The organism is Tsukamurella sp. 1534 (genome assembly GCF_000312385.1).
Taxonomy (GTDB): Bacteria; Actinomycetota; Actinomycetes; order Mycobacteriales; family Mycobacteriaceae; genus Tsukamurella.
Genome location: NZ_HE997626.1, coordinates 1010900 through 1068570, shown reverse-complemented (window position 1 = coordinate 1068570; position 57671 = coordinate 1010900). Strand labels below are relative to the sequence as shown.

Sequence of the window (57671 nt, the reverse complement as noted above, 5' to 3'; positions counted from 1 at the left end):
GCGGCGCGCGCAAGTTCGTCAAGCTCGCCCAGGAGGCCGAGGAGCTGGGCTTCGACACCTTCGCCATCCCGGACCGGCTGGATCCGCAGGTGGGCCCGCTGGCCGCGCTGGGCGCCCTGGCCGTGAGCACGGACAAGATCCGGCTGGCCACGTCGATGCTGGCGATGCCGTTCCGGCACCCCGCGGTGCTGGCCAAGGAGCTCACCACGATCGACGTGCTGTCCAAGGGGCGGCTGGAGATCGGCCTGGGCCTGGGCGCGTTCAAGGAGGACTTCGACCAGTCGGGCATCCAGTTCGAATCGCCCGCCCGCCGCATCCAGCGCCTGGACGAGGGCCTGACGGTGCTCGACGGCCTGCTCCGCGGTCAGGAGGTCGAGTACGCGGGCGAGATCTTCCAGGTCTCGGCGCTCAAGGGCTATCCCCGTCCGCGGCAGGGCCCGCGCCCGCCGATCGCCATCGGCGCCGGCAGCCGGCGCACGCTGGAGCTGGCCGCGCGCCGCGCCGACGTGGTCTCCATCAACCCGCGCAGCTCGGCCGAGGGCAAGCTCAAGATCTCGGACATGTCGATGGACGCGGTGAAGAAGAAGGTCGAGTTCGTCAAGGCCACCGCGGGCGAGCGGTTCGCGGAGATCGAGTTGTCCTGGTCGATCGCCACCATCGTGGTGACCGACGATCGGGAGCAGGTGGCGGACTACGCCCTCAAGGCGATCGAGCGGGGCCTGTCCGCGCAGATCGAGGTCGACAAGGAGGTCACCATGGACGACGTCCTGAACTCGCCGTACCTGGCGATCGGGACCTTCGACGAGATCGCCGATCAGGTGCGCGCGACGCGGGCCGCGACCGGGATGTCGTACGTGGGCGTGGTGCCCACGCAGATGGAGGCCTTCGCCCCCGTGATCGAGCAGTTGAAGGGCGAATGACCCCGCAGGCGCCGCCTCACATCCCGGCTCACGGTTTTCGTCCGCAACGACGGTGCGCGGTACGATAGCTGGGTTTGCGGATTTTTGCGGCGTGTCCACCGGTCAAACGGGTGAAACACGTTGCCGGAATCAAGCACTATGAGGTGGCGCACAGGCCCGCAACGGGGCGTGGCCGTCACGCGATGTACCACTGTATGGCCGGTGCCCACCGAAGGCCCGGCGCGAGGAGCGATGGATGAACAACGAGTTTGACCAGTTTCTGGACGAGGACGGCAACATCTTCTTCCGCCCGGGAACGACCCTGGTCGACTTCGTGGAGCGCAACGCAGCAGAGCGCGCCGACACCCTGGCGTACCGCTTCATCGACTACAGCCGCGAGCGCGACGGCGAGGTGCACGAGCTGACCTGGGCGCAGTTCGGCGCCCGGCTGCGCGCGATCGGCGCGCGCCTGCAGCACATCACCAAGCGCGAGGACCGCGTCGCCATCCTGGCCCCGCAGGGCCTGGACTACGTGACCGCCTTCTTCGGTGCGCTCTACGCCGGCAACATCGCCGTGCCGCTGTTCAGCCCCGACGAGCCGGGCCACACGGACCGCCTGCGGATCGTCCTGGACGACTGCAAGCCCACCGCGATCCTCACCTCCTCGGGGTCCGCGGAGGCCTGCCGCAACTTCTTCCGCCACCTCCCGGCCAAGGAGCGGCCGCGCATCATCGCCGTCGACGCCATCCCGGACTCGGTGGGCTCGACGCTCAAGCCGTTCCCGATCTACCGCGACACCATCGCGTACCTGCAGTACACCTCGGGTTCCACGCGCAACCCGGCCGGCGTGCAGATCACCTACGAGGCGGTGGGCACCAACGTCATCCAGATGATCCACGCGCTGGACCTCAACGAGAACTCCCGCGGCGTCACCTGGCTGCCGATGTTCCACGACATGGGCCTGCTCACGGTGATCCTGCCCGCGCTGGGCGGCAAGTTCATCACGATCATGAGCCCGTCGGCGTTCGTGCGCCGCCCCGGCCGCTGGATCAACGAGCTGGCCGCCGTCGAGGACGGCGCGGAGACCTTCGCCGCCGCCCCGAACTTCGCCTACGAGCACGCCGCCGCCCGCGGCCTGCCCAAGGAGGGCGAGACGCTCGACCTGTCGAACGTCAAGGGCCTGATCAACGGCTCGGAGCCGGTCACCGTCTCCTCGATGCAGAAGTTCAACGAGGCGTTCGCCCCGTACGGCCTGTCGCCGAAGGCGATCAAGCCCTGCTTCGGCATGGCCGAGGCCACCCTGTTCGTCAGCTCCACCCCGGTGGAGAACGAGGCCCGCGTGGTCTACGTCGACCGGGACCAGCTGGGCGCCGGCACGTTCGTGCCCACCGACGAGAACGCCGACGGTGCCGTCCCGCAGGTCTCGTGCGGCGACGTGGCGCTGAGCCAGTGGGCCTGCATCGTCGACCCGGAGACCGGCAAGGAGGTCCCGGACGACTCGGTCGGCGAGATCTGGCTGCACGGCATGAACATCGGCTCGGGCTACTGGGAGCGCGACGAGGAGTCCCGCGAGACCTTCCAGAACTACCTGACCCCCCTCTCCGAGGGCAGCCACTCCCAGGGCGTGAAGAACCTGGAGAAGGCCAAGTGGATGCGCACCGGCGACTTCGGCGTCTACCACGGCGGCGAGCTGTACATCACGGGCCGCGTGAAGGACCTGGTCATCGTCGACGGCCGCAACCACTACCCGCAGGACATCGAGTTCACTGCGCAGGAGTCCAACAAGTACGTGCGCGTGGGCTACCTCGCCGCGTTCTCGGTCCCCGCGAACGAGCTCCCGCAGGCGGTCTTCGAGAACGCCCACTCGGGCCTCACCTACGACCGGAACGACCAGTCCGAGCAGCTGGTGATCGTCGCCGAGCTCGCCGCGGGCGGCCACAAGCAGGACCAGCAGGCGATCGCGGACGACATCCGCTCGGCCGTCGGCGCCGCGCACGGCGTCCTGGCCCGCGACATCCTCCTCGTCCCGAGCGGCTCGCTGCCGCGCACCAGCTCGGGCAAGATCGCGCGCCGCGCCGGCCGCGCCGCCTACATCGACGGCACGCTGCGCGGCGGCTACACGCAGCAGGCGTTCCCGGACGCCGAGGCGAACAACGTCCAGTAGCGCCTGACCAGGGCGTTCGACCACAACTGAAATCTCCGCGCTCCCGCGTACCCCCGGGTTCGACTGCGAAGGGTGATCCACAAGACCATGGCTGAGAACGATTACACGGCCCCCGAAGGCCCCACCGGAAAGGCCCGCGAGGACCTCTCGCTGGAGGAACTGCGCGCGTGGATGCGGCAGTGGATCGCGGACGCGACCAAGCAGCCGCTGGAGAACATCACCGACGACAAGTCGCTGGACGAGTTCGGCCTCGGCTCGCGCGACGCCGTCTCGATGGCCTCCGACATCGAGGACTTCACCGGCGTGCAGCTGACCGCCACCGTCGCCTTCCAGCACCCGACGATCGCGCTGCTCAGCCAGCGCATCATCGACGGCGACCCGGTGGTCTCCGACGACGACCTCGCGGCCGAGGCGGCGCTGTACGACCGCGGCGAGGAGTTCGAGGCGAACCGCGGTGTGCACGACGTCGCGGTGATCGGCCTGGCGACCCGCTTCCCGCAGGCCGGGGAGACGCCCGAGTCCACGTGGGAGTTCCTCATCGGGAACGGCGACGGTACGCGGGACCTCCCGGAGGACCGCTGGCTCGAGTTCAAGCAGGACCCGCGCCTGAAGAAGGTGCTCGACGACGCGAACGTGTTCGGCGGGTACCTCGACGACGTGGCCTCGTTCGACGCCGAGTTCTTCCAGATGACGCCGCGCGAGGTCGAGATGGTCGACCCGCAGCAGCGCCTCGCCATGGAGCTCACCTGGGAGGCCCTCGAGCACGCGCACATCCCGGCCAGCTCGGTGAAGGGCACCCGCACCGGCGTGTGGCTCGGCAGCTCCGCCAACGACTACCAGATGCTGGCCGTCGCGGACCCGACGAAGGCCAACCCGTACGCGCTGACCGGCACGTCGTCGTCGATCGTCGCGAACCGGGTCTCGTACTTCTACGACTTCCACGGCCCGTCGGTCACGATCGACACGGCCTGCAGCTCCTCGCTGGTCGCGATGCACCAGGCCATCCGGAGCCTCCGCGACGGCGAGACCGACATGGCCGTCGCCGGCGGCGTGAACATGCTCATCGTCCCGGCCGCGACGCTCGGCTTCGACACCATCGGCGCGCAGGCGCCCGACGGCAAGATCAAGGCCTTCAGCTCGGACGCGAACGGCATGATCCGCGCCGAGGGCGGCGCGGTCGTGCTGCTCAAGCGCCTCGCCGACGCCGAGCGCGACGGGGACCGGATCCTGGGCGTGCTGGCCGGCTCGGCCGTCACCTCCGACGGCAAGTCCAACGGCATCTTCGCGCCGAACCCGGAGGCGCAGGTGACCAACCTGCGCGACGCCTACGTGGACGCGGGCATCGACCCGCGCACCGTCGACTACCTGGAGGCGCACGGCACCGGTACCATCCTGGGCGACCCGCTCGAGGCCGACGCGATCGGCCGCGTGCTGGGCCGCGGCCGCGAGGCCGAGAAGCCGCTGCTACTGGGCTCGGCCAAGACCAACTTCGGGCACATGGAGGCCGCCGCGGGCATCGCCGGCGTCGCCAAGGTGCTGCTCGGCATGGAGCACGGGCAGATCCCGGCGTCGCTGCACTTCGCCGGCCCGAACCCGTACATCCAGTTCGAAGCGAACCGCCTGCTCATGGCGGCGCGGAACACGGAGTGGCCCCAGTACTCCGGCGCCAAGCTGGCCGGCGTCACCGGTAACGGCTTCGGCGGCACCAACGCCCACGTCGTGATCAAGGAGTACGTCGCGCCCGAGGTCGTCGAGGGCGAGACCGAAGGGGCGGAAGAGGGTTCGTCGAAGGCGGTCCCGGAGTTCTACGCCGCGACCGTCGAGGGTGTCGCCGTCCCACTGGTGCTCACGGCCTACGTCCCGTCCCGCCGCCGGGCCGCCGCCCAGGAACTGGTCGAGTGGCTCGAGTCCGACGAGGCGAAGGAGTACACGCTCGCCGAGATCGGCCGCAGCCTCGCCTCGCGCAACCACGGCCGCGTCCGCTCGGTGGTGCTGGCCAAGGACCTCGACGAGGCGATCAAGGGCTTCCGCGCCATCGCGGACGGCAAGAACGCGCCGAACGTCATCTCCGCCAACCAGCCCGACGGGGTCGGCCCGGCGTTCATCTTCTCCGGCTTCGGCAGCCACCACCGCAAGATGGCCAAGCAGCTCTACCTCGAGAACCCGGTGTTCAAGCACTACTTCGACGAGGTCAACGAGCTGATCATCGACGAGTCGGGCGACGACTACGCCGATATGATCACCGACGACGCCCAGACCTTCCACATCGAGACCGGCCAGGTGGGCATCTTCGCCATCCAGGTGGCGCTCGTGGGACTGTTCCGGCACCACGGCATCGAACCCGGTGTGGTGCTTCCGCATTCGATGGGCGAGGCCACCGCGGCGTGGCTCACCGGCGGCCTGTCGCTGGAGGACGCCGTGCGCGTCATCTGCAACCGCTCGCGCCTCATGGGCGAGGGCGAGGCGATGCTGCCCGAGGAGATGGAGCGCTTCATGGCGCTCGTCGAGTACAGCGCCGACGACATCGAGACGGTGCTCGGCGACTACGAGGGCCTGGAGATCTGCGTCTACGCCGCGCCCACGCACACCGTGCTCGGCGGCCCCGGCAAGGTGATCGACCAGATCGTCGAGGAGACCGAGGCGAAGGGCCTGATGGCCCGGAAGCTGGTGACCCGCGGCGCATCCCACACCTCGCAGATGGACCCGCTGCTGGGCGAGCTGCAGGCCGAGCTCATGGGCATCGAGCCGCACCCCCTGCAGTACCCCATGTACTCCACCGTGAACAAGGAGGAGTTCTACAAGGCCGGGCACGCGCCGGTGCACGACGTGGACTACTGGATCAAGGGCCTGCGGCACAGCGTGTGGTTCACCCAGGCCGTGGAGAAGGCCGTCGAGGCCGGCTACCGCACGTTCATCGAGTTCTCGCCGAACCCGATCACCCTGATCTCCGTGGCCGCGGTCACCTTCGGCTCCGGCATCCAGGACGCCGCGCTGGTGCAGACGCTCAAGCGCAAGGAGGACGAGCAGGGCACCGTCATGACCGCGCTCGCCACCGTGTTCGCCCGCGGCCACGACGTGGACGTCGCGTCGCTGTTCGGCCCCGGCCGGTACGCGCCGATCCCGCGGACCCGCTTCCAGCGCAAGCACATCTGGATCCAGACGAAGCTGCCCGACGGCGGCTCGGGCGTGGTCCCCGGCGGGCACGTCGCGCTGCCGGACGGCCGGCACGTGTGGCAGCTCGACGCGGGCGCGCTCACCCTGGGCGATCAGACCGAGATCTCCCTCGTGGAGCTCGCGCGGCTCGCCGCCGGCCAGGTGCTCGACGGTGCCGCCGTCACCGCGGCGGTGGAGCACGGCGAGCCGAAGGACGGGCTCACCCTGACCACCACGCTCACCCCGCACCCGGGCGGCGCGTCGATCCAGGTGCACGAGAACCGTGGCGCCGGCAGCGGATTCCGCCTCCTGCTCGACGCGGTCGTCGTGGGCGGCGAGGCCGCCGGCACCGCCGCGGAGCCGAGCATCACCAGGGCGGCGGCACCGGCGGCCGCCGCCGCGGCCGCGGCCCCGGACGATCTGGAGGCCGAGCCCGAGATCACCGTCTCGGACGAGACCGAGGCCCCGGCCCCCGAGGGTGCGGCGGAGATCTGGTCGCCGGATTCCGGTGAGACCGTGGAGCATCGGCTCGGCGTGATCATCGCGGAGACCATGGGCTTCGAGATCGAGGACCTGCCCAAGGAGATCCCGCTGATCGACCTGGGCATGGACTCGCTCATCGCGATGCGCATCAAGAACCGCGCCGAGTACGAGTTCGACATCCCGCCGATCCAGATCCAGGCGGTGCGCGACGCGTCCTTCAACGACGTGGTGCAGTTCGTCGAGTACGCGGTCGAGCACCGCGATCAGGTGGACGCACTGGCCGAGCACCAGACCGGCACGGGCGAGATGGCCGACGCCGGCCAGCTCGCCGAGATGATGAAGGCCGCCAAGGAGGAGGCCGCGGCGAAGGCGGCGGCCCCGGCCGAGGCACCGTCGGGCCCGAAGACGGAGGCGGAGACCACCGAGCCCGAGACCACCGAGCCCGAGACCGCCGACGGCCCCGACCTTCTCGACGGCGCCGCCGTCGCCGAGGCCGTGGGCGACGGGGTGCCCCCGCGCGACGCGGCGGAGCGCCTCACCTTCGCGACCTACGCGATCGTGGTCGGGAAGTCGCCGGGCGGCGTGTTCAACGAGCTCGAGGTGCTGTCGGAGGACGTGGCGGAGAAGCTCACCGCGCGCCTCTCGGAGCGGGCCGGCGGCGAGATCGACATCGAGGACGTCATCGACTCGACGAACATCGAGCAGATGGCCACCTACGTGGGCGCCGTGATGGACGCGGCCACCCCGGTGGACGGCTTCGTGCGCACCCTGCGCAACCCCGAGGGCTCGACGCGCAAGCCGCTCTTCCTGTTCCACCCCGCGGGCGGCAACACCATGGCCTACGAGGCGCTGCTCCGGAAGCTGCCGGAGGACCTGCCGATCTACGGCATCGAGCGCGTGGAGGGCGAGATCGAGGAGCGGGTGCGCGAGTACCTGCCGAAGATCCGTGAGGTCCAGCCGGAGGGCCCGTACCGGGTCGCGGGCTGGAGCCTGGGCGGCGCCTTCGCCTACGGCGTGGCGCGCGGCCTCGACGACGCCGGCGAGAAGGTGGAGTACATCGGCCTGCTGGACGTGGTGGCGCCCACGGTGCCGCTCACCGACGAGCCGGACGAGAAGAAGGCCCGCCTGGAGCGCTGGGAGAAGTTCGCGCGCAAGAACTACGACATCGGCGACGAGGTCGAGCTGCCGATGGACCGCCTGGTGGCCGCGGACGACGAGGGCCAGTTCCGGATCATCATGGAGCTGGTGCAGCTGTCCGACAAGAAGGTGCCCACCTCGATGATCGAGCACCAGCGCACGTCGTTCATCGACAACCGCGCGCTGCTCAAGGTGAACCCCGCCGACTACGGGCACTTCGACGGCACGGTCACGCTGTACCGCGCCGACAAGATGCACGACGGGGCGATCGAGCTGGAGCCGAACTTCGCGGACATCGCGCCGGACGGCGGCTGGGCCCCGGTCGTCGAGGACCTGCGGATCGTCAAGATCGGCGGCGATCACCTGCAGCTCATCGACGAGCCGTACATCGGCAGGATCGCGCAGCACATGGCGTCCGAGCTGAACGCCGCGGACGGCGCCGAGTAGTTCGAGGCGAAGGGATAGGGTGACAGACGTGACGGACGTATCGGACCAGGTGGACCTCAGCACCACCGCGGGCAAGCTCGCGGACCTGCACCGTCGCCTCGAGGCGGCGTCGGATCCCGGCAGCGAGCGGGCCAGGGCCCGTCGTGACGCGAAGGGCCTGCCCAGCGCCCGGCAGCGGATGAACATGCTGTTCGACGAGGGCACCTTCGTCGAGCTGGACCAGCTGGCCAAGTCGCCGGGCGACGCCAAGATCAAGGACGGCGTGGTCATCGGCTACGGCACCGTCAACGGCCGGAAGGTCGCGGCGTTCAGCCACGATCAGACGGTGGGCGCCGGCACCGTCGGCGAGATGTTCGGCCGGAAGATGGTGAAGCTCTACGACTTCGCCGCGACCGCCGGCCTGCCCGTCGTGGGCATCAACGATTCGGGCGGCGCCCGCATCCAGGACGCGGCCACGTCGATCGCGTGGTACGCAGAGCTCGGGCGGCACCAGGACGGCCTGTGCGGCCAGGTCCCGCAGATCTCGATGATCCTCGGCACCTGCGTGGGCGGCGCCGTCTACGCGCCCGCCAACACCGATGTGCTCGTGGGCGTGCAGGACAACACCTACATGTTCGTCACGGGCCCCGAGGTGATCCGGCCGACCACCGGCGAGATGACCTCCGCGGAGGACCTGGGCGGCGCGATCAAGCAGGCGCAGTGGGGAAACCTGCACCACATCGCCGCCGACGAGAAGGCCGCGTTCGACTGGGTCAAGCGCTACCTGTCCTTCATGCCGGACTCGATCCACCAGCGCCCGCCGCTGGTCAACCCGGGCATCGAGCCCGAGGTCACGGAGTCGGACCTCGACCTCGAGTCGATCATCCCGGACGCCGACAACGCGGGCTACGACATCCACGACGTGATCCTGCGCGTCTTCGACGACGGCGACTTCCTGGAGTACGCCGAGCTGTGGGCGCCGAACATCGTGACCGGCTTCGCGCGGTCGGACGGCCAGCCCGTGGGCGTCGTGGCCAACCAGCCGATGCACATGGCGGGAACCCTGGACACCCAGGCGTCGGAGAAGGCCGCGCGGTTCGTGCGCCTGTGCAACTCCTTCAACATCCCGCTGGTGTTCCTGGTCGACGTGCCGGGCATCCTGCCGGGCGTCGAGGAGGAGAAGATCGGCACCATCCGCCGGTCGGGCAAGTTCATATTCAGCTACGTCGAGGCGGCCGTCCCCAAGGTCACCATCATCCTGCGCAAGTCGTACGGCGGCGCGTGGGCCGTGATGGGGTCGAAGCAGTTGGGCGCCGACTTCGTGTTCGCGTGGCCGACGGCGCGCCTGGCCGTGATGGGCGCCGAGGGCGCCGCGGCCATCATCAAGCGCCGCGAGATCGAGGAGGCCGGCGAGAACGGCCCGGCCATCCGGCAGGCGTTCGTCGACTTCTACAACCAGTTCATGGCCACGCCGTGGCTGGCCGCCGAGCGCGGCTACATCGACGGCGTGATCGAGCCGAAGGACACGCGCCTGCTGATCCGCAAGTGCCTGCGCCAGCTGCAGGACAAGGAGCTTCAGCGCGTGCCCCGCCGCACCTACCTCATGCCGATGTAAATGGCTCTCCCGGAGGGCTTTCCGCAGATCACCGGGGCGGTGCTGACCGACCCCGATGTCACGGCGGCGTATGCGACGGACCGCTGCTCGCCCGTCTACGGCGGCGTGCCGCTCGCGGTGGTGCTCGCCGAGACCACGGAGGACGTCGCCGCGGTCGCGACGTGGTGCTATGTGAACGACGTGGTGATGGTGCCCCGCGGCGCCGGCACCGGCCTGGCGGGCGGCGCGGCCGCCATCGACGGCTGCGTGGTCATCTCCCTCGGCCGGATGACGGCGATCAAGGAGATCAGCGTCGCCGATCAGTACGCGATCGCCGAGGCGGGCGTGATCAACGCCGACCTGGACGCGGCGGCGCGCGAGCACGGCCTGATGTATCCGCCCGACCCGTCGTCGTTCGAGATCTGCTCGATCGGCGGGAACGTGGCCACCAACGCGGGCGGCCTGCGGTGCGTGATGCACGGCGTCACCCGCGAATACGTCCTCGGGCTCACCGTCGTCCTGCCGGACGGGCGGATCATCACGACGGGGCGGCGCACCGTCAAGGGCGTCACCGGCTACGACCTGACCCAGCTGCTGTGTGGCAGCGAGGGCACGCTCGGCATCGTCACCGAGGTCACCGTCAAGCTCAAGCCGGCCCCGCCGATCCCGCCCACCACGGTGGCGGCGGCCTACCCGGACGTGGTGAGCGCCGCGTCGGCGGTGGCCGCGGTGGTCCGTACCGGCGTGGTGCCGGCGCTCATGGAGCTCATGGACCGCGGCACCCTGGAGTGCGTCGAGGACCTGCGCCCGTTCGGTCTCGAGGAGGAGACCCGGGCGATGCTCATCGGCCAGGGCACCACGCCGGAGGACGCGGCCGTGCTGGCCCGCGAGTTCGACGCGGCCGGCGCCCACTACGTGGTGGTCTCGGACGATCCGGCCGAGGCCGCGGAGCTGCTGGCTGTCCGGCGCGCCGCTTTCCACGCCTACGAGCACGCGGGCAACATGTTCTCCGAGGACGTGGGCGTGCCGCGGTCGAAGCTGCCGGAGATGTTCGCGCGGATCGAGGAGATCGCCGCGAAGCACGACGTGCGGATCCCCACCTGCGCGCACGCCGGCGACGGCAACCTGCATCCGACCCTGATCTACCCGCGCGAGCTCACCGAGGTGCCGCAGGCGGTGTGGGACGCGGCCGACGAGGTCTTCCAGGCCGCCCTCGACCTGGGCGGAACCCTCACCGGCGAGCACGGCGTGGGCGTCCTCAAGGCGCGCTGGGTCGGCGACGAGCTCTCCGAGGACGTGCTCGACCTGCACCGCGGGATCAAGGCCGTCTGGGACCCGAAGAACCTCCTCAACCCCGGCCGCGGCTTCTAGCCCAGCGAGTCCACGAACACGGCTGCGACGGCCTCGAGGCCGCGGCGGTCCTCGTCGGAGAAGCGGCCGGTGCTCTCGCTGTCCAGGTCGAACACGCCGATGAGCTCGCCCGAGCGGCCGATCAGGGGGACCACCAGCTCGGAGTTGGTCGCCCCGTCGCACGCGATGTGGTCGGCGACGGCGTGCACGTCGTCCACCCGCTGGGTCTCGCGGGTCCGGGCGGCGGCGCCGCAGACCCCGCGGTCGAGGGGGATCCGGATGCATGCGGGCAGGCCCTGGAAGGGGCCGACCACGAGCTCGGTCCCGTCGTAGAAGTAGAAGCCCACCCAGTTGAGGTCGGGCACCGTCGCCTTCACCAGCGCGGAGAGGTTCGCGGCGTTGGCGATGCGGTCGGGTTCGCCCGCGACCAGGGCGCGGGCGTAGTCGGCGAGTTCGGCGTAGCGCTCGGCGGGGGAGTCCGGGAGTTCGGGGAGGGAGAACGACACGCCCACCACGCTACGTCGTGACGGACCCGGGCGGCGCCCCTGGGACGGCGGTGATTCTGGGCGGAACCTGAGAAAGTGACGGGTTCCGTCGCAGGGTGATTCAGGTGGAAAAATCACCCCGCGTACCTCGGTGACCTGCGGGGAAGGATCAAGTTCAAAGGCGTACGTAACGTTCGTGTCCCAACCGCCGACTAAGAGTTTGTCAGGAACTGGGTTCTCGCATACAGTGCCTGACGAGCACTGCTCCGTCTTCGGCGGTGGCCCAGGACCTCACCCTGTGGTAGCCGCGCGGCCGACCGAGGCCCGTCGAGGACGGTACGGACGCCCCGCAGGGCGACAACGAGGAAGAGAGTCTCGAATGCGTATGCGCAACGGCTGGGCCACGAAGGCCACCGCCGCCGCGATCACCGTGGCTGCCATTCCGGCCCTGACGATCGCCGGCACGGGTGCGGCGAACGCGTGGGGTCCGGGTTCGGCGAAGAACCCGCCGAAGGGCTTCAAGCAGGCCTTCGTCAACGGCGCCGGCATGCCGAACGTCAAGGTCCGCACCTGGGCCTCGACCACCACCGACCCCAAGAAGGCCCCGACCGTCGTCCTGCTCGACGGCCTGCGCGCCACCTGGGACGTCTCCGGCTGGGAGCGCGACGCGAACGTCGCCTTCCTGTCGCAGAAGGGCATCAACGTCGTCATGCCCGTCGGCGGCACCTCGAGCTGGATGACCGACTGGCAGGCCCCGTCGTCGACCAACCGCCAGCCGTACCGCTACACCTGGGCGTCGTTCCTGAAGAACAGCCTCCCGCAGTACATCAAGAGCCTCGGCTTCAGCGACAACGTCTCGCTGGTCGGCCTCTCGATGTCCGGCAGCGGCGCGATCATCAACGCCCTCGAGTCGAACGGCTACTACAAGCGCGCCGCGTCGCTCTCGGGCCTGAACAACATCTCGGCCCCCGGCATCCCGATCGCCGTCGGCATCGCCTCGCTCGATTCGAGCGGCTACAACGCCGGCCTCGACATGTGGGGCGGCCCGCTGGACTCGCGCTGGGCCAAGAACGACCCGACGGTGCAGATCAACCGCCTGCGCAACATCCCGCTGTGGATCTCGGCCGGTAACGGCGTGTTCGGCAAGTACACCCCGAACCCCGGCCCCGCCGACGTGATCCAGGGCGTGCCGCTCGAGTGGCTGGCGCTGTCGCAGGCGCGGTCGTTCGAGGGCGCCGCCAAGCGCGCGGGCCTGAAGAACGTGCATTACGACTTCCCGCCGGCCGGCACCCACACCTGGGGCTACTGGCAGGATCAGGTTTGGCAGATGCAGCGCACGGGTTGGTTCTCGAAGTAACCCGTCGCGGCGCCTGACGAATTGCTCACGACAAGTGGCCTCGTTCGGAAGAACGAGGCCCTTTGTCGTATTGTGGTGCAGACGACTTTTCTGAGGAAACCGGGAGAGTCGGTAACGCCTTACCCTGTGATTTCGATGAGATCCAGGGACGGTGTCGCCCGTGGTTCGCATGTGAAACGTGTGACATGTGTGACAACTGATGTTAGAGTGACAGCTGTGACTTGAGTGGGTGAGGTTTCACCCTCCGTCCGGTCCACAAGCGAATGCGCGGATACGCGTGAAAATAGAGAGGTCAGCAATGCGAGCAGCCTGGGGTAAGCGAGCGGGCGCGGCGGTTCTCACCGCCGCCATGGTTCCCGCCCTCGCCGGCATGGGTGCCGGTGTCGCCGGTGCTTGGGGTCCGGGGTCGGCGAAGAACCCGCCCAAGGGTTTCAAGTCCGAGAAGGTCAACGGCGCCGGTATGCCGGACGTCCTGGTCCGCTCCTGGGCCTCGACCACCACCGATCCGAAGAAGGCGCCCACCGTGGTGCTGCTCGACGGCCTGCGCGCGACGCAGGACGTCTCCGGCTGGGAGCGCGACTCCAACGTCGCCTTCCTGTCGCAGAAGGGCGTGAACGTCGTGATGCCGGTCGGCGGCACCGCGAGCTTCTACACCAACTGGGCGAACACCTCGCGCCACGGCAACGGCACCTACAAGGCCACCTGGGGCAACTTCCTTGCCACCAGCCTGCCGTCGTACATCAAGTCGCGTGGTTTCTCCGACAACCTCTCGCTCGTCGGCATCTCGATGGGTGGCGGCGCCGCCCTCATCAACGCCGCGAACAACCCGGGCGTCTACAAGCGCGCCGCGGCCCTCTCCGGCTTCCTGAACACCTCGGCCCCGGGCATGCCCGTCGCCGTGGGCGTCTCGATGCTCGACGCGGGCGGCTACAACGTCCTCGACATGTGGGGCGGCCCGCTCGACGCCAACTGGGCGAAGAACGACCCGACTGTTCAGGCCCCGCGCCTGAAGGGCATCCCGGTGTGGGTCACCGCTTCGACCGGTGAGCCCGGCAAGTACACCCCGAACCCCAGCCCCGCGGACATCGTCCAGGGCGTGCCGCTGGAGATCCTGGCCAAGTCGCAGTCGGAGGCCTTTAAGGCCGCCGCCGACAAGGCCGGCGTCAAGGGCCACTACGACTTCTCGTCGGTGGGCACCCACACGTGGGGCTACTGGAGCGATCAGGTGTGGCAGATGCAGCGCACCGGCTGGCTCGGCTGATCAGTCCGATCCCAGTGATCTGACGCGAGTCACGACGAAGGCCCCGGGCACCCGCCCGGGGCCTTCGCGCATGTCGGTACTGTGTTGCCGAGCCCACACGAGAAACCCGAGGTTGCAGACCATGGCCCCGCCGACACCCACGCCCGAGACCGACGAGCCCGTCGGTTTCCGCATCGACCCCGTGCTCGCGCGGAGCTGGCTGCTGGTGAACGCCGCTCAGCCCGAGCGGTTCGCCGCCGCGGCGCGATCGCGGGCCGACATCGTGGTGTTCGACATCGAGGACGCCGTGGCGCCCAAGGACAAGGCAACGGCCCGCGCGAACGTGGTCGAGTGGCTGAACGGCGACGCCGACGGTGCGCCCAACGAGGGCTGGGTGCGCGTCAACGGGTTCGGCACCCAGTGGTGGGCCGAGGACCTCGAGGCGCTGCGCGGCACCAGGAACCTGGGCGGCGTGATGCTGGCGATGGTCGAGTCGATGGATCACGTCACCGAGACCGCCAAGCGGCTCCCCGACACCCTCATCGTGGCGCTGGTGGAGACCGCCCGCGGCCTGGAGCGGATCAGCGAGATCGCCTCCGCGAAGGGCACCTTCCGCCTCGCCTTCGGCATCGGCGACTTCCGTCGCGACACCGGGTTCGGCGCGGAGCCGGCCACGCTGGCCTACGCCCGCTCGCGGTTCACGATCGCCGCGAAGGCGGCCCACCTGCCGGGCGCGATCGACGGCCCGACGGTGGGCTCCAAGGGCCTGCTGCTCAGCGAGGCCACCGCCGTCTCCTCCGAGTTCGGCATGACCGGCAAGATCTGCCTCACCCCCGAGCAGTGCCACCCCGTCAACGAGGGCCTGAGCCCCTCGCCGGAGGACATCCGCTGGGCGCGTGAGTTCTTCGCCGAGTTCGACCGCGACGGGGGAGAGATCCGCAACGGCTCGGACCTGCCCCGCATCGCGCGCGGCACCAAGATCCTGGACCTGGCGCGCGCCTACGGGATCGAGGTGGCCGACGGCCTCGACGGCGAGCACGCCACCGCACCGTCGGACACCTTCCACTACTAGGCCGCGACCGCGGCCCACGGGATCAGGACTGGCGGAGCGCCTCGATGTCCAGGGTCAGGGTGATCTTGTCGCCGATCACCTTGCCGCCGGTCTCGAGCGGCATGTCGATGGTGATGCCGAAGTCCTGCCGGGTGATCACGGTCTTGGCCTCGAACGCGGCCACCTCGCCCTGGCCCATGCCCGGGTTGGTGCCGAGGAACTCGAGGGCGAACTCCACCGGCTTGGTCACGCCGCGCAGCGTCAGCTCGCCGGAGAGCACGTAGTCCGAACCCTTCGCCGCGACGCCCGTCGAGACGAACGTGGCCTTCGGGTGGTTCTCGGCGTCGAAGAAGTCGGCGGTGCGGATGTGCGCGTCGCGCTGCTCGTTGCGGGTGTTCACCGAGGTCACGTCGACCTCCGCGGACAGCGACGCGGTGCCGTCCTCGGCGACCGTGATCGTGCCGCCGAACTCGTCGAACCGGCCCTTGACCTTGCTCACCATGAGGTGGCGCACGGAGAACTCGACGGACGAGTGGACCGGGTCGACGACGTAGGTGCCGGCGGGGAGGACGTTGCTCATGAGGATGCTCCTTCGTTGGTTGAACTCTCAAGACTCACCCAGCATAACCGGACTGCGGTCCGATGTATTCCGGGTGCCGCGAACCCGCCCCGAAGATCCCCCGATGACCGGTTCTACGCGGCCCCGTGGAACACCGCCTCCACGTTGTTGCCGTCGGCGTCGCGCACGAACGCGCCGTAGTAGCCGGGGTGGTATTCGGGCCACAGGCGGGGTGCGTGCAGGGACTCCGCGCCCAGTTCGAGCGCGACGCGGTGGAACTCGTCCACGGTCGCGGTGTCAGGTGCGGCGAAGGCGATGTGCGCCTCGCGGTTCGACGCGCCCTCGGCCGCGCCCGAGATCCAGAACACCGGCTGCTCGGTGCCGTAGCCGACGGCCACGTCGAAGTCCATGAGCCGGCGCGAGCCGAGCACGGCCAGCACCCCGTCGTAGAACCGCTTCGCGGCATCCAGGTCAGCGCAGTTGATCCCGAAGTGGTCGATCATGTCGGCTCCTCGCCGTGAGGCCGGGCGCCCGATGCGCCCGCGATGCCCTCAGGTGTAGCACCGGGGGCCGACGGGTTTCAGGCCAATGCCGCGCGCGCCGCCTCCCGCGCCCCCGCGGGATCGGCGGCGCCCACCGCCGCCTCGGCGGCCCAGCGGCACTGCTGCAGCGTCACCCCGGCCACCCGGGCGCCCACCGCCGCGGCCGCGCCCGCGGCGCAGGACAGCGAGGTCACGCCCAGGCCCACCAGCACGCACGCCAGCAGCGGATCGGCGGCGGCCTCGCCGCACACGCCCACGGGCTTCCCCGCGGCGGTGCCGGCCTCCGCCGTCAGCTTGATCAGCCGTAGCACCGCGGGCTGCCACGGGTCGGTGAGGGAGGCGAGCTCCGAGCTCATCCGGTCGGCGGCCATCGCGTACTGGGTGAGGTCGTTCGTGCCGAGGGAGACGAAGTCGACCTCCGCGAGCACCGCGTCGGCGCACAGCGCCACGGCCGGCACCTCCACCATGACGCCGGCGACGAGCCCGCGCGAGCGCGCCTTCGCGGCGAACGCGCGCGCCTCGGCGGCGGTGGCGATCATCGGCGCCATGACCCACGGCGCGGCGGCGGCCCCGTCCGCCGCGGCGGCGATCGCGTCCAGCTGCCGGTCGAGCAGGCCCGGGTCGCCCTCGGCGATGCGGATGCCGCGCACGCCCAGTGCCGGATTCTCCTCGTGCGCGTGGTCGACGAACTTCAGCGGCTTGTCGGAGCCCGCGTCCAGCGTGCGGATCACCACCTTGCCGCCCGGGAACGCGTCGACCACCTCCCGGTACAGCGCGGCCTGCTCGTCGACCGACGGCTCCTCGGCCCGGTCCAGGAACGCGAGCTCGGTGCGGAACAGGCCCACGCCCTCGACGGGTCGTTCCGCCGCGGTACGAGCGCTCGCGCCGTCCTGCACGTTGGACAGGATCGCCACGGGCGCACCGTCGGACGTGTGCCCGGGGCCGCGCCACCGGGCGATCTCGGCGGCGCGGCGGGCGGACTCCTCGACCCGGGTGCGCGCCTCCGCGGCGGGCGGCTCGACGGTGATCGTGCCCTCGCCGCCGTCGATGAGCACGGGGGTCCCGGCGTCCACGGCGCCGGCCTCGGCGAGCCCCACGATGCAGGGGATCCCCAGCTGCCGCGCGATGATCGCGGTGTGACTGGTGGGCCCGCCGAGGCGGGTGCCGATGCCCACGATGAGCGCGGGGTCGAGGCCGGCGGTGTCGGCCGGGGCCAGGTCGTCGGCCAGCAGGATCGCGGGCTCCGACGGTGCGGGCACCCCCGGTTCGGGGGTGCCGAGCAGCTCCGCGAGGATCCGGTCGCGCACATCGCGCAGGTCGGTGACCCGCTCGGCCATGAGCCCGCCGAGCTTGGTGAACATGTCGGCGAACTGGTCCGTGGCCGCGGCGACGGCGTTGGTGGCGGGGGAGCCGCCGCGGATCAGTTTCTCGGTGGTGCCGAGCCAGGCCTTGTCCGTGGCGAGGCCGGCGGTGGTCGCCAGCACCTCGGAGGCGGCGCCGGTGGCCTGGGATGCGCGGTCGCGCAGCCGGCCCGCGACGGCCAGGGCCGCCCGGGAGAACCGGTCGGCCTCCGCGTCCCGGGCGTCCTCCGGCAACTCGGGGCCGGCGGGGGGCAGCTCCGGCCGGTCGCCGGGCCACATGACGGGGGCGTAGGCGACGCCGGGCACGACGGGGGTGCCGACGAGGACGCGATTGCCGGACGCGGTGCTCTGCTGCGAACTCATGTGACCCAGATTACGAAATCTGCTTGACTTGTCAACACAAACAGGCGTAAAAACAGAAAAAGCAAATGGAAAACCACAGAAATCCACGAACTCGGAGGGTGCATGTACGCGGAGGAACGACAGCGCGCGATCGGTGATCTGGTCACCGGGCGCGGCCGGGCCTCGGTCACCGAGCTCGCCGAGCGCTTCGAGGTGACCCCCGAGACCGTCCGCCGGGACCTGGACGCGCTCGAGCGGCTGGGCGGCGTCCGCCGCGTGCACGGCGGCGTGGTGGCCGCGGGCGTGCTGGCGGGGGCCGAGCCGGGCATCGGCGAGCGCGAGGTCACCAACGCGGAGGCCAAGCGGGCCATCGGCACCGCCGCCCGCGGCCACCTGCCGCCCGCCGGCGGCTCGATCCTCTTCGACGCGGGCACCACGACCATCGCCGCGGCCCGCGAGCTCCCCGGGGCCATGCACCTCACCGCCATCACGAACTCCGTGCCCGTGGCGGCGGCACTCTCCGGTCGCGAGGGCGTGGAACTGCGCATGATCGGCGGCCGGGTGCGGGGCCTCACTCAGGCCGCCGTGGGGGCGGACACCGTGGCCGAGATCGGCCGGCTCCGCGCCGACGTCGCGTTCATCGGGGCGAACGGCATCAGCGCCGGCCGCGGCCTCTCCACCCCCGACCCCGACGAGGCGGCGGTGAAGACCGCCCTGATCGGCGCCGCAGATTTCGTGGTGCTGCTCGCCGACGCCGCCAAGTTCGACCGCGAGTCGCTCGTGGCGTTCGCCGGCCTCGACGCCGTCGACGTCCTGGTGACCGATGCCGAGCCGATCGGGCCGCTGGCCGCCGCGCTCGCCGACAACGGCGTCGACGTGGTGATCGCCCGATGATCGTCACCGTCACCGCCAACCCGAGCCTCGACCGGCTCGTCGCCCTCGGCGGCCCCCTCCGCCGCGGCGCCGTGCAGCGCGCCCAGGACGCCACCGCGGATCCGGGGGGCAAGGGCGTCAACGTCTCCCGGGTGGTCCACGCGGCGGGCGGCGACACCGTCGCGGTGATGCCGGCCGACGGTGCCGATCCGCTGATCGTGGCCCTGCACCGGGTCGGCGTCCCCGCGATCCCGGTGCCCGCCGGGCACGAGGTGCGCAGCAACATCACCGTCACCGAACCCGACGGCACCACCACGAAGCTCAACGCCCCGGGAGCGCGCCTGTCGGCCGAGTCCGTGGCGGCGTTCGAGGACGCGATCGTCGCCGCGGCCGCGGGCGCGTCCTGGGTCGCCCTCTGCGGCTCCCTCCCGCCGGGCCTGCCGGCCGACTGGTACGCGCGGCTCACCGCGCGGCTGGCCGGCGGGCCGCGCATCGCGGTGGACGCCTCCGGTCCGGCGCTGCACGCCGCCGCGGTGCGGGGCGTGTCCCTCCTCAAGCCGAACGCGGAGGAGCTGGGCGAGCTCGCGGGGGTCGACGGTGACGAACTCGAAACCCGTGCCGCACAGGGTGACCCGGAGCCGGCCCGGGCCGCGGCGGCGGCGCTGCACGCGAGCACCGGCGCGTCCGTCCTGGCCACGCTCGGCGGGGCCGGCGCACTGCTGGTCACGGGCGACGGTGCGTGGTTCGCCACGCCGCCCCCGATCACGGTCCGCAGCACCGTCGGCGCGGGTGACAGCTCGCTGGCCGGATACCTGCTCGCGCACGAGCGCGGCGCCACGCCGCCCGAGCGCCTCACCCTCGCGGTCGCCTACGGCGCCGCGGCCGCCGCACTGCCGGGCACTCAGGCGCCCCGACCCGAGGGGCTCGACGCGGCACGCGTCCGCGTCCGTTCCCTCTGATTCCTCCCCGACGAGTTCCACAGATCCGGAGTACCCCATGACCGAACCGATCATCGCGCCCGACCTGGTGGCGCTCGACGTCGCGGCCGGCGCCGACAAGTCCGAGGTGATCGCCTACCTCGCCGGGCGCATCGCCGACGCGGGCCGCGCCACCTCGGTGGACGGCCTCATCGACGCGGCGATGGCGCGGGAGGCCCAGTCCGCCACCGGCCTTCCCGGCGGCATCGCCATCCCGCACTGCCGCACCGCCGCGGTGCAGACGGCGAGCCTGGGGTTCGCGCGCCTGAACCCGAAGGTCGATTTCGGAGCCCCGGACGCGCCCGCCGATCTCGTGTTCCTCATCGCCGCACCGGAATCCGGCGGTTCGCAGCACATGAAGCTGCTCAGCGCGCTGGCCCGGGCGCTGGTCCGCCCGGAGTTCACGGCGTCGCTGCGCGCGGCGCGGACGCCCGACGAGGTGGTCGCCCTCGTCGAGGACGTGATCGCCCCCGCGGCGCCGAAGCCGGAGCCGGCGGCGAAGACCGCGCCCGCGACGACGCCGGAACCGGAGCCGGAACCCGATCGGGCGGGGAAACCGAGACTGGTCGCGATCACGGCCTGCCCCACGGGGATCGCGCACACCTACATGGCCGCCGACGCGCTGAAGCTGGCCGCCGAGCGGGCCGGCGTCGAGCTGACCGTCGAGACCCAGGGCTCGTCGGGCTCGACTCCGCTGTCCGCGCAGACCATCCGCGACGCGGGCGCCGTCATCTTCGCCACCGACGTGGGCGTCAAGGGCAGGGAGCGGTTCGCCGGCAAGCCCGTGATCGCGACCGGCGTCAAGCGCGGCATCAACGAGCCCGACGCGATGATCGCCGAGGCGCTCGCCGCGGCGCAGGATCCGGACGCCGCCACCGTCGACGGTGCCGCGCCCGCCGAGGGCGCCGAATCCACCGCGCAGGTGGGTCTGGGCGGGCGCCTCAAGCAGGCCCTGCTCACGGGCGTGAGTTACATGATCCCGTTCGTCGCCGCCGGCGGCCTGCTCATGGCCCTCGGGTTCCTGCTCGACGATTACACGATCGGCAACAAGGCGCTCGATCCGAACATGTCCGACGGCGCGTACATCGCCCTGCACAACACGCTCTGGAACCTGCCGGCCGGTGGGCTGATGCAGTACCTCGGCGCGGTGAGCTTCGCCGTGGGCTCCGCGGCGATGAGCCTCATGGTGCCGGTACTCGCCGGGTACATCGCCTACGCGATCGCCGACCGCCCCGGGCTCGCACCGGGATTCGTCGCGGGCGTGCTCGCGGGCACGGTGGGCGCCGGCTTCATCGGCGGCGTCGTGGGCGGTCTGCTGGCCGGCGTCGTGGCGCTGTGGATCGGCAAGCTGCACCTGCCCCAGTGGGCGCGCGGCCTCATGCCCGTGGTGATCATCCCGCTGTTCGCCACGCTGATCACGGGCGGCCTGATGTACATGATCCTGGCCGGCCCGCTGCGCTGGGTGAACGAGTCCATGACCGACGCGCTGAACGGCATGAGCGGCAGCAGCAAGATCGCCCTCGGCGTGGTGCTCGGCCTCATGATGTGCTTCGACCTCGGCGGCCCGGTGAACAAGGCCGCGTACGCCTTCGCCGTCGCGGGGATCGGTGCCGCCGGCGCCGGTGTGGCGCAGTGGGAGATGATGGCCGCGGTCATGGCGGCCGGCATGGTGCCGCCGCTGGCGCTGGCCCTCGCCTCGACCGTGCTGCGCCCGCGCCTGTTCACCGAGCCCGAGCAGGAGAACGGTAAGGCGGCCTGGTTCCTGGGCGCGGCCTTCATCTCCGAGGGGGCCATCCCGTTCGCGGCCGCCGACCCGCTGCAGGTGATCCCGTCCATGATGCTCGGCGGCGCCGTCACCGGCGGTCTCTCGATGGCGCTGGGCGCCCAGCTGCGGGCGCCGCACGGCGGTCTGTTCGTCATGTTCGCGACGAACGGCACCTGGTGGAAGTTCCTCCTCGCGCTCGCCGTCGGAGTCCTGGTCAGCGCCGCCGCCGTGGTCGCGGTCAAGACCCTCTGGCGCCGCGACGCCGCCGACGCGGCTGCCGATTCCACCCAGACCGAGGCCGTCGCCGCGTAATACTGGTCCGCACAGTCCATCGGCGGCCGGCCGGCCGCGCACGAACCCCCACCACCCCACGAGGAGTCACAGATGCCCAGCACCACCGTCACCGTCGGGTCCGCCGTCGGACTGCACGCCCGCCCCGCCGCCGTGATCGCGAACGCGGTCAACGAGTCCGGCCACGAGGTCACGCTGTCCGTGGCCGGCGGCGAGCCCGTCGACGCCGGCTCCGCGCTGATGATCATGACCCTCGGCGCCGAGCAGGGCGTCGAGGTGACCGTCGAGTCCGAGGATCAGGCGACGGTCGACACGATCGCGGGCCTGATCGTGCAGGACCTCGACGCGTAGTCACGCCCGGGGCGTGCGCGCCCGGGACATGCGAAGGGGCGGCCGGTGATCCGGCCGCCCCTTCGCCTCGCCGTGCGCGGTGCCCCTCTCAGGACACCGGCGCGATGCAGTAGCTGACGCGCTCGGGCGCGGCGTAGTTCAGGGCTGCGTCGCCGCGGCAGTTGAGCGGGGCGCCGCTGGCGCGCTGTGTGACCCGGATCACGTTGGACTCGCTGCCGCGCAGCGCCGTCGGGCACGCGACGGAGCGGATGTCCGTGGTCGCCGCCTTATCGGGGCGCACCTTGTAGCACTCGCCGAGCGTCAGGTTCGGGACCACGCACAGCGTCGCGCCCTCGGATTCGACGCGGGCGTAACTGCGGAGGCTGCACGCGGTCTTGGCGGCCACCTTCTCGGCCACGGCGAAGGTGAGCCCGTCGCCGTCGCATCCGGTGCGCGAGGCGCGGTCGCCGGCGACCGTGACGCAGTCGCCCACCTCGACGGCGCTGACCGTCGCGACCTCCGGGCTCGACGGGCGCACGCCGAGCACCAGTACGGCCGCTCCCACGATGAGGACCGCGATCACGCCCGAGTAGACGACCGACGTGCCCACCTTCCAGGCGGTGGTGGGCCGCGCATCGTCGATCCGCCGGCCGACCGTCGTCTCCTCGAAGCGCCGACGCAGCGCGGCCAGGCGGTGCTGCGCGGGCTGGATCAGGGGCGTTGCCATAGTCTCAATAATAACTTGAGACTCACTGGTTCACACAAGTCTCAGTTTTAACACGGGATCGGGCGCTTCGGGCACCGTCGCTGACTAGGCTTCGTACATGCCCCAGGGACCCGTCATCGCCGTAGGCCCGAAGCCCGATCCCGAGTTCGACGCAGCGATCACCCGCGGCGGCGGCGTACCCGGGCCGCTGGCGGAGGCCTCGGGCCTCGTGTGGACCGATTCGCGCGCCGTCCCGGAGGGCATCCCCGACGCCGTGACCTGGGTCCAGCTCCCCTTCGCGGGCGTGGAGAACTTCGTCGGATCGGGCCTGCTGGAGGAGTATCCGAAGGTGGTGTTCACCTCCGCCGCCGGCGCCTACGCCCCCACGGTTGCGGAGCAGGCGCTCGCGATGCTGCTGGCGGGCGTCCGCGGGCTCTGGCACCGCGAGCACTCCTGGGACTACCTCCCCGCAGCCGGCCGCACCGGCCGGCTGGGCGGTTCGACGGTGGCGATCATCGGCGCCGGCGGCATCGGCCGGGCGCTGATCCCGCAGCTCCGGGCGCTCGGCGCCATGGTGATCGCGGTGAACCGGTCCGGCGACGACGTCCCGGACGCCGTCGTGATCCCCGCGAGCCGGATCGACGAGGTGTGGCCGCAGGTGGACCACGTGATCGTCGCGGCCCCGTCGACGCCCGAGACCAGGGCGCTGATCGACGCGGGTGTGCTCGCGCGGCTCAAGCCGCACTCCTGGGTGATCAACGTGGCCCGCGGATCGCTGATCGACACGGACGCGCTGGTCGCGGCGCTGCGCGCGGGGACCATCGGCGGCGCGGGCCTGGACGTGACCGATCCCGAGCCGCTGCCCGCCGGCCACCCGCTGTGGTCCATCCCCACCGCGATCGTCACGCCGCACGTCGCCAACCCGCCGCAGCACCTGCGCCCCGCCCTGCTGGAGCGGGTCGAGGTCAACGTCCGGCGGTTCGGCAACGGGCTGACCCCGCTCGCGGTGATCGACTCCGGCCGGGGCTACTGATGCCCGACGGTGCCCCGGCGGACGACATCGATCTCATCATCCGGAGCATCGTCGGCCTCGCCAAGCGGATCCGGACCGACGCGAAGTTCCTCCAGGCGGACGTGTCCTACGTGGACTTCACCCTGCTGTTCGTGCTCAACGAGTCGCCCGGGATGCGGGCGGTGGACCTCGCGGAGGCCGTGTCGATCGACAAGTCGACCGCGAGCCGGCAGCTGGCCGGCCTCGAGCGCCGCGGGCTCATCGTCCGCGAGGTGGATCCCGCGAATCCGCGCTCGCGGCAGCTGCGGCTGACGCCCCGGGCGGAGCAGGTGCTGGCCGACGCCGACAGCGAATGGCGCCGGCGGATCGCGGCCCGGACGGCCGACTGGCCGGTGTCCGACCTGCACACCTTCGCGACCCTCATCGATCGCTACATGGGGGCGATCGATCCACCCGGGGAGTCCCCGATCTGATTCCGGGAAAGGGTGTTTGACGTTCGGTAATGACCTTACTGGGGGGTAAGTTTGGGTGTGTTATGGTCAGCCCACTGTTCTGAGCATCAAGCGGCGCACGTAGCCACCGCGATGCCTGGCGAACCCAGGCGCCCCGCGGACCCCGACCCCCGTTCACACCGCGGCGGAGGGTGGCGGACGCGTGCGCCCGCCTGAGCCGGAGCTCCGCGCCGCGGGCCCCGTGGCGCGGGAGGACGACTAAGGAACGAACGCATGGACATCGGTGTGGCTCGGCAGTGGGAGTGCTGCTCATGATCATCGGAGCTTTGAAGGAGGCGCGCCCCGGCGAGACCCGGGCCGCCGCGACGCCCGCCACGGTGGCGCAGCTGATCAAGCTGGGCTACGAGGTGGTCGTCGAATCGGGTGCGGGCGAGGCGTCCTCGTTCGCCGACGACGCGTACGTCGAGGCGGGGGCGTCCATCGGGGACGCGCGCGCCGCGGACGTGGTGCTGGGCGTCAACGCCCCGTCGACCGATCAGCTGGACGGGATGCGCCCGGGATCGCGGTTCATCGGGATCCTGGCCCCCGCGCTGAACCCGGATCTGCTGGAGGACTTCGGCAAACGGAACCTGACGGCCATGGCGATGGACGCCGTGCCGCGCATCTCGCGCGCGCAGTCGATGGACGTGCTCTCGTCCATGGCGAACATCGCGGGCTACCGCGCCGTCGTCGAGGCGGCCCACGAGTTCGGCCGGTTCTTCACCGGCCAGGTGACCGCCGCGGGCAAGGTCCCGCCGGCGAAGGTCCTGGTCGTGGGCGCCGGCGTCGCCGGCCTGGCCGCGATCGGCGCGGCCGGCAGCCTGGGCGCCATCGTGCGTGCCACCGACCCCCGGCCCGAGGTGGCCGATCAGGTCGCGTCGCTGGGCGGCGAGTACCTGTCCATCGAGGACAAGGACGCCGAGGTCTCGGCCACGGGCTACGCCAAGGAGATGGGCGACGACTACAAGGCCCGCGAGGCGCAGCTGTACGCCGAGCAGTGCAAGGACGTCGACATCATCATCACCACGGCGCTGATCCCGGGGCGGCCCGCCCCGCGGATCATCACCGAGGAGATGGTCGCGTCGATGAAGCCGGGCAGCGTGATCGTGGACATGGCCGCCCAGAACGGCGGCAACGTCGCGGGCACCGTGAAGGACGAGTCCGTGGTGACGGACAACGGCGTCACCATCATCGGCTACACGGACCTGGCGGGCCGCCTGCCCACGCAGGCCTCGCAGCTGTACGGCACCAACGTGGTGAACCTGCTCAAGCTGCTCACCCCGGAGAAGGACGGGCAGCTGGTCCTCGACTTCGAGGATCCGGTGCAGCGGTCGATCACCGTCGTCCGCGACGGCGAGATCACCTGGCCGCCGCCGCCCGTGCAGGTCTCGGCGGCGCCGAAGCCCGCCCCCGCCGCGGAGGTCGAGGAGAAGCCCGTCAAGGAGCCGATGTCGGCGTCCAAGAAGGTCTCCCTGACCCTGGTCGGCGTCGTGCTGTTCGGCCTGCTGATCGGCTTCTCGCCGAACCCGCTGCCGCAGCACTTCACGGTGCTCATGCTGGCGATCGTGATCGGCTACTACGTCATCGGCAACGTGGCGCACGCGCTGCACACGCCGCTGATGTCGGTCACCAACGCCATCTCCGGCGTCGTGGTCGTGGGCGCGCTGGTGCAGCTCGCGACGCCGAACGTGACGGTGCTCGTGCTGTCGACGATCGCGATCCTGTTCGCGTCGATCAACGTCTTCGGTGGTTTCGCGGTCACGCGCCGGATGCTCGCCATGTTCAGCAAGGGAGCGTGACGCACTCATGGGAATCACTGCAATCGCCACCGCGGCGTACATCGTCGCCTCGCTGCTGTTCATCCTCTCGCTGGCCGGGCTGTCCAAGCACGAGTCCTCGAAGAGCGGCCTGACCTACGGCATGGTCGGAATGGGCATCGCGCTCCTCGCCACGATCGCCCTGACCGTGGAGCACATCTTCGACCTCGACGACCTCGAGATGCCCTGGCTGCCGGTCGTCCTGATGGCGGGCGCCATCCTCATCGGCGCTCTGATCGGCCTGTGGCGGGCCCGCATCGTCGAGATGACGGGCATGCCCGAGCTCATCGCCCTGCTGCACTCCTTCGTGGGTCTCGCGGCGGTGCTCATCGGCTGGAACGGCGCCATCGGCGGCCCGCACTTCGACGATGTCGCGGCTGAGGATCACGGCGCGATGATCGGTATCCACGCGGCCGAGGTCGCGATCGGCATCTTCATCGGTGCGGTCACCCTGACCGGCTCGATCGTCGCGAACCTCAAGCTCTCGGCCAAGATGAAGTCCGCGCCGCTCATGCTGCCGGGCAAGAACCTCATCAACGTCGGCTCGCTGGTCCTGTTCGCGGTGCTGACCGCCGTGTACGTCGCCCGCGACGCCAAGACCGACACCACCGGTTACGTCCTGTTGGGCGTGATCACCGCGCTGGCGCTGTTCCTGGGCTGGCACCTCGTCGCCTCGATCGGCGGCGGCGACATGCCCGTCGTCATCTCGATGCTCAACAGCTACTCCGGTTGGGCCGCGGCCGCATCGGGCTTCCTGCTGGGCAACGACCTGCTGATCGTGACCGGCGCGCTCGTCGGCTCCTCGGGTGCGTACCTGAGCTACATCATGTGCAAGGCGATGAACCGCTCGTTCATCTCGGTCATCGCCGGCGGCTTCGGCATCGAGGCCGGCCCGGCGGACGACACGGACTACGGCGAGCACCGCGAGGTCAACGCCGAGACCGTCGCCGACATGCTCACCAACGCCAAGACCGTGGTCATCACCCCGGGCTACGGCATGGCCGTGGCGCAGGCCCAGTACGGCGTGGCCGAGCTGACCAGCGAGCTGCGCAAGAAGGGCGTCGAGGTCCGCTTCGGCATCCACCCGGTGGCCGGCCGCCTGCCCGGGCACATGAACGTGCTCCTCGCCGAGGCGAAGGTGCCGTACGACATCGTGCTCGAGATGGACGAGATCAACGAGGACCTCGCGGACACCGACGTGGTCCTGGTGATCGGCGCCAACGACACCGTCAACCCGGCCGCGTCCGAGGACCCCGGCAGCCCCATCGCGGGCATGCCGGTGCTCACGGTGTGGGAGGCCGAGAACGTGGTCGTGTTCAAGCGGTCGATGGCCGCCGGCTACGCGGGCGTGCAGAACCCGCTGTTCTTCCGCGACAACTCGGCGATGCTCTTCGGCGACGCCAAGGACCGCGTGCAGGACATCCTGGCCGCGATCCACTGACGCACAGCATTCGGGCCCGGCATCGTCGTACGACGGTGCCGGGCCCGAGTCGTCTCCGGGCTAGCGCCAGGCGTCGTCGATGGTCACGGCGCCGTCCGTGAACGGCAGGTCCTTCCCGACGGTGTCGGGCCGGTCCAGCACGGCCGCCGCCACCAGCGCGACGTTCGCCCGCGACGTACCGGGGTTGTCCGCGGCCCGCACGGCGTCGGGATCCACCCTGCCGCTGGGCTCGTCGGACGTGAGCCGCCCGGGCATGAGCACGGTCCAGTCGAGGTCCGAGGCCCGCAGCGCGATGTCGGCCGCGGCCTTCGCCTCGGCGTAGTGGAAGAACGGCTCCGATTCGGGGACACCGTGATCGGGGGCCGCGCCGAGGTACGACACCATCACGTAGCGGCGGGCGCCCGACTGTTCGGCGGCCTGGATGGAGCGGATCGCCGCGTCCCGGTCCACCGCGTAGGTGCGGTCCGGGTTCCCGCCGCCCGCGCCCGCGGAGAAGACGACGGCGTCGGCGCCCTGCAGGGCCTCGGCGATCTCCTCCTTGGAGGCGGTCTCGACGTCCAGCACGCGCGGGGTGGCGCCCGTCGCGGCCACGTCCGACGCGTGCTCGGGGTTGCGGATCCATGAGGACACCGCGTCGCCCCGCTTGCTGAGGATCTCTGCCAGGGGAAGGGCCACCTTGCCGTGGCCACCGATGATCACGATGCGAGCCATGTTTCCAACGTACGCGCCCCGCCGCCGGGCTCCGCCAGCGTGTATCGCTCAGCCACCGAGCGGCATCGTGGCCAGCCGCAGGCCCAGGACCAGCAGGAGGACGCCGATCCCGGCGTTGAGCGCCCGCCACACCGCGGGCCGGCCCAGGGTTCCCGCGAGCCTGCGGGCCCCGAGGCCCAGCAGGCAGAACCACGCGACGCTGGCCGCGACCGCGCCCGCGGCGAACCACCAGCGGTCGGCGCCGTACCGGGTGGACGCGGAGCCGAGGAGCAGCACGGTGTCCAGGTAGACGTGCGGGTTCAGCCAGGTCAGCGCCAGCGCGGTGGTCACCGTCGCGAGCACCGAGCCGGCGCCGTTCCCGCCGGGGGTGAGCCCGGCACCGTCGCGCACGGACCACAGCGAGCGCGCGCCGTACGCGAGCAGCACCGCCACCCCGGCCCACTTCACGACCTCGAGCAGCACGGGCCGGCCCGCGACCGCGGCGCCCAGCCCGGCGACCCCCGCGCAGATGAGCACCGCGTCGGACGCGATGCACACCGCGAGCGCCGCGACGATGCCGCGCCCGCGCACGCCCACCTGCAGCAGGTAGGCGTTCTGCGCGCCGATGGCGGCGATGAGCGACAGGCCGAGCGCGAGGCCGGCGAGCAGGGCGGAGGTCATGGAGTGAAAGTAGCCCCGGGCAGGGCATTAGCTCCAATGCCGGAAACTCATCACCCATTAGAATTATTTCATGCTCAGCGGTGATCGCCTGGAGGCACTCGCGGCCGTGGTCGAGGAGGAGGGGTTCGGCGCGGCCGCGTCGCGGCTGGGGATCACGCAGTCCGCGGTCAGCCAGCGGATCCGCGCGCTGGAGCAGGAGGTGGGGCACGTCGTGGTCACCCGCGAGGGGCCGTGCCGGCCCACCGAACAGGGCGAGGTGCTGCTGGGCCTCGCGCGCGGCATGGCGGCGCTGGAGGCCGACGCCCTGGGCCGCCTGGCCGGCGGCGGCGCGGCCCCGTCGCTCGACGTGGGCGTCAACGCGGACTCCCTGGCCACCTGGTTCCGGGACGTGATCGACGCCGTGGCCGGGTGGCGGGACACCCGGCTGCGGCTCGTGGTGGACGACGAGCATCACACCGCCGGCCTGCTGCGCGCGGGATCGGTCCTCGGCGCGATCACCACCGATCCCGAACCCGTACAGGGCTGCTCCGTGGAGTACCTGGGCCTCATGCGCTACCTCCCGGTGTGCACACCCGGCTTCGCGGCCCGCTGGCGGGCGGGCGGCCGCTGGCGATGGCGCGAGATGCCGGTGGTGCAGTTCGATCTGCGCAAGGACGATCTGCAGAACCGAGTGTTGCGCAAGCACGGCGTGCGCGAGGCGCCGCCCACGCACCGGATCCCGTCCTCGGAGGGGTTCGCGCACGCGGTCCGCGCCGGGCTGGGCTGGGGCAGTCTCCCGGAGGCGCAGCTGGGCGGCGCGGTGGAGCGCGGCGAACTGGTGCGCGTGGGCGCGGATGTCGTGGACGTGAAGCTCTACTGGCAGTCCTGGCGGCTGCACACCCTGGCGCTGGGCCGGCTCGCGGACGCGATCCACGCCTCCGCCGCGATCCACCTGCGCTGACGCGGGCGCGCGGTAGTCTTCGCGGGTACCGCCCGCCGGAGAGGAGCACCACCATGAGGGCCCCGAATCCGTTGCGCCGGCTGCGGGCCGGGTTCAGCGATGCGGACGGGCGCCTGTTCGACGCCGTGGCCGCCTCGCCGAGCAGGCTCCTGGACGTCACGATGCGCCCGCTGTCCGCGGCGGCCGACCATTCGCTGCTGTGGATGGGGATCGCCGCGGCGATGAGCACGGGCGGCCGGCCCGTCCGCCGCGCGGCGGTGCGCGGGCTCGCGACGCTCGCCGTCACCAGCCTGGTGGTGAACCAGGGCTTCAAGCGGATCCATCCCCGAGAACGCCCGCGGTTCCACGGCGTGCCGGCCGCCCGGGTGCGGCGACAGCCCACCTCCAACTCCTTCCCGTCCGGGCACGCCGCGAGCGCCGCCGCCTTCGCGGCCGGGGTGGCGCTGGAGAACCGTCCCGCGGGCGTCGCGCTCGCCGGACTCGCTGCCGCCGTGGGCCTCTCGCGGATCGCGACCGGCGCGCACTACCCGGCCGATGTGCTCGCCGGGTTCGCGATCGGGGCGTCCATCGCCGCGGCCGGCGCCCGCCTCGTGCCGCCCGTGCACGAGGCGCTCGCGGGCGTCGACGCCCCCGCCTCCGAGCGGATCGCGCCGAACCCGGACGGCGACGGCGTGCTGGTCGTGCTCAACCCCGCATCGGGCGACGGCACGGGAGCGCGGGTCGCCGAGGAGCTCCGCGAGAGCCTGCCCGCGGCCGAGATCCTGGAACTGGAGCAGGATTCCGATATCGCGGCGGTCGCGCGGGACGCGGCCGCGCGAGCGCGGGCCCTGGGTGTCGCGGGCGGCGACGGCACCGTCGCCACCGTCGCCGCGGAGGCCCTCGCCGCGGGGCTTCCGCTCGCGGTGTTCCCGGCGGGCACCTTCAACCACTTCGCGAAGGACGTCGGCGCGGAGACCGTCGCCGACGTGGTCGAATCGGTGCGGCGCGGCCGGGTCGCGCGGGTCGACGTGGTGCGGCTGAACGGGGGCACGCTGCTCCTCAACACCGCCAGCATCGGCGCCTACCCCGAGTTCGTGCGGCTGCGTAGCCGCTATCAGCGCCGCCGGCTCGCCCGCCCCGTGGCCACGGCGCGGGCGGTGCGCCGCGTGCTGCGCCGCTCGGCGCCGGTCACGGTGCGGATCGAGGGCCGTCCCGTCACGGTGTCGTTCTTCTTCCTCGGCAACTCCCTGTACGGCGCACCGGGATTCGTGCCCGGCCGCCGGCACCGCCTCGACGACGGCCTGTTGGACGTGCGGTACCTCGAGGACGGCCACCGGTACGCCGCGGCGCGCCTGCTGCTGTCGTGGATGAGCGGGCGCATCGAGAACTCCAGGGTGTACCGCGAGCTGCAGGCGCCGTCACTCACCATCGAGGCGGACGAGCCGTTCCGGGTGGCGCACGACGGGGAGGCGGGGGAGCTGCACACCCGCGCGGAGTTCCGGATCGGCTACCGGCAGCTGCGGGTCTTCGGCACCAGCGTCGTCGAGTGATCCCGGGGCGGGCTAGCGGGGCCGGGTCCCCAGGAGGGTCATGCCGTTCGCGGTCATGTCCGGCGCGATCAGGGTGCCCGTGCCGCGACCGGTGCCGGTCCCGTCGGGCCGGGCCTGGACGCCGTTGACCACGCCCACGGCCGTGTAGGTGCCGTCGGGCCACCGCGCGTACACCGGCCCGCCGGAGTCCCCCTCCACGGCGGCGATACCGGCCCAGGAGACCCGCGAGCCGCTCACCGACGCCAGGGCCCCGCAACTGCGCCCCGTCCGGGCGCCGACGATGCAGATCGCCGGCCGCGCCGCCCGGAGGTCGTCGGCGGTGCTCACCCCGGTCACCGGACCGATCGCCGGGGCCACGGGGCGGACGTCGCGGCCCTGCACCTGGATGATGGCGATGTCCTGGCCGATCGGGCTGCGCGTGGCCTTGATGTACGCGCCGAACGCGACGCTGCTGTCGGCGTCGGTCATGTACCGGGCGACGGGGACGGCGTCCGGCCGCGCCTGCCGGGCGAGGTCGGCGCAGTGCCCCGCGGTGAACGCCACGACCTCGCCGCCGGGGTAGCGCGCGAAGAAGCCCAGCGTGCACACGCTGGACACCAGGCCGTACGCGTCGGCGCGGGTCACGATGCCGGCCCCCGTTGTGGGGCGCAGCGCGACGGCGGGCGTCCGTGTGGTGTCGACGACCGGGTACGGAGTGATCACGGGCGTCGGCACGGGGGTGGACACCGGCACGGACACGGCTTCCGGCGGGGGCGGCGGCGCCCCGCCGGGGTCGTCCTGCAGCACCAGCCCGCATCCCGCGACCGGGAGCGCCGTGAGCAGCGCGCACGCGGACGCCAGCCGCCGGCGCCCGCGTATGTCCACCGGGCCGATGCTAGTCCTGTGCGCGGGAGTCCTCGGGGCGGTGCGTCAGGCGCGCGAGCGGATCGCGTCGGTGACCGCGGTGATCGCGAGCGCCCGCACCACGTCGACTTTCGCGTCCACCTGCCCGGTGGCGGCGGAGACGAACGCGTCCCCGTCGAACCGGGTGTGCGGCGGGTCGATCGCCCGGGCCAGCCCGTCGTGCGCGCCCTGCGCGAACAGCAGGCACTCCACCTTGGTGAGGCGGGCGTTGGTGATCACGACGCCGATCGTGGTGTTCTGCCGGTTGCCGCCGAACGGCTCGTAGTCGCCGAAACCGGCGGGACCGGCCTCGCCGGTGAGGATCTCGCCGAACGCGTTGACGGCGCACAGGGCGCCCACCACGACGTCGCCCGCGCGCGCCTCGGCGTAGGCGAGGCCGGCGTCGTGCAGGTTCTCCAGGCCGCGGGCCTTGCCCGTGGTGGCGCCCGTGCCGGCGCCGATCAGGCCGTTGACGGGGGTGCCGGGTTCCGCGGACGCCGCTGCGGCGTAACCGTTCTCCGCGGTCGGACGGACGGAGGGATCCCCGACCATGAGGTCGAACAGCCCGAGAGCGGGCACGATCGGCACGCGCCCCGCGACGGTCTCCACGCCGCGCCCCTCCTCCTCGAGGCGGCGCATCACCCCGTCGGCGCTGGCCAGCCCGAACGCGGATCCGCCGGTGAGCACGGCGGCGTGGATCTCGTCCACGGCGCGCTCCGGCGCCAGCAGGTCGATCTCCCGGGACGCGGGCGCCCCGCCCCGCACCTCCCCGGACCCGACCGTGCCGTCGGGGAACACGATCACGGTGCAGCCGGTGCGGGCCGCGGCGTCGGTGTGGTGGCCGACGCGGACGCCGGGGACGGTGACGGCGGGGGTGGCGGGCATGCCCGCAGATTACTCGCCGGGCCCCTCCCACGGCAGGTCCTCGGCGTCGGGCACGTCGCCGGGCAGCAGGTCGCGGCGGAAGCCGCGCCAGGTGGGCTGCCGCAGGTGCCCGCCGCGGCGCAGCGAGGAGTACCGCACGTCGCCCACCATCTTCGGTAGGACCCAGACCGCGTCGCGGACCTCGGGGTCGTCGATCGGGGCGGTGAACGGCGAGCGCCGCATGCGCAGCGGATCCAGTTCCTCCGCGAGCGCGGCGAGGTCGCGGTCGGAGAAACCGGAGCCCACCGAGCCGAGGTACACCAGGCCCGTCTCCGCCGGTACGCCGACGAGCACGGAGCCGATCCCGTGCGCGCGCGAGCCCTTCCCGGGCTTCCAGCCGCCGATCACCACCTGCAGGTCGCGCCAGTTCTTGTGCTTGAGCCACGCCCGCACCCGCTGCCCGGGCAGGTACTGCGAATCCCTGCGCTTGGCGACGATCCCCTCCCAGCCGAGCTCCGCGCTGAGCGCCGCGGCCTCGGCCCCGGTGGCGGCGTCCACGAGCGGCGGCACCTCGATCGTGTCGTCCGCATCCAGCAGCGGCGCAAGGCCTTCCAGCACCTCGCGGCGCACCGACCACGGGCGGCGGGTCAGGTCCACCCCGTTCAGGGACAGCACGTCGAACAGGTACAGCCGCACGGCTCCGGCCCGGGTGTCCCCGCCGGCCATGAGGTGGAACGACGGTACGCCGTGCCGGTCCAGTACCACCGCCTCGCCGTCGAGGACCACCTCCATGCCGTCGAGATCCCGTGCCAGGGACTCGAATGCGGGGAACTCCCCGGTCACCACGCGGCCCGAGCGGGTGCGCAGGGACACGCTGCCGCCGCGCACGGTCGCGACGATCCGGTACCCGTCCCACTTGCCCTCGAACACCCAGTCCGCGCCGGAGAGCCGGTCGATGGGGGACTCGGTGGGCAGCATCGGATCCGGCGCCTGCGGCGTGGCGGCGGGTGCGGGCGCGGCCCCGTCCCCGGTCGACGCCGGCCCGCCGCGCGGGGCCGCGGTCTTGTCCTTGGTGAGGTGGGCGAGCCAGTTCTTCTCGCCGGTGCGGATCAGGGCGTACCGCGTGCCCCGCAGCCGCTCGCCGTGCAGCGTCACGATGACCTCGTTCGAGCGCCACTTCTCCAGTTCGTAGGTGCCGTGGTCCCAGATGGTCACGTCGCCGCCGCCGTACTCGCCCTTCGGGATGCTGCCCTCGAACGCCGCGTAGTCCATGGGGTGGTCCTCGGTGCGCACCGCGAGATGGTTGACCGCGGGGTCGTCCGGAAGGTTCTTCGGCACGGCCCAGGAGGCGAGCACCCCGTCGTGCTCCAGGCGGAAGTCGTAGTGCAGCCGCCGGGCGTGGTGCTCCTGGATCACGAAGATCGGGTCGCCCTCGCTCGCGGCGCCGCCGAAGGGCTCGGGCGTCGCCGCGGCGTCCCGTTTGGCGCGGTACTCCGCCAGGTCCACCGGCTCCGCGACCGGCGCGGGAGCCCGGACGCCGCCCAGCCCGGTCAGCAGGTCACCGTCGGACGCGACCCGCGCGAGCACCTCGGTGAACTCCAACTGGCGCAGCCCCGGCCGGGAGAGCTCCTCCCACGTGCGCGGCGCGGCGACCCACGGGTGGTCGCGCCCCCGCAGCGAGTACGGCGAGATCGTGGTCTTCGAGCCGCTGTTCTGCGACCAGTCCACGAAGATCCGGCCGCCTCGCCGGTCCTTGGCCATCGAGGCGGTCACCGCCCCGGGGGACTCCTCCTCGAGCTGGGAGGCGATGGCATGCGCCACCTTCCGCGCGCCCTGCGACGAAATCCCTTCGGGCACCGCCGAATACACGTGCAGTCCCTTGGATCCGCTGGTCACGGGGTGGCCCTCGAGGCCCATTGCCGCGAGCAGCTCGCGGATCCGCAGCGCGAGGGCGGCGCAGTCGTCGAGGGTCACATCGGGCCCGGGATCCAGGTCGAGCACCAGCCGGTCGGGTGGGGCGGGGACGTCGCCGGCGCCGAACGTCCACTGCGGCACGTGCAGTTCCAACGCCGCCTGCTGGCCGAGCCAGACCATGCCGGCGGTGTTCTCGATGACGGGGTAGAGCGACTCCCCGTCGGAGTGGTGCTGCGCGCCGCGGCGGATCCAGGGCGGCGCGTGGCCGGGTAGCCGCTTCTCGAAGAAGGCCGATTTGTCCACGCCGTTCGGCCAGCGCTTGCGGGTGAGGGGCCGGTCCGCCAGGTGGGGGAGCGCGTACGGCGCGATCGCCTGGTAGTAGTCGATGATCTCGGACTTGGTGGTGCCGGTGGCGGGGTAGATCACCTTGTCGAGGTTGGTCAGCTGGACGCTGACGCCGTCCACCTCGCGGTTCTCCCGTGTCTGCACCACGGCGCCATTATCGCCCGGGAACGCGCGCGGGGCGGGTCGCTTGCCCGCGACCCCTCGCAATCTCACTCCTCACCAGTCACAATGATCACATGCGCGCGATATGGACGGGTGAGTTGTCGTTCGGGCTCGTGAACGTGCCCGTGAAGGTGTACTCCGCGATCGAGAGCCACGACGCGAAGTCGCATCAGGTGGACGCGAAGGACGGGGTCCGCATCCGGTACAAGCGCGTCCGCGAGGGCACCGACGACGAGGTGGAGTTCGCGAACATCGCCAACGCCTACGAGTCCGACGAGGGTGACACGGTGGTCCTCAGCAAGGAGGACGTGAAATCGATGCCGGTGGAGAAGCACCGGGAGATCTCGGTGACGGAGTTCGTGCCGCGCGAGGACGTCGACCCGATCATGTTCGACAAGCCCTACTACCTGGAGCCCTCGTCGAAGTCGCCCAAGGCGTACGTGCTGCTCCGGCAGGCGCTGCAGGAGACCGAGCGGCTCGCGATCTGCACCTTCACCCTGCGCAACCGCACCCGGCTCTGCGCGCTCCGGGTGGTGGGCAACGTCATGGTGCTGCAGACGCTGCTGTGGCCCGACGAGATCCGCACCCCCGATTTCCCCGCCCTCACCGAGGACGTGAAGATCCGCCCGCAGGAGCTTGCGATGGCGGCCTCGCTCATCGACTCGATGGCCACCGATTTCGACCCCGACCAGTACGAGGACGATTACCAGGTGCAGTTGCGCCAGCTGATCGCGGCCAAGGCGTCGGGCGGCGAGGCGTTCCCCGAGGCGCCCGAGGAGGAGTCCGAGGACGACGAGGTGGCGGATCTGCTCGCGGCGCTCAAGGCGTCGGTGAAGAACCGCGAGGCGCAGGCGTCGACGAAGGCGACGGCGAAGTCCGGCGACGAGCAGAAGCCGGCTCGCAGCCGCAAGCGCGCGGGCTGACCGCGCTCACAGCTCGCGCTTGAGCCCCACGTGCTCGGCGCGGTACCCGAGCCGGGCGTAGAACGCGCGGGCGCGTTCCCGCGCGGCGTCGGTCGCGAGCTGCGACAGCACGGCGCCGTGATTGCGCCCGTGCTGGTGCGCCCACCCGAGCATGGCGGTCCCCAGGCCCTGCGATCGACGGTCCGCGGCCACCCGCAGGCCCTCGACCTGCAGCCGCGTCGCCCCGCTCCGGGAGAGCCCGGGGATCACCGTGAGGTGCATGGTGCCCACCACCGTGCCGGCGTCGTCGCGCACCACGGCGAGGTACTGCGAGCGGTCCCGGGACACCAGGTCGAAGGCGCCGTCGTACTCGGCGGCGTGCCCGGCCTCACGGGCCGCGCCGATCTCGTCGTCGGCGAGCAGGGCCACGATCGCGGGTACGTCCTCGCGCCGGGCCCGCTCCACCCGGAAGACACCGCCGTCGCACCGCAGCACGCCGCCGACCGACGCGCGCCACTGCAGCTCGCGCACCACCCCGTCGAGCCACGCCCCCACGCTCTCCCGCGCCTGCGCGGTGTCCGGGTAGCGGCAGCGCAGGTGCAGACCGGCCTCGTCGAGGATGAACCACAGCATCACGCCGTCGGTGCGGACGGTGGCGCCCACGTACTGCGCGTCGAGCCGGTTCGCGTCCACCCGCACCGGGAGGCGGCGCAGGTCCAGCCACGAGATCGCGAACATGCCCGGCGCCTCGGGCATCCCGCCCCAGTCGGCGAGAACGTCCTGCAGCGGCCAGGAGCCCAGCCGCACCGCCTCCTTGACGGCCTCGGCGGCGGCCCGGGGTTCGGCGGAGGGGCAGTCGAGCACGGAGTTGGTGATGAACCAGCCCACGGAGTCGTGCCAGGTGGCGTCGTACCTGCTGTGCACCGGGAACACCGCGCGCAGCGGGGCGCCCGCGAGGTCCAGCGTCACGCGGGCCATCTCCGCGACGGTCGCCGAGAGCGTGGAGACGCCGTCCGCGCGGGCCGCCGCAGCGAAGGCCGCCACCTCGTCGGTGCCGAGCACGTCGCGCACCTCCACGCGTTCCGCGTGCGCCTCGGGGGTGCCCAGGGGAAGCGGGAACAGGGGCATGACTCCGCCGCTCGCCGTGAGGATCTCGTCCCACCGGCGCTTCACCTCGACAGGTGCCGCGGCGCGCCCGGCGAGGGCACGGGTGTGATCGGCGAACGGGGGTACGGGCACCGTCGACGGTGCGCGCCCGGCCCGGGCGTCCGCGAGCGCGGCGAGCAGGTCGCGCGCGATCACCAGCATCGACCACATGTCCGTGTGCGCGTGGTCGGCGGCCACGATCACCGTCGGGCCCGCCGCGGTCTCCAGCACGCAGAGCCGGTGCGCGGGAAGGCGATAGGGGGAGCAGGCGTCGTCGAGCACGTCCCGCAGCGCCTCGTTGACGGCCTGCCCCGGGCCGATCGGGTGCTCGACCCAGGCGCCCGGGCCGACGTCGATCGCGCGGAGCTCCGGTGTGCCGCCGGGGCCCGGGACGAACGCCGAGCGCAGGGTGCCGTGCCGGGCGATCACCGCGAGCCAGGCCGTGGCGAGATCCTCGCGGGGGAGCGGGGCCGGCAGCCGGAAGGACAGCGCCATCCACGATCCGGGCCGGTCGCCCGCGCCCACGTGGCGGGCCTGGTCGAAGGAGACGGGCAGCGCCGCGCCGGGCTCCGAGGCGGACACGTCGTAACCCAGCAGCCTGCCGAACGGCAGGTGCAGGTGGGCGACGTTCGTCAGGCGCATGGCGGTACCCTAGCCGTCTCCCCACCCCACCGCGCGGCGAGAGAAGGTCCCGATGAACACCTTTCGCGTCCCGGGGGCCCGGCTCGCCGCCGAATTCAGCGACGAGGGCGGGCACCCGGTGGTCCAGCTGCACGGACTCACGTCCAGCCGCGCCCGGGACCGGGTGCTCGATCTGGATCTCGGGCGCGGCCTCAGCGGCACCCGGCTGCTGCGCTACGACGCCCGCGGGCACGGCTCCTCGACGGGGCGCGCGGTTCCCGGCGACTACCGGTGGAGCGTGCTCGCCGACGATCTGCTGCGCCTGCTCGACGCGTGGTTCCCGGGCGAGCGGGTGCACGGGGTGGGCCCGTCGATGGGTACGGGAACGCTGCTGCACGCCGCGGTGCGCGAGCCGGACCGGTTCAGCGGGCTCACGCTCATGGTGCCGCCCACGGCGTGGGACACCCGGCCGGCGAAGGCCGCCGAGTACCGGGCCGCCGCGGACCTCATCGAGGAGCGGGGGATCGACGAGTTCCTCTCCGCCGGAGCGGATGCCGTGCCGCCGCCGGCCACCGTCGGGCATCCGGCGACGGTGCCCGACGTGCCGTCCGCGCTGCTGCCGTCGCTGTTCCGCGGTGCCGCGGAGAGCGACCTGCCCGCCCCCGGGGAGGTGGCGCGGATCGCGGTGCCGGTCTCGATCCTGGCGTGGGCCGACGATCCCGCGCACCCCGAGTCCACGGCCGAGGCGCTCAGCAGGTCGCTGCCGCGGGCGACGATGTCGGTCGCGCGGAGTCCGCGGGACGTGTCGCGCTGGCCGAGGGTGCTGCGCTCGGACGTCGCCGGCGGGGCGTGATCCGGGAGACCGCGACGCCCACGAGGCACAGCGCGCCGCCCAGCAGGCCCCACGCGGTCGGCGTCTCGGCGAGGAACGCCCAGCTCAGCACGATCGACAGCGCGGGCACGGCGTAGGAGGACGAGGCCGCGACCCCGGCGGAGGTGTGCGCGAGGGCGTACGCCCAGAGCAGGAACGCGAGCGCGGTGGGCACGACACCCAGGTAGATCACGCCCGCGGTGCTGCCGATCGGCGCGGCGGCGAGCTCGCGGACCAGCTGCGGCGCCCACGGGAGCAGCACGACGGCGCCCACACCCGCCCCGAGGGCCGTCGCGGTGAGCGGGTCCGTGGAGCGCAGCACCAGCTTCTGCGCGACCACGCTGATGCCGTAGAGCAGGGCCGCGGCGACGGCGAGGGCCACGCCGAGCCCGTCGCGCCGGGTGTCGCCGGTGAACGCGATGACCGCGGCGCCGCCGAAGCTGATGGTGATGCCCGCGGCGAGCAGCGGGGGGAAGCCCTCGTGCAGGAACGCGCCCGCGAGCACTGCGACGACGATCGGCGCGATGTTCACCAGCAGGGCCGTGGTCCCGGCGTCGAGGTGGCGTTCGGCGGCGTTGACCAGCACCGTGTACAGGGCGAACCACAGCGCGCCGTAGCCGAGGGTGAGCGCGAGCGCGCGGCCGCGCGGTAGCCGGAGGCCGCCGTCCTCGCGCACGCCGCCGGACAGTGCGCGCATCGCCCAGACGACGCCGAGGACGGCGGCGCCCACCAGGAGCCGGCCCTCCGCCATCGGGACCGGGGAGACGTGCGGGCCGATCCCGCGGATGACGACGAACGCCGATGCCCACGAGAGCATGACCACGACCAGCGCGAATGCGGGGAGACGGTTCTTCATGCCTCCACCATCACCGGTTGACAACATAAGCACAAGCGGATATTTCTTGATTATCATTTAGCTCTACTGAATCGAGGTCGCGATGCTCGACGCGCATCGGCTCATGATCTTCCGCTCCGTGGCCGCCACGGGCTCCGTGGCGGCGGCCGCGGCCAGTCTCGGGTACACCCCGTCCGCCGTCTCGCAGCACGTCGCCGCCCTGCAGCGGGAGACGGGGCTGCAGCTGCTGGAACGCGTCGGGCGGGGCGTCGAGCTCACGCCCGCCGGCCGGGTCCTGGCGAGTGAGGCCGACGGTGTGCTGGAGAGCCTCACGGCGCTGGGGGCCACCGTCGACGATCTGCGCGCCGGCAAGGCCGGGCGGATCACGATGAACGTCTTCGCGACCGCGGGCACGCACTGGATGCCCGACGTGGTGCAGACCCTGAACGCCGAGTTCCCGGACACCCGCGTGCGCCTGCGGATCGAGGACGAGGTGACCGAGGTGGCGGCGCACCGCCCGGACGTCGCCGTCGCCGTCCGCATCGGCGAGCCGGCCACGGTGCCCGGCTACTCCTACGCCGACCTGCTCACCGAGCCGTACGTGGCGGTGCTGCCGGTGGATCACCCGCTCGCGGACCGCGACGAGGTGGGGATCGCGGAGCTGGAGCACGACAGGTGGATCGACAACGACGTGCGGCACGGGCCGTGCCGCGCCGCCGTGCTGCGCGCCTGCGCCGCAGCCGGATTCACGCCCCGGTTCGTGGTCGAGACCACCGACTACCCGTCCGCGCTGCGGTTCGTGGCACGCGGGGTGGGCGTCACCGTGCTCGCCCGGCTCGGCGCGAGCGAGCTTCCGCCCGGCACCTGCCGGGTGCCGGTGACGAATCCGGTGCCCGAGCGCACGATCGGCGTGTACGTCAAGGATTCCGAGAGCCGCAACCCGGTGGTCCGCCGCACCCTCAGCCTGTTGCGCGCGTCCGCGGCGGGGTGACGAGCCCGGACGCGGCCACCACGGTGAGCACGCCCGCGACGATCGGTACGGCCATCGTCGCCGCGAATCCCGTGTTCCCCCAGGCCAGCACGTGCGCGAACAGCGCTCCGGCGCAGGCGATGGTGAGGGCGGTGCCCACCGAATCGGCCAGTTTGAGCGCGCTGGAGTTGGCGCCCTGTTCGTCGGCCGCGCTCAGCCCCAGCACCATGATCGACAGCGACGGGTAGGTCACGCCCATGCCGAGGCCGCCGATCGCCCACGCCGCGTACACCGCGGGCCAGGGCGCGTCGAGCGCGAAGGCCGCGGCGACCGCGGTCACCGAGAGCAGCACGACCGCCGCCCCCAGGAGCGGGAGCCGTTCGCGCGCAGGACCGGACGCGCCGACCCGCGCCTGTACCTGGGCCGCGAGCGCCCACAGCAGGGCGGCGCCCGTCATCACCGAGCCCGCGGCGAACGGCGACATCCGGTCCACGTGCACCAGGTACAGCGGCACGTAGATCTCGGCGGTGAAGAAGGTGCCGGCCAGCAGCAGGTTGGTCAGCACCAGCCGGGGGATCCCGGGCGAGTCGGTCAGCGTCCCGGCGGGCAGCATCCGCCGCGTGGCGAGCACCGCGACCACCAGGCATCCGCCTGCGACGGCGAGGAATCCGGCCGACGCGCGGGGCGCGGCGAACTGCGCCACCGCCGTGGCGATCCCGGCGACGAGGGCGGCGATCAGCAGGGCGCGGTTCGGCGCACCGTCGGCCCGGAAACCCTCCTCGTCGAGGCCGGCGGTGGCCCGGAACGTCGCGCCGAGCGCGAGCGCCGCGGGGACGGCGACGCCGAGGAACACCCAGCGCCACCCCACGGTGTCGGCGGTGAGGCCGGCGATCGCGGGGCCGACCAGCGAGGGCACCACCCACGCGGTGGAGTAGGCCGCGAAGATCCGCGGGCGGCCGTCGGGCGGCACGAGCCGCCCGACCATGGCGTAGAGCACCACGCTGAGCAGGCCGCTGCCGAGTCCCTGCACCGCGCGGCCGAGCGCCAGCACGTTCATGTCGTGCGCCGCGCCCACCAGGGTGAGGCCGGCCGCGAACAGGACGCCGCCGGCGACCAGGGGCGAGCGCACGCCGCTGCGGTCCACCCACGGGCCGGCCCACGCGATCGCGACGATCATCGCCGCGAACGCCGCGCCGAACGCCACCGAGTACTCGGCGGTGGCGCCGAACTGCTCCGCGGCGCGGGGCAGCACCGTTCCCACGGCGAGCGCCTCGAACGCCATGAACGAGATGAGCGCCACCGAGCCCGCCTGGAACCAGCGCCGCACGCCCGGGCGGACGGGCGGCGTGCGGACGGTCTCCTCGATGGTCATGTCCGGCACGCTAATACCTCGACCGTGCTTGAGGGCAAGTGGAAAAATCGGTTGATCCCACCCCTCCGGCGCGGCACCGTTGAAGGGTGCACGACGACCGCTCCCCGCTCGGCATCCGGATACCCCGGATGCTGCGCCCGCTACTGCGCAGGAACTACCGCCTCCTGTTCGTCACCCTGCTCTGCGCGCTCGTCGCCGACGGCATGTGGATGATCGCCATGGTGTGGCAGGTGATCCGCATGGGCGGCTCGCCCACCAGCGTCTCGGTGGTCTCGGGCGGCGCCGCGGCGGGCCTGCTGGTCTCCACGCTCGCGGGCGGTGTGCTTGCGGACCGGCTTCCGCAGCAACGGATCCTGTTCGTGCTGGAGGTGCTCAACGCGGTGGTGATCGGCGGCGTCGGCGCCCTGGTGCTGCTGGACGCCGTCACCGTGCCGATGATGCTGGGCGCCACCTTCGCGCTGGGCCTGGTGTCGGGCTTCTACTTCCCCGCCTACTCGGCGCTCGTGCCCCGTCTGGTCTCGCCGGGCGAGTTGCTGGCCGTCAACGGCTACGAGTCCGCGGTGCGCCCGGCCGCGTCGATGGCTCTGGGCCCGGCGGTCGCGGGCTGGCTCATCGCGCTCCACTCGCCCGGGCTGGCCCTCGTGATCGCGGGCTGCCTGCCGCTCGTGGGCGCGGTGTCCGTGGCCCGGATCCGGCTCGACGACGACGGTGCGGCCGACTCGGGCGCGGAGGAGGCGGGGCACCCGCTGCGTGAGCTCTGGGAGGGCGTGCAGTACGTGCGCCGCACCCCGTGGCTCCTGGCGACGCTGCTGTTCGCGAGCCTGCTCGTGCTGCTGGTGACGGGCCCGCTCGACGTGCTGCTGCCGTTCGCCATCAAGGACCGGGCGGGCGGCGGCCCGTCGGACCACTCGATGGTGCTGGCCGCCTACGGGTTCGGCGGCGTCGCCGGCGCGCTGTTCATGGCCTCGCGGAAGATGCCCCGCCGGTACCTCACGGTGATGATGGCGCTGTGGGGCCTGGGCGAGCTGCCGCTGGCCGCGTTCGGCCTGGCGACGAACGTGCTCGTGATGGTGGCGGCCGGCTTCGTGCTGGGCGTGATCTTCGAGGCGCCCGTGGTGATCTGGGGCACGCTGCTGCAGCGCCGGGTGCCGCGACGGCTGCTGGGCCGGGTGTCGAGCCTGGACTTCTTCGTCTCGCTGGTGTTCATGCCGCTGTCGCTGGCCCTCGCCGGTCCGGTGAGCCACGCGATCGGCCTGACCGCGACGTTCGTTCTGGCCGCGGTGCTTCCCATCCCGCTGGCCGCGGTGGCGATCCTCGCCGCCCGGATGCCCCGCGACGAGCTGGAGCACCCGCTGCCGGAGGACGAGGCGGGCGACGATCCGGCCGGCGGTGCCGAGGACGAACCCGGAGACGAACCCGGGGCCGGCCCCGGCGACGCGCCGGTTACGCCCACCGTGAACGCTCCCGCGTCGCCGCGCACCGTCGGATAGGCTCGACGGCATGACGAGCGGGGTGACGAGCATCGACACGCACGAGCCGGCCGAGGCCGAGACGCGTCGCCCCCTGCTGCGCGAGATCTACGGCCGGGTGCTGCGGCAGGAACGCACGCGGCAGGGCCGGACCCTGGCCGAGGTCGCGCGGGAGGCGGGCGTCTCCACCCAGTACCTCTCCGAGGTCGAGCGCGGCCGCAAGGAGGCGTCGTCCGAGGTGCTCAGCAGCGTGTGCGACGCGCTGGGCGGATCGCTCATCGAGTTCGTGGGCGGCGTGCACCGCGAGCTGCTCGGCGCGCGCACGGGCCCGGTCGCCCTCGCCGCCGCCTGAGTCACTCCGATCCGGCCTCCTCCTTCGCGGCCTCCTTGGCCTCCTTGACGGCCTCCTTCGACCAGCGCAGCAGGTGCGGGTGCACGGAGCTGAACCCGCGGGCGCGGTAGGCGCGCAGGCTGCGGGTGCGCATGTCGGTCTCCCCGGCGATCGCGTCGTTGAGAGTGTCGTCGATGAGCACCGTGCCGGGGCGGGCCGCGCTGGTGAGCCGGGAGGCCAGGTTGACCACGCTGCCGAACAGGTCGCCGTAGCGCTGCAACACGTCGCCGTAGGCGACGCCCACCCGCAGCTCCGGGAACTCCAGCTCGATCGCGTCCAGCTCGGGGTACTCGTGCGGTTCCTGCAGGCGCAGTGCGATGCGGGCGGCCGCGGCCGGATCCTCCGCTGCGTACATCACCTCGTCGCCGACGCCCTTGATGATGCGGCCGCCGTCGGCGTAGATCACCGCCTGCATCCGGGCCTCGAACGTGGCGACCAGGGTGTTGAGCTCGGTGACCGCGAGCCCGCGGCTGAGCCGGGTGTAGCCGACCATGTCGGCGAATCCGACGGCCATCGTGGCCACGAGCGCGTCCTCCTCGTCGTCCGGCGTCATCAGCCGCTGCGTCGCGGCCGCCAGATGCCGTCGCCAGACGTGGGCCTGCAGGCTCTCCATCTGGTCGGCGACGTGCGCCACGCCCCGGGACGGATCGGCGATCCCGTCGGCGCGCGCGGTCTCGAGGTAGTGGTGGATCATCGGCGCCTGCCATTCGGCGAGCCGGTACATCGCCTGCCCGAGGGCCTGCGAGCCGGGGATCACCGCCTCGGGGTCCACGACGCCGCTTTCGACGAGGCGCGCGAGGTCGCGGGCGATCTCCACGTCGTCGAGGGTGAAGGCCTTCTCGGCGTCGTCGCGGAGGTCGGCGAAGCCGGTGGCGGTCCACCAGGCGCGCAGGTTCTCCACCTCGATGCCGGCCTGCTCCGCGAGCTCGCGGAACGTGTACTCCCGGCTACCGGGGAGTAGCAGTCGGTCGATGTCGAGTTCGCCTGCGTCGCCCATGCGACCACTGTATGGCGCCTACCCTGGAAGGGTGACCATCAGCGCCTTCGAACTGTTCTCGGTCGGCATCGGGCCGTCGAGTTCGCACACCGTGGGCCCGATGCGGGCCGGTGCGGACTTCGCCGACGAGCTGCGGGCCTTCCCGCCGACGGTGCGCGCCGTCCACGTGGACCTGTACGGCTCCCTCGCCGCCACGGGCAGGGGACACGGGACGTTCGCGGCGGTGCTGCTGGGCCTGGAGGGGGAGCGCCCGGAGACGGTGGACCCCGACTATGTGGCGTCACGGTCCGCTGAGATCGATGCGACGGGCACGGTGCGGATCGGCGGGAAGACCGCGGTGCCGCTGTGCACGGACAAGATCGTCCTGCACCCGCTGACGGTGCTGCCGCGGCACACCAACGGAATCCGGTTCCGCGCCGAATTCGAGGACGGCGGCGTGCACGAGGCCGTGTACTACTCGGTGGGCGGTGGATTCGTCGAGCGCGACTGCGGCGAGGACACGGTGAGCCCGCTCGCCGGGACCCGTGCCGTGCCACACGATTTCGATACCGCCGCCGGCCTGTTGGAGGCGGCGGCCCGTACCGGCTCGTCGATCCCGCGGCTGGTGCTGGAGAACGAGATCGCGCTGCGCTGCGGCGTGACGGGGGCCGCGCCGGACGTGGCCGAGAAGGAGGTGCGCGACGGCCTGCTGCACATCTGGTCGGTGATGGAGTCCTGCATCGAGCACGGGTTCCGCTCGGAGGGAATGCTTCCCGGCGGACTGGAGGTGCGGCGCCGCGCTCCGGGCCTGTACCGCAGGCTGGTCGAGTCCGACGGTGCCGACGCCATGGACTGGCTCAACGTGGCGGCGATGGCGGTTAACGAGGAGAACGCGTGCGGTGGGCGGATCGTCACCGCGCCCACGAACGGCGCGGCGGGGATCGTGCCGTCGGTGCTGTACTACGCCTTGAAGTTCCGGTCCTCGCTCGCCGCTCGGCGCGACGAGGTGGTGTGCGACTACCTGCTCACCGCGGCGGCGATCGCGGTGTTGTACAAGCGGCGCGCGTCGATCTCCGGCGCCGAGGTGGGCTGCCAGGGCGAGGTGGGGTCGGCGTGCTCCATGGCGGCCGGCGCGCTCGCCCAGGTCATGGGCGCCACGCCGCAGCAGGTGGAGAACGCCGCGGAGATCGGGATCGAGCACAACCTCGGGCTCACCTGCGATCCGATCGGCGGGCTCGTGCAGATCCCGTGCATCGAGCGCAACGCCATCGCGTCCGTGAAGGCGGTCAACGCCGCCCGCATCGCCCTGCACGGCGACGGCACGCACCGCGTCTCGCTGGATCAGGCGATCGAGACCATGCGCCAGACCGGCGCCGACATGCTCTCGAAGTACAAGGAGACCTCCCTCGGCGGCCTCGCCGTGAACGTTCCCGAGTGCTGACGGGGACCGGCGGCGACACCTAGAACGGTGGTGGCTCGTCGTCGGGTGGCGGGGCGTGTGCCGGGTCGCGTCCGTCGAGGACGGTGACGAGGTGCCGTTCGAACCGGCTCGTGTTCTGCTGGCGCCGTTCGTGTTCCATCGCTGCGATGTGGGTGGCGCGGAGTGCCTCGCGGCGTGCGTGCTCGCGCTGCAGGTGGGTGGGGCCGCCGGGGTTCCTCGGTTTCGGTGGCGTGTCCGTGGCGTCGGGGGTGGTCCAGGTGATGCGGGCGAGGTCGGGGAAGAGCCCGAGGACGGTGCCGGAGGGGTCCACCACGATGCGTTGGCCGGCCGGGCCGATCCAGAGGATGCGGCCGTCGGGGAGGTGGGCGTCGGTCCAGACGCCGGCGGTCTTGAGCTGGTGGTGGGCGAGGCACAGAGGCTGGCCGTTGTCGGCGGTGCTGCGGCGTCCGGCGCCGGGGTCGCGGTGGTCGTACTCGCGGCGGTGGTCGAGCTGGCACCGCGACGACGGGCGCGTGCACAGCGGGAACACGCACCGCGGGTAGAGCAGGGTGAAGTACCTCGTGAGGTCCGCGGAGAACCGGTACCCGCCGCTGCCGCGGGCGATCACCAGTGGCGGGGGTGCGGTAGCCGGCGGAAGTGTCTGCGCCGGCGGAGGTGCTGGCGCTGGGGAAGATGCCGGCGGAGGTGTCGGCGCGGCGCGGTCCGCCTGATCGGTGCCTTGCGGTTCGGGCGCGGTCGGACTCGTCCCCTTCGAGCAGTCCGGCTCCTCGAGGGTGCGTCCGTCGGCCGGCGTAGTCGGCTCGGCCGTGGAGGTTTCGCCCGTCGCCGCGCCGCGTCGACATCGGGCGGCGGCCAGGATGGGTGCAGGCGCCTTGCGGGCGAGGTCGACTCCCGAGGACCGGAAACCCGGCACCTCCACAGGCGGGCGCTCGTCCTCCTGTGCCGGACCGGGACGCGACGTGCCGTCCGGTTGAGCGGCTGAGGGAGTGGTCCGGTCCGGTTGAGCGGCTGAGGGAGTGGTCCGGTCCGGTTGAGCGGCTGAGGGAGTGGTCCGGTCCGGTTGGGCGTCCGAGGGAGTGGCCCGGTCCGGCTGTGCGTCGGGGGAGGGGGCGTCGTCCGGCTGAAGTCCAGGGAACGGAGCGGCAGCGGCTGTGGCGTGTTCCGCGGCGGGTGTGGCGATCTCGTCGCCGAACGGGCGGAGCACGGCGTCCTCGCGGGCCGCGAGATCGCGTGCGTGCTGGGCGGTGATGGGGCCGTGGCCGATGAGGTAGGCGGCGTGGGTGTCCGCCGGATCGGCGAGGGTCCTGCCGTTGACGACCACGTGGATCAGGGTGCGGTACCGCGTGACGACCCGCGCGCCCTCGGGATCGAGAGCACCGTCGGCCAGGTGCCGCGCCCCGCGAACCGAACATCCCGGGTTCGCGCAGCGACAACCCAGCGTGACGAACCCGCGCACGAGCATCAGCAGCCCGTCGGCGCGGCGCTGCGCCACCGTGCGCGAGTCGTCCTCGCAGACGGTCGCGGCGATCTCCTCGACCCGGACCCCGAGTTCGCGGCCCTCGTGGGCGGTGAGCAGGGCGTACGCGGCGGCCATCCCATCGTCGGCGGGGCGGATCGTGAGCGTCCGGTCCTCCTCCGCCTGCGCGCGGCGTCGCTCCGCCGCTGCCGGGTCGATATCGTGCACGACGCGGTCCGCCGCCTCCCGCAGAGCCGGCAGCGAGGTCAGCTGCAACGGATCCGCTGTCAGCAGCTCCGCGAGACGCTCATCGAACGCCAGCGCCTGCGCGCCGGTGAGCGTCCGCGCGCGGCTCAACGCCTCCTGCCGTAGCGCGACGGAGATCTCCGCCTTCGCCGAGCTGTAGGCGAGCGACAACTCGCGCCGTTCCCGGTAGAAGTCGATCCCCGCCTCCGGCTCGGACGCCAGGAACGCCGACTCCCGCTCCCCGTACCGATCGCGGAACAGCGCGTACACCGCCGTGATGGTGCGGCAGTACGCGAGGTTCTCGCAGCGGCGCTGCCCCTCCAGGACCGTTACCAGTTCCCCGGACCCCACCATCCCGACCCCCGCGGCCGTGAACCGCGGAGGCAGGAGCGCCTCCGGCAGGTTCTGCAGTGCGGGTGCCACGTTCATGCCTTCGATCGTACGTCTGTTCGAGCGCATGTGCAATAGCAGAATGCCGCGACGACGGCCCGGGAATCTGTCGGAGGCACTCGATACTGTTGCGGGCATGAACGTGCTCACGGTGGCGGCGGTGTGTTTCCGGGACGAGGCGGGCCGCGTGCTCACCGTGCGCAAGCGCGGCACGGACGCGTTCATGCTGCCCGGCGGAAAGCTGGAGCCGGGGGAGGCCGCGATCGACTGCGCGGTCCGCGAGGTCGACGAGGAACTGGGTATCGGCCTCGCCGCTGCGGACCTCACCCACCTGGTCTCCTGGCGGGGCCCCGCCGCGAACGAGGCGGACACCGACATCGAGTCCACGGTGTTCGCCACGGATCTGCAGGTCTCGCCCACCGCCGCGGCGGAGATCGCCGAGGCCCGCTGGCTGGACCCGGCCGATCACGGCGGGGTCGTCATCGCCCCCATGCTCGAGCAGTACCTCTTCCCACGGCTCGTCGGCGCATGAGGGTCACGCAGCCGCAGGCGCGCCGCATCGCGCTCGCCGCTCAGGGATTCGAGCCCGGCTTCGCGGGCACGTCCACGCCGACGATGCGGCAGGTCCAGAAGACCATCGACCGGCTCAAACTCATCCAGATCGACAGCGTCAACGTGGTCGCGCGCAGCCAGTACCTCCCGCTGTTCGCCCGTCTCGGCGACTACGACACCGCGCTCCTCGACCGCGCCCGCGATAAGGCCCCGCGCCGGCTCGTCGAGGCCTGGGCGCACGAGGCCTCGCTGGTGCCGCCGGAGACGTGGCCGCTTCTGCGGCACCGCCGGACCTCGGACCGGGCGTCCCGGCGGTTCGCGAGCTACGACGAGCGGCACCCCGGCCAGCTCGACCGGCTGCGCGGCGCGCTCGCGGAGCTGCCGCCGGTCACCGCCCGCGGGCTGGAGGCGCACCTGGAGCACGAGCAGGTGGTGGAGAAGACGCACTGGGGCTGGAACTGGTCGTCGGTGAAGGAGGGGCTCGAGGTCCTGTTCCACACCGGCGAGGTCACCAGCGCCGGCCGCACCAGCCAGTTCGAGCGGCTGTACGCGCCGTCGGCGGTGGTTCTCGGGGAGCTCGCCGAGCACGAGACGTCCCACGAGGAGGCGTTCGTCGAGCTGATCCGGCAGTCGGCGAAGGCGCTGGGGATCGGCAACGCCCGGTGCCTGCGCGACTACTTCCGGCTGTCGGTGGCGCAGGCGGCTCCGGCCATCGAAGAACTGGTCGCCACGGGCGAACTGGTGGAGGTGGAGGCCGACTGGTGGCCCGGCACGGTGTACCTCCACGCCGAGGCCAAGCGACCGCGCGCCGTCCACGCGCGCGCCCTGCTGTCGCCGTTCGACCCCGTCGTGTGGCAGCGCGAGCGGGCCGAGGCGCTGTTCGACTTCCGCTACCGGATCGAGATCTACACGCCGAAGGAGCAACGGGTGCACGGCTACTACGTGCTGCCGTTCGTCTTCGGCGACAGGATCGTCGCCCGCTGCGACGTCAAGGCCGACCGCGCGGCGGGGGACCTGCTCGTGCACTCCACCACCTGGGAGCCCGGCGGCCGCGACGCCGCGTCGGAGGCGGCGCTGGAGCAGACGGTCGCCGAGATGGCGGGCTGGCTCGGCCTGGAGCGCTATCGGCTCTAGGCCGGCACCGCGAGGGGAGTGGTGATCGCGGTGAACACCGAGAACAGCGGGTGCGCGTCGGGGCGGTAGTGCCCGTGCTCCGGTGCGGAACGGTGGGACGCGGTGTCCCACTGCCGCTTCGAGACCGCTGCGAAGTCCAGCCGGTAGCCGGCCTTCGCGGCGAGCAGCTGCAGCAGCGTCTTCGAGGAGCGCCCGTTGCCCTCGCGGAACGGATGTGCGCAGTTGAGATACGCGTACGCCTCGGCCGCCTGGTAGGCGTAGACCTTCCGGTCCTTCGTCTCGCCGAGCAGTGCCACGTGCTGGTGCGGGAGCCGGTTGCGCAGCAGGTGCGCCGCGTCCTCGAGGTACCGCTCGATCCAATACGAATGGAACGTGTTGTCCCGCAGGGCCATGTCGTATCGCCGGAACTCGCCCGCCCACGGGTAGAGAGTGCCGAACAGCGCGCGGTGGATCGACCTGAGGTGCGCTCCGTCGTACGTCGGGGGCAGGGCGACGGTCCCGGTCTCGATGCCGAGCTCCTGGGCGGTGCCGATCTCGAACTCCAGCTGCCGCAGTGCATCCGCGTCGCGGATACCGAACCGGTTCCGCAGGACCCCCGTCCCCGGGTACAGGGTGTCGGGGAACCCGCGCGGCGCGTCCTCGCAGTCGGGTGACCCCACCTCGGTCGCGGCCGCCAGCGCGCGCTCGACCGCACCGTCGAGGTACGAGGCGAGTGGGACGGCGCCGTCGGCGACCTCCGCGAGCCGCTCCGCGTCGGCGGCGGTGGGCGCCCATCCCTCCAGCACGCTGTTGGCGATCGCCGCGCGCAGCACGCCGGCCCGCTCCGGCTCCAGGCCGGAGAGCGGGCCGGCGCACGCGCTGAGCGGATCTGCCATCGACCGAGGCTAGCGCGCGATCGCCACCTCGCGCGTCAGGTCGAGGAGGTCGAGGAAGGCGCGGTCGTGCGAGACCACGACGAGCGCGCCCGCCCACTCCTTGAGCGCGTCGACCAGCAGCTCCACCGACGGGATGTCGAGGTTGTTGGTCGGCTCGTCCAGCGCCAGCAGCGTCGGCGCGGGATCGCCCAGGAGGGCGATCGCCAGCGCCAGCCGCAGGCGCTCGCCGCCGCTCAGCGTGCCCACGATCCGCTCCGACTGCCGCCCGCGGAACAACATCCGCGCGAGCGCGGCGTGCGCGTGCTGCGCGTCGAGGTCCGGATGCGCGTCGCGGACCGCGTCGATGAGCGCACCGTCCTCCGCCGGGCCGAACCGCACGTCCTGCGGGACGTACCCGATCACCGTCGGGGGCGTCCCGGCCCGGGCCGCCCCGATCGCGCGGCGCAGCACCGTCGTCTTGCCCGCCCCGTTGGGCCCGACCAGCGCGACCCGCTCGGGCCCCGCGACCTGCAGCGGACCGTCGTCGAGCTGGAGCCGGTGCAGCCCCGGTCCCGGCGAGGGCATGGTGATCCGGACGGAACGGTCGTCTCGCACGCCCTCCTTGGCCTGGTCCAGGGCTCCGCGCGCGGAATCGACGCGGTCCTCGTGCAGCGTGCGGTGTTTACCGGCCGACACCTCCGCGGCGTTCTTGCGCAGGCCCGCGATGATCTTGGGCACGCGCTTCTCGGCCTCCGCCTTGGCGGCGAACCGTGCGCGACGGTCCAGCTTGGTCCGCGCCTCCACCAGATCCCGCTGCTGCGCCTTGAGGTCGACCGATGCCGTGGTCACCGCCTGCTCCGCGGCGGCCTGCTCGGCGTCGAGCACCTCGCGGTAGTGCGAGTACGGCCCGCCGAACACGCGCACGCCGCCGCGGTACAGCTCCACGGTGGAATCCATCCGCTCGAGCAGCGTGAGGTCGTGGCTGACCACCACCGCGGTGCCGCCGAACCGTTCCAGGGCGTCGGTGAGCAGGCCGCGCGCCCGCTCGTCCAGGTTGTTGGTGGGCTCGTCCAGCAGCAGGGTGTCGGGACGGCGCAGCAACTGCCCGGCGATCGCGAGGAGCGTCGCCTCGCCGCCGGACAGGGTCCCGACGGTGCGCTCCAGCCCGCCGAGCCGCAGGCCCAGGCCGTCGAGCACGGCGGTCGCCCGCTCCTCGACGTCCCAGTCGTCGCCGACCGCCTCGAAATCGGCGGGGTCGGCCGAGCCGGCCTCGATGCGGCGCAGCGCCCCGACGGTGCCGCCGATGCCGAGCGCGTCGGCGAGCGTGTCCTCGGCACGGCCCTGCGGGTGCTGGGGCACGTAGCCGACCACGCCGGCCCCGCTCACGGAACCCGAGGTGGGGGCGATCCGGCCCGCGAGAACGCGCAGCATCGTGGTCTTCCCGGCACCGTTGGCGCCCACCAGGGACGCGCGCCCCGCGGGGATGGTGAAGCTCAGGTCGTCGAAGACGACGGTGCCGTCCGGCCAGCGGAGGGTGAGCGCGGAGACAGCGAGAGAGGTGGCCATGAATGCTCCTTGAGGTCCGAGTGAGCTGCGGCGGCACGAGGGTGCGGGGCAGCGGGGGCTGGGACGGCTCAAGACAGCATGGCGATGAGTCTAACGAACGGCTTCCGGCGCCCGCACCGGATTTTCCGGACCCGGGAGTGTGATGTACGTCCCAGTCCGCGGCCGCGCGCTTGTGCGGTCGGAGGTGCGGGGTGCTAGCTTTGGCGTATGTCCGGGAGTCTTGAGGCCCATCTGCGCGTCGGTTATGAGACCGTCGCGCTGGGCTGCCGTCTCCCCATGGTTCGCGTGCACTGTCGAATGTGCTGCTGCTGAGCGTTCCCGCTCGCACTTCGCCGGCCTTCACCAGGCCGACTCCTTTCGACACCTGTAACCAGTCCGCGCCCGGGGTATCGCGCCCCGCAGGCCGCGGCGCACGCACACCCTTGAGGAACCATGACCGTCGTTGATCTTCCCGCCACCACTGCCACTCCGGCCCGTACGCAGAGTCGTACCAGTGCCTCCACCCGGGGACGGAATCCGCTGTCCCGCAGTACATCCACCGAGCGTGCGCCTCGTGTCGGAGCGCCCGCCCGCGTCTTCCCGCCCCAGCTGCGCGTCTCCGAGAAGCCCGCCGCGGCCGTCCTGCGCGTGATCCGGCGCGGCGGCCTCGTGCTGCGCGACGAGATCGTCCGCGAGACGCAGCTGTCCGCAGCCACCGTGAACCGCCAGGTCACCGCGCTGATCGACGCGGGCCTCGTGCGTGAGCGCGCCGACCGCGCCGCGAGCGGCGTCGTGGGCCGCCCCCGCCTGCCGCTGGAGATCGATCCCAACGGGCCGGTGGCGCTCGGCATCCACATCGGCTTCCGTGTGAGCACGGTGACCATGCACGATGTGGCCGGCAAGGTGGTCGGCGCCATCCAGATCCCCACTCCCGAGAGCGGTGAGCCCGGTGAGGTGCTCTCCGTGATCGCCACCAGTGCGCGTCGATTCCTGGCCCGCTGGGACGGCCGCACGGTGCTCGGCGCCGGGGTCGCGATCGGCGGCCGCGTGGACGACCGCGGCATCGTCGCCGACCACCCGCGCCTCGGATGGAAGAACGTCGCTCTGGGCGAACGCCTTTCGGGGGCGATCGGTCTGCCGGTGACGGTGGCGCCGCACGTCGAGGCGATGGCCGCCGCCGAGCTGCATCTGTCGGAGGAGTTCGAATCCCAGGGCTCCACGCTGTACTTCTACGGTCGCGAGACCGTGGGTGTGGCGCTGGCTCTGCACGGCGCCGTGCATTCGCCGAAGTCCGGACCGCACACCATCGGTCACCTGCCGACGCGCAACGTCGAGCTGCTGGACCCGAAGCGTACCGGCCGGCTCGAGGACGCGGTGACCGACACCGCCGTCGTCGATGCCGCACGCGCGCAGAAGCTTTCGGTGCGCACGATCGCCGACCTGCACAAGCTGGCCGACACGGGCGACGAGACCGCACGCGCCATCGTGGCCGAGCGCGGACGGGTTCTCGGCGAGGCCGCGGCCCTCGTCGCGGACATCTTCAACCCGGACCGCCTGATCCTGGGCGGCCAGGCGTTCACCGACCACACCGCGATCCTGCCGCACGTCTCCGCCGCGCTGAAGGCCACCTCGGCCGAGCCCGGGCGGGCGGTCCGGGTGAGCGGCGCGGGCTCGCGCGTGCAGCAGCAGGCCGCCGGCGCGTCCGCGCTGGACGGCGTGTACACCGATCCGCTCGGCGCCGTCGCCCGCGCGCAGGCGTAGGAGGCGGCCGGGCGGGCTCGCGAGGCGAAGAACGCTCAGTAGCCGGCAGCGTCGGCGGAGGAACTCGCTCGCGCGTATTCGATCGTGCCGCGACTGGTGCGCCGACGAATGGTTCCGGTGTGGTGGAGAGATCCGAGAATGCGGGTTCACACCCGGCGCGACGAATGCGACGGGGCGTGCCCGAATGCGTCGTGCCGCGGGCACCGGCGGCGATGAGATCAACCTGATTTCTCCTGGAGAACCGCGCTTTTCTTGATCGCGCATCGTGTTGTGCGGCGACGGACCCGGCCCCGTGATGGCCAACCGCTGTTGGTGGAAACGGGAATGCATCCTGACCTGGCGAACTTGCGATCCCAAAACATGAAATCCAGTTAAGCAAACCAGAGATCCGGGTGGTACATTCTTTTGCGACAACGAATCCAGTCAGTACCTGTGTGACGGGTCTGATGCAGACGGGAGGGTGGCATGGGGTCCGAGAACGACCGCAGTGCAGACCTCGGTCGGAGCGCCGGAGCTCGCGCGATCGAAGCGCGGGCGGCGATCGCGACCGCCCAATTGCGGACGACGGTGACGTCGATCAGCTCCTCGGTGGGCTATACGAGCCCGCACGGCGAGCGCATCGTCGAAACCGTCGAAGGTCTGGTGGGGGACGTGCTTCCCGAACTCGAAGCCGCGGAGGCGCTGCAGCGGGCGCACGCCTCGGATGACGAGCAGCCGTCGAGCGGCGTCGTCTGGCCGTCGCCGTTCCCGGGCCCCTCGTCCCGTCGCGCGGTGGGCGTCTTCTCGTGATCGACCGGCCGGAAACCAAGTACGCCGACGTGCTCCTCGAGGGCATCTGGGAGGACGAGGTCACCCCGGACGATCTCGCATCGCGTGCGTTGTCCGCCGCACAGGCGTCCTCCTATGCGTTTCGTGTGGCGAGCGAAGGTACGACGGCGACGACGCAATTGAGCGATGTGGATCTCGTGGAATTCCTCGAGACCGAAACAGGAAAATGGGCGAAGAGTTTCGTCGGGATCGTCAAAGTCGGCGAGAGTCTCGTGCACGTTTCGCACGCCTTGGGGGAAATGGCGCGCAGCCTTCAGCAGGTCAATCTCGAGCAGGCCGAGATCGTTTATCAGCTGGAAGCGGATATCGAGAAGCTCGAGCGTGAGGCCACCGCGCTCGGCGAGGATCCCGGCGAGGAGATCGAGGCTCTGATCGCGGAGGCTCGGGCCAAGGCGACCGAGGTCGCCGAGCGCATGACCACGCCGCCGTACAACGGGCACGCCACGAACAAGCCGCCGGTGAGTCTGGTGAGTACCTTCATGGCGTTCGGGAGGATCCCCGGCCAGGTCGACGGGGCTGCGCCCGCCGAACCCCCGACCGGATCCGGTTCCGCGGCGGAGGAAGCAGTGGATACCGCCGCGGCGGCGGAGGACGCTTTCGCCAACTCCGGCGACGACGAGGCGTTCGTGAACGGCTTCTCCGCGGTCGAGTCCGCGCGGGACGCCGGCATCGCCGACGAGGACGCCGCCGACGACACCGGCGACGAGGACACCGGGGTCGCGGGCGTCGATGAGCCCGGCGCCGATCAGCCCGCCGCGCCGCCGTTGGTGTTCATGGGGTTCGGGCGGATCCCGTCGACGGTCGCCGGCGTCACCGGAACGAACGGATGGGACGCCGCGGACGCGGAGTCGGACGACGGCGTCGGAATCGCCGAAGGGCAGGACTCGTCGGCGGGCGTCGTGGACGGAGCCCCGGCGGTCGTTCCCCGCGTCGAACGGCTCGAGCCGGCGGACGCCGTTGCCGAGACGACGGAGCCGGAGCAGGAGCCCGACGCCCCCGTCGCGCCCGTGGTGTCACCGATGCTGGTGAACGACTTCATGTCGTTCGGTCGCGTCCCGACGATCAACGGCGTTAACGGGGCCGACGTGGAGCACGGTGACCTCCTGGGCGGTGTGAACGGCACGAACGGGGCTGAGAAGAACGGGCACCGGGGCCCGATCGCCACCGGGCCGATTCCGATCGCCGCCGAGACGTCGTTCATGTCGATCCCCTTCCAGCACAACGGGTCCGAGCCCGAGGTGGACGACGCGGTGACGGAGGTCGCCGAGGCTCCCGACGGCGCTGCCGTGTCTCGCGACGCCGCCGTGCCGGCCCCGTCCGAACCTCTCGACGACGGATTCATGGCGTTCGGCCGAGTCCCGGGCGGATCCGGCTTGTGGGCGCAACCGGGCCGGGGCACGGTTCCGACGGTGCCCGACCCGGCCGATGAGCCCCCGCACGACGAGGATGTGCGCGATGAGCCCGCGCCCGAACGCGGCGCTGCGCAGTCGGCGGACGAGGCTGCAGGGAAAGTCATCGAGGAGACGGACATCCATCACGACGCCGAGGACAACTCTGATGGCCACGCCGAGGATCACGCCGACGCCGCCGAGCAGGAAGCGGCCTCCGTTCGGGAGGACGCCGAGCCTGATGTGGCGGAGGGGTGTGACGATCCGGGGGCCTCGGAAGCGGAGACCGTGACCGACGTCGACGGCGGCGGTGACGGGGAGGCCGGCGATATCGTCGCCGAAGTGGATGAGGACGACCACGTCGGTGAACTGGACGAGGACGACCAGGTCGCCGATGATCCGTCCGAAGCCGAAGCCGAAGCCGAAGCCGAAGCCGAAGCCGAAGCCGAAGCCGAAGCCGAAGCCGAAGCCGAAGCCGAAGCCGAAGCCGAAGCCGAAGCCGAAGCCGAAGCCGAAGCCGAAGCCGAAGCCGAAGCCGAAGCCGAAGCCGAAGCCGAAGCCGAAGCCGAAGCCGAAGCCGAAGCCGAAGCCGAAGCCGAAGCCGAAGCCGAAGCCGAAGCCGAAGCCGAAGCCGAAGCCGAAGCCGAAGCCGAAGCCGAAGCCGAAGCCG

General features: G+C 71.9%; 45 protein-coding genes and 1 pseudogene (1 of these 46 cut by a window edge). 29 read left to right on the top strand and 17 right to left on the bottom strand.

Features of this window, described 5'->3' with window-relative positions; all coding sequences use genetic code 11:
• From BN39_RS05275 to BN39_RS05255, 5 genes are all read left to right on the top strand, one after another.
• A protein-coding gene (locus tag BN39_RS05275) for a TIGR03621 family F420-dependent LLM class oxidoreductase (protein WP_040766639.1) crosses the window boundary here: on the top strand, positions 1-920 show its 3' portion. The gene continues 61 nt to the left of window position 1, outside the view; 920 of the gene's 981 nt are visible here — the last part of the coding sequence; its start codon lies off the left edge, out of view; its stop codon occupies positions 918-920.
• A 235-nt stretch (positions 921-1155) separates the two neighbouring features.
• Positions 1156-3063, top strand: a complete 1908-nt coding sequence (gene fadD32 / locus BN39_RS05270) for a long-chain-fatty-acid--AMP ligase FadD32 (protein ID WP_019201316.1) — start codon at positions 1156-1158, stop codon at positions 3061-3063.
• 87 nt (positions 3064-3150) lie between these two features.
• The gene (gene pks13 / locus BN39_RS05265) at positions 3151-8283 is read left to right on the top strand and encodes a polyketide synthase Pks13 (RefSeq protein ID WP_040766637.1); all 5133 of its coding nucleotides are present in this window, start codon (positions 3151-3153) and stop codon (positions 8281-8283) included.
• A gap of 19 nt (positions 8284-8302) precedes the next feature.
• Positions 8303-9877 carry an acyl-CoA carboxylase subunit beta gene (locus BN39_RS05260; RefSeq protein WP_081585927.1) on the top strand — a complete coding sequence of 525 codons (1575 nt, stop codon included), beginning with the start codon at positions 8303-8305 and terminating at the stop codon, positions 9875-9877.
• Positions 9878-11227, top strand: coding sequence for an FAD-binding oxidoreductase (locus BN39_RS05255; protein ID WP_019201313.1), 1350 nt, complete (start codon positions 9878-9880; stop codon positions 11225-11227). It abuts the gene before it with no gap.
• Here BN39_RS05255 and BN39_RS05250 read toward each other — a convergent pair.
• Positions 11224-11712 (bottom strand): GAF domain-containing protein, encoded by a 489-nt coding sequence (locus BN39_RS05250; RefSeq protein ID WP_040766634.1) that lies wholly within the window; start codon positions 11710-11712, stop codon positions 11224-11226. The two genes, BN39_RS05255 and BN39_RS05250, sit on opposite strands and share 4 nt — an antisense overlap.
• Positions 11713-12070: 358 nt before the next feature.
• Here BN39_RS05250 and BN39_RS05245 point away from each other — a divergent pair, with 358 nt between their 5' ends.
• The 3 genes from BN39_RS05245 to BN39_RS05235 all read left to right on the top strand — a co-directional run bounded on the left by BN39_RS05245 (position 12071) and on the right by BN39_RS05235 (position 15360).
• On the top strand, positions 12071-13048 hold the full coding sequence (locus BN39_RS05245) for an alpha/beta hydrolase family protein (RefSeq protein ID WP_040765895.1): 978 nt from the start codon (positions 12071-12073) through the stop codon (positions 13046-13048).
• Between the two features lie 298 nt (positions 13049-13346).
• Positions 13347-14309 (top strand): alpha/beta hydrolase family protein, encoded by a 963-nt coding sequence (locus tag BN39_RS05240; RefSeq protein ID WP_081585926.1) that lies wholly within the window; start codon positions 13347-13349, stop codon positions 14307-14309.
• Positions 14310-14430: 121 nt separating this feature from the next.
• Positions 14431-15360 carry a CoA ester lyase gene (locus BN39_RS05235; RefSeq protein WP_019201309.1) on the top strand — a complete coding sequence of 310 codons (930 nt, stop codon included), beginning with the start codon at positions 14431-14433 and terminating at the stop codon, positions 15358-15360.
• Positions 15361-15382: 22 nt separating this feature from the next.
• On the opposite strand, the gene BN39_RS05230 is transcribed toward BN39_RS05235, so the two are convergent.
• From BN39_RS05230 to BN39_RS05220, 3 genes are all read right to left on the bottom strand, one after another.
• Positions 15383-15919, bottom strand: coding sequence for a YceI family protein (locus tag BN39_RS05230; RefSeq protein ID WP_019201308.1), 537 nt, complete (start codon positions 15917-15919; stop codon positions 15383-15385).
• Between the two features lie 113 nt (positions 15920-16032).
• Positions 16033-16401: a VOC family protein gene (locus tag BN39_RS05225; protein WP_019201307.1), complete on the bottom strand. Its 369-nt coding sequence runs from the start codon at positions 16399-16401 to the stop codon at positions 16033-16035.
• A 77-nt stretch (positions 16402-16478) separates the two neighbouring features.
• Positions 16479-18164, bottom strand: a complete 1686-nt coding sequence (locus tag BN39_RS05220) for a phosphoenolpyruvate--protein phosphotransferase (RefSeq protein WP_019201306.1) — start codon at positions 18162-18164, stop codon at positions 16479-16481.
• Positions 18165-18266: 102 nt separating this feature from the next.
• On the opposite strand from BN39_RS05220, the gene BN39_RS05215 reads away from it, so the two are divergent.
• From BN39_RS05215 to BN39_RS05200, 4 genes are all read left to right on the top strand, one after another.
• Complete coding sequence (locus BN39_RS05215) at positions 18267-19037, top strand: DeoR/GlpR family DNA-binding transcription regulator (protein WP_019201305.1); 771 nt, start codon at positions 18267-18269, stop codon at positions 19035-19037.
• The gene (locus BN39_RS05210) at positions 19034-19975 is read left to right on the top strand and encodes a 1-phosphofructokinase family hexose kinase (protein WP_019201304.1); all 942 of its coding nucleotides are present in this window, start codon (positions 19034-19036) and stop codon (positions 19973-19975) included. Before BN39_RS05215 ends, BN39_RS05210 begins: the two co-directional genes overlap by 4 nt.
• Before the next feature lie 37 nt (positions 19976-20012).
• The gene (locus BN39_RS05205; protein WP_019201303.1) at positions 20013-22070 is read left to right on the top strand and encodes a fructose-specific PTS transporter subunit EIIC; all 2058 of its coding nucleotides are present in this window, start codon (positions 20013-20015) and stop codon (positions 22068-22070) included.
• 72 nt (positions 22071-22142) lie between these two features.
• Positions 22143-22400 carry an HPr family phosphocarrier protein gene (locus BN39_RS05200; protein ID WP_019201302.1) on the top strand — a complete coding sequence of 86 codons (258 nt, stop codon included), beginning with the start codon at positions 22143-22145 and terminating at the stop codon, positions 22398-22400.
• Positions 22401-22488: 88 nt separating this feature from the next.
• Here the strand turns inward: BN39_RS05200 and BN39_RS05195 are convergent, their stop codons facing one another.
• Positions 22489-23106: a hypothetical protein gene (locus BN39_RS05195; protein WP_019201301.1), complete on the bottom strand. Its 618-nt coding sequence runs from the start codon at positions 23104-23106 to the stop codon at positions 22489-22491.
• A 97-nt stretch (positions 23107-23203) separates the two neighbouring features.
• Here BN39_RS05195 and BN39_RS05190 point away from each other — a divergent pair, with 97 nt between their 5' ends.
• The 4 genes from BN39_RS05190 to pntB all read left to right on the top strand — a co-directional run bounded on the left by BN39_RS05190 (position 23204) and on the right by pntB (position 27846).
• Complete coding sequence (locus BN39_RS05190; protein WP_019201300.1) at positions 23204-24118, top strand: D-isomer specific 2-hydroxyacid dehydrogenase family protein; 915 nt, start codon at positions 23204-23206, stop codon at positions 24116-24118.
• Positions 24118-24570, top strand: coding sequence for a MarR family winged helix-turn-helix transcriptional regulator (locus BN39_RS05185; RefSeq protein ID WP_019201299.1), 453 nt, complete (start codon positions 24118-24120; stop codon positions 24568-24570). The genes BN39_RS05190 and BN39_RS05185 overlap by 1 nt, the downstream gene beginning before the upstream one ends.
• Before the next feature lie 290 nt (positions 24571-24860).
• Complete coding sequence (locus tag BN39_RS05180; RefSeq protein ID WP_040766631.1) at positions 24861-26387, top strand: Re/Si-specific NAD(P)(+) transhydrogenase subunit alpha; 1527 nt, start codon at positions 24861-24863, stop codon at positions 26385-26387.
• A gap of 7 nt (positions 26388-26394) precedes the next feature.
• Complete coding sequence (pntB, locus tag BN39_RS05175) at positions 26395-27846, top strand: Re/Si-specific NAD(P)(+) transhydrogenase subunit beta (protein WP_019201297.1); 1452 nt, start codon at positions 26395-26397, stop codon at positions 27844-27846.
• 60 nt (positions 27847-27906) lie between these two features.
• Here the strand turns inward: pntB and BN39_RS05170 are convergent, their stop codons facing one another.
• Positions 27907-28557, bottom strand: a complete 651-nt coding sequence (locus tag BN39_RS05170) for an NAD(P)H-binding protein (protein WP_019201296.1) — start codon at positions 28555-28557, stop codon at positions 27907-27909.
• A gap of 48 nt (positions 28558-28605) precedes the next feature.
• Complete coding sequence (locus BN39_RS05165; RefSeq protein ID WP_019201295.1) at positions 28606-29217, bottom strand: LysE/ArgO family amino acid transporter; 612 nt, start codon at positions 29215-29217, stop codon at positions 28606-28608.
• Between the two features lie 70 nt (positions 29218-29287).
• Here BN39_RS05165 and BN39_RS05160 point away from each other — a divergent pair, with 70 nt between their 5' ends.
• Both BN39_RS05160 and BN39_RS05155 read left to right on the top strand, forming a co-directional pair.
• Positions 29288-30157: a LysR family transcriptional regulator ArgP gene (locus tag BN39_RS05160; RefSeq protein ID WP_019201294.1), complete on the top strand. Its 870-nt coding sequence runs from the start codon at positions 29288-29290 to the stop codon at positions 30155-30157.
• 53 nt (positions 30158-30210) lie between these two features.
• Positions 30211-31686 carry a bifunctional phosphatase PAP2/diacylglycerol kinase family protein gene (locus tag BN39_RS05155; protein WP_019201293.1) on the top strand — a complete coding sequence of 492 codons (1476 nt, stop codon included), beginning with the start codon at positions 30211-30213 and terminating at the stop codon, positions 31684-31686.
• 12 nt (positions 31687-31698) lie between these two features.
• On the opposite strand, the gene BN39_RS05150 is transcribed toward BN39_RS05155, so the two are convergent.
• The 3 genes from BN39_RS05150 to BN39_RS05140 are packed head-to-tail and all read right to left on the bottom strand — an operon-like array spanning position 31699 to position 35835.
• On the bottom strand, positions 31699-32550 hold the full coding sequence (locus BN39_RS05150) for a hypothetical protein (protein ID WP_019201292.1): 852 nt from the start codon (positions 32548-32550) through the stop codon (positions 31699-31701).
• A 45-nt stretch (positions 32551-32595) separates the two neighbouring features.
• Positions 32596-33453, bottom strand: coding sequence for a P1 family peptidase (locus BN39_RS05145; RefSeq protein WP_019201291.1), 858 nt, complete (start codon positions 33451-33453; stop codon positions 32596-32598).
• 9 nt (positions 33454-33462) lie between these two features.
• Complete coding sequence (locus BN39_RS05140; protein ID WP_051158955.1) at positions 33463-35835, bottom strand: ATP-dependent DNA ligase; 2373 nt, start codon at positions 35833-35835, stop codon at positions 33463-33465.
• 92 nt (positions 35836-35927) lie between these two features.
• On the opposite strand from BN39_RS05140, the gene BN39_RS05135 reads away from it, so the two are divergent.
• A complete protein-coding gene (locus tag BN39_RS05135; protein WP_019201289.1) occupies positions 35928-36776 on the top strand; it encodes a Ku protein in 849 nt (282 codons plus the stop codon).
• 6 nt (positions 36777-36782) lie between these two features.
• Here the strand turns inward: BN39_RS05135 and BN39_RS05130 are convergent, their stop codons facing one another.
• Positions 36783-38543 carry a GNAT family N-acetyltransferase gene (locus BN39_RS05130; RefSeq protein WP_019201288.1) on the bottom strand — a complete coding sequence of 587 codons (1761 nt, stop codon included), beginning with the start codon at positions 38541-38543 and terminating at the stop codon, positions 36783-36785.
• A gap of 52 nt (positions 38544-38595) precedes the next feature.
• On the opposite strand from BN39_RS05130, the gene BN39_RS05125 reads away from it, so the two are divergent.
• On the top strand, positions 38596-39375 hold the full coding sequence (locus BN39_RS05125; RefSeq protein ID WP_019201287.1) for an alpha/beta fold hydrolase: 780 nt from the start codon (positions 38596-38598) through the stop codon (positions 39373-39375).
• Here BN39_RS05125 and BN39_RS05120 read toward each other — a convergent pair.
• Positions 39272-40249, bottom strand: a complete 978-nt coding sequence (locus BN39_RS05120) for a DMT family transporter (RefSeq protein WP_019201286.1) — start codon at positions 40247-40249, stop codon at positions 39272-39274. The two genes, BN39_RS05125 and BN39_RS05120, sit on opposite strands and share 104 nt — an antisense overlap.
• A gap of 82 nt (positions 40250-40331) precedes the next feature.
• On the opposite strand from BN39_RS05120, the gene BN39_RS05115 reads away from it, so the two are divergent.
• Complete coding sequence (locus BN39_RS05115) at positions 40332-41219, top strand: LysR family transcriptional regulator (protein WP_019201285.1); 888 nt, start codon at positions 40332-40334, stop codon at positions 41217-41219.
• On the opposite strand, the gene BN39_RS05110 is transcribed toward BN39_RS05115, so the two are convergent.
• Positions 41188-42570 carry an MFS transporter gene (locus BN39_RS05110; protein WP_019201284.1) on the bottom strand — a complete coding sequence of 461 codons (1383 nt, stop codon included), beginning with the start codon at positions 42568-42570 and terminating at the stop codon, positions 41188-41190. The two genes, BN39_RS05115 and BN39_RS05110, sit on opposite strands and share 32 nt — an antisense overlap.
• Before the next feature lie 86 nt (positions 42571-42656).
• Here BN39_RS05110 and BN39_RS05105 point away from each other — a divergent pair, with 86 nt between their 5' ends.
• Positions 42657-44060: an MFS transporter gene (locus BN39_RS05105; protein WP_019201283.1), complete on the top strand. Its 1404-nt coding sequence runs from the start codon at positions 42657-42659 to the stop codon at positions 44058-44060.
• A gap of 10 nt (positions 44061-44070) precedes the next feature.
• A complete protein-coding gene (locus tag BN39_RS05100) occupies positions 44071-44391 on the top strand; it encodes a helix-turn-helix domain-containing protein (RefSeq protein WP_019201282.1) in 321 nt (106 codons plus the stop codon).
• 1 nt (position 44392) lies between these two features.
• Here the strand turns inward: BN39_RS05100 and BN39_RS05095 are convergent, their stop codons facing one another.
• Complete coding sequence (locus BN39_RS05095) at positions 44393-45427, bottom strand: adenylate/guanylate cyclase domain-containing protein (protein ID WP_019201281.1); 1035 nt, start codon at positions 45425-45427, stop codon at positions 44393-44395.
• A gap of 31 nt (positions 45428-45458) precedes the next feature.
• On the opposite strand from BN39_RS05095, the gene BN39_RS05090 reads away from it, so the two are divergent.
• The gene (locus tag BN39_RS05090; RefSeq protein ID WP_019201280.1) at positions 45459-46847 is read left to right on the top strand and encodes an L-serine ammonia-lyase; all 1389 of its coding nucleotides are present in this window, start codon (positions 45459-45461) and stop codon (positions 46845-46847) included.
• 19 nt (positions 46848-46866) lie between these two features.
• Here the strand turns inward: BN39_RS05090 and BN39_RS22085 are convergent, their stop codons facing one another.
• Positions 46867-48978, bottom strand: coding sequence for an HNH endonuclease signature motif containing protein (locus BN39_RS22085; RefSeq protein WP_019201279.1), 2112 nt, complete (start codon positions 48976-48978; stop codon positions 46867-46869).
• Between the two features lie 97 nt (positions 48979-49075).
• Here BN39_RS22085 and BN39_RS05075 point away from each other — a divergent pair, with 97 nt between their 5' ends.
• Both BN39_RS05075 and BN39_RS05070 read left to right on the top strand, forming a co-directional pair.
• Entirely contained in the window at positions 49076-49471 is a 396-nt protein-coding gene (locus BN39_RS05075) for an NUDIX domain-containing protein (protein ID WP_019201278.1), read from the top strand.
• Positions 49468-50625 carry a winged helix-turn-helix domain-containing protein gene (locus BN39_RS05070; protein ID WP_019201277.1) on the top strand — a complete coding sequence of 386 codons (1158 nt, stop codon included), beginning with the start codon at positions 49468-49470 and terminating at the stop codon, positions 50623-50625. The genes BN39_RS05075 and BN39_RS05070 overlap by 4 nt, the downstream gene beginning before the upstream one ends.
• Here BN39_RS05070 and BN39_RS22080 read toward each other — a convergent pair.
• Both BN39_RS22080 and BN39_RS05060 read right to left on the bottom strand, forming a co-directional pair.
• Entirely contained in the window at positions 50622-51500 is an 879-nt protein-coding gene (locus BN39_RS22080; protein ID WP_019201276.1) for a Fic family protein, read from the bottom strand. The two genes, BN39_RS05070 and BN39_RS22080, sit on opposite strands and share 4 nt — an antisense overlap.
• Before the next feature lie 9 nt (positions 51501-51509).
• Entirely contained in the window at positions 51510-53045 is a 1536-nt protein-coding gene (locus BN39_RS05060) for an ATP-binding cassette domain-containing protein (protein WP_019201275.1), read from the bottom strand.
• Between the two features lie 432 nt (positions 53046-53477).
• Here BN39_RS05060 and BN39_RS05055 point away from each other — a divergent pair, with 432 nt between their 5' ends.
• The 3 genes and pseudogenes from BN39_RS05055 to BN39_RS23660 all read left to right on the top strand — a co-directional run.
• Positions 53478-54785 carry an ROK family transcriptional regulator gene (locus tag BN39_RS05055; protein WP_081585924.1) on the top strand — a complete coding sequence of 436 codons (1308 nt, stop codon included), beginning with the start codon at positions 53478-53480 and terminating at the stop codon, positions 54783-54785.
• A 465-nt stretch (positions 54786-55250) separates the two neighbouring features.
• Positions 55251-55574, top strand: a complete 324-nt coding sequence (locus BN39_RS05050; RefSeq protein WP_019201273.1) for a hypothetical protein — start codon at positions 55251-55253, stop codon at positions 55572-55574.
• Positions 55571-57671, top strand: a pseudogene (locus BN39_RS23660) (hypothetical protein); the annotation flags it as partial. The gene BN39_RS05050 and the pseudogene BN39_RS23660, both read left to right, overlap by 4 nt.

What these genes read in the sequence shown, in the direction of transcription:
- fadD32 (WP_019201316.1), top strand. Translation starts at nt 1,156, where the DNA reads ATGAACAACGAGTTTGACCAGTTTCTGGACGAGGACGGCAACATCTTC.
- pks13 (WP_040766637.1), top strand. Translation starts at nt 3,151, where the DNA reads ATGGCTGAGAACGATTACACGGCCCCCGAAGGCCCCACCGGAAAGGCC.
- BN39_RS05255 (WP_019201313.1), top strand. Translation starts at nt 9,878, where the DNA reads ATGGCTCTCCCGGAGGGCTTTCCGCAGATCACCGGGGCGGTGCTGACC.
- BN39_RS05245 (WP_040765895.1), top strand. Translation starts at nt 12,071, where the DNA reads ATGCGTATGCGCAACGGCTGGGCCACGAAGGCCACCGCCGCCGCGATC.
- BN39_RS05240 (WP_081585926.1), top strand. Translation starts at nt 13,347, where the DNA reads ATGCGAGCAGCCTGGGGTAAGCGAGCGGGCGCGGCGGTTCTCACCGCC.
- BN39_RS05235 (WP_019201309.1), top strand. Translation starts at nt 14,431, where the DNA reads ATGGCCCCGCCGACACCCACGCCCGAGACCGACGAGCCCGTCGGTTTC.
- BN39_RS05230 (WP_019201308.1), bottom strand. Translation starts at nt 15,919, where the DNA reads ATGAGCAACGTCCTCCCCGCCGGCACCTACGTCGTCGACCCGGTCCAC.
- BN39_RS05225 (WP_019201307.1), bottom strand. Translation starts at nt 16,401, where the DNA reads ATGATCGACCACTTCGGGATCAACTGCGCTGACCTGGATGCCGCGAAG.
- BN39_RS05220 (WP_019201306.1), bottom strand. Translation starts at nt 18,164, where the DNA reads ATGAGTTCGCAGCAGAGCACCGCGTCCGGCAATCGCGTCCTCGTCGGC.
- BN39_RS05215 (WP_019201305.1), top strand. Translation starts at nt 18,267, where the DNA reads ATGTACGCGGAGGAACGACAGCGCGCGATCGGTGATCTGGTCACCGGG.
- BN39_RS05210 (WP_019201304.1), top strand. Translation starts at nt 19,034, where the DNA reads ATGATCGTCACCGTCACCGCCAACCCGAGCCTCGACCGGCTCGTCGCC.
- BN39_RS05205 (WP_019201303.1), top strand. Translation starts at nt 20,013, where the DNA reads ATGACCGAACCGATCATCGCGCCCGACCTGGTGGCGCTCGACGTCGCG.
- BN39_RS05200 (WP_019201302.1), top strand. Translation starts at nt 22,143, where the DNA reads ATGCCCAGCACCACCGTCACCGTCGGGTCCGCCGTCGGACTGCACGCC.
- BN39_RS05195 (WP_019201301.1), bottom strand. Translation starts at nt 23,106, where the DNA reads ATGGCAACGCCCCTGATCCAGCCCGCGCAGCACCGCCTGGCCGCGCTG.
- BN39_RS05190 (WP_019201300.1), top strand. Translation starts at nt 23,204, where the DNA reads ATGCCCCAGGGACCCGTCATCGCCGTAGGCCCGAAGCCCGATCCCGAG.
- BN39_RS05185 (WP_019201299.1), top strand. Translation starts at nt 24,118, where the DNA reads ATGCCCGACGGTGCCCCGGCGGACGACATCGATCTCATCATCCGGAGC.
- BN39_RS05180 (WP_040766631.1), top strand. Translation starts at nt 24,861, where the DNA reads ATGATCATCGGAGCTTTGAAGGAGGCGCGCCCCGGCGAGACCCGGGCC.
- pntB (WP_019201297.1), top strand. Translation starts at nt 26,395, where the DNA reads ATGGGAATCACTGCAATCGCCACCGCGGCGTACATCGTCGCCTCGCTG.
- BN39_RS05170 (WP_019201296.1), bottom strand. Translation starts at nt 28,557, where the DNA reads ATGGCTCGCATCGTGATCATCGGTGGCCACGGCAAGGTGGCCCTTCCC.
- BN39_RS05165 (WP_019201295.1), bottom strand. Translation starts at nt 29,217, where the DNA reads ATGACCTCCGCCCTGCTCGCCGGCCTCGCGCTCGGCCTGTCGCTCATC.
- BN39_RS05160 (WP_019201294.1), top strand. Translation starts at nt 29,288, where the DNA reads ATGCTCAGCGGTGATCGCCTGGAGGCACTCGCGGCCGTGGTCGAGGAG.
- BN39_RS05155 (WP_019201293.1), top strand. Translation starts at nt 30,211, where the DNA reads ATGAGGGCCCCGAATCCGTTGCGCCGGCTGCGGGCCGGGTTCAGCGAT.
- BN39_RS05145 (WP_019201291.1), bottom strand. Translation starts at nt 33,453, where the DNA reads ATGCCCGCCACCCCCGCCGTCACCGTCCCCGGCGTCCGCGTCGGCCAC.
- BN39_RS05135 (WP_019201289.1), top strand. Translation starts at nt 35,928, where the DNA reads ATGCGCGCGATATGGACGGGTGAGTTGTCGTTCGGGCTCGTGAACGTG.
- BN39_RS05130 (WP_019201288.1), bottom strand. Translation starts at nt 38,543, where the DNA reads ATGCGCCTGACGAACGTCGCCCACCTGCACCTGCCGTTCGGCAGGCTG.
- BN39_RS05125 (WP_019201287.1), top strand. Translation starts at nt 38,596, where the DNA reads ATGAACACCTTTCGCGTCCCGGGGGCCCGGCTCGCCGCCGAATTCAGC.
- BN39_RS05120 (WP_019201286.1), bottom strand. Translation starts at nt 40,249, where the DNA reads ATGAAGAACCGTCTCCCCGCATTCGCGCTGGTCGTGGTCATGCTCTCG.
- BN39_RS05115 (WP_019201285.1), top strand. Translation starts at nt 40,332, where the DNA reads ATGCTCGACGCGCATCGGCTCATGATCTTCCGCTCCGTGGCCGCCACG.
- BN39_RS05110 (WP_019201284.1), bottom strand. Translation starts at nt 42,570, where the DNA reads ATGACCATCGAGGAGACCGTCCGCACGCCGCCCGTCCGCCCGGGCGTG.
- BN39_RS05100 (WP_019201282.1), top strand. Translation starts at nt 44,071, where the DNA reads ATGACGAGCGGGGTGACGAGCATCGACACGCACGAGCCGGCCGAGGCC.
- BN39_RS05095 (WP_019201281.1), bottom strand. Translation starts at nt 45,427, where the DNA reads ATGGGCGACGCAGGCGAACTCGACATCGACCGACTGCTACTCCCCGGT.
- BN39_RS22085 (WP_019201279.1), bottom strand. Translation starts at nt 48,978, where the DNA reads ATGAACGTGGCACCCGCACTGCAGAACCTGCCGGAGGCGCTCCTGCCT.
- BN39_RS05075 (WP_019201278.1), top strand. Translation starts at nt 49,076, where the DNA reads ATGAACGTGCTCACGGTGGCGGCGGTGTGTTTCCGGGACGAGGCGGGC.
- BN39_RS05070 (WP_019201277.1), top strand. Translation starts at nt 49,468, where the DNA reads ATGAGGGTCACGCAGCCGCAGGCGCGCCGCATCGCGCTCGCCGCTCAG.
- BN39_RS22080 (WP_019201276.1), bottom strand. Translation starts at nt 51,500, where the DNA reads ATGGCAGATCCGCTCAGCGCGTGCGCCGGCCCGCTCTCCGGCCTGGAG.
- BN39_RS05060 (WP_019201275.1), bottom strand. Translation starts at nt 53,045, where the DNA reads ATGGCCACCTCTCTCGCTGTCTCCGCGCTCACCCTCCGCTGGCCGGAC.
- BN39_RS05055 (WP_081585924.1), top strand. Translation starts at nt 53,478, where the DNA reads ATGACCGTCGTTGATCTTCCCGCCACCACTGCCACTCCGGCCCGTACG.
- BN39_RS05050 (WP_019201273.1), top strand. Translation starts at nt 55,251, where the DNA reads ATGGGGTCCGAGAACGACCGCAGTGCAGACCTCGGTCGGAGCGCCGGA.